We start from the raw sequence: 57,512 nt of genomic DNA on the forward strand, positions 1-57,512 counted from the left end.
CCGCGACAACGAGAAGTCCGTCGTGCTGCCCGCCGAGGACACGCTCAAGATCCAGCTCGTCGCCGCCGACGGCAGCACCACGGTGCTCAAGGAGTCGGTCCCGGTCCTCGCGGGCGAGGTCGTGGACGGCACCTTCATGAGCGTCTCGGCGCTGCGCAGCTTCCTGGCCGACCAGGTGGCCCGGGCCGAGAAGGAGGGCGTCCTCTTCTCCGCCCACCTCAAGGCGACGATGATGAAGGTCTCGGACCCCATCATCTTCGGCCACGTGGTCGAGGTCTTCTTCGCCGACGTCTTCGAGAAGTACGGCGAGCAGCTCGCCGCCGCGGGCCTCTCGGCCAACGACGGGCTCGGCGGCATCCTCTCCGGGCTCGACGCCGTCGAGGGCGGTGCCGAGATCAAGGCCGCCTTCGAGCAGGCCATCGCCGCGGGTCCCGACCTGGCGATGGTCGACTCCGACAAGGGGATCACCAACCTGCACGTGCCCTCCGACGTGATCATCGACGCCTCGATGCCGGCGATGATCCGCACCTCGGGTCACATGTGGAACGCCGCGGGGGAGGAGCAGGACACCCTCGCGGTGATCCCGGACTCCTCCTACGCCGGGGTCTACCAGACCGTCATCGACGACTGCCGGGCCCACGGCGCCTTCGACCCGGCCACCATGGGCTCGGTGCCCAACGTCGGCCTGATGGCCAAGGCGGCCGAGGAGTACGGCTCCCACGACAAGACCTTCGAGGTGCCCGCCGACGGCACGGTGCAGGTGGTCAGCTCGACCGGCGAGGTGCTGATGGAGCACCAGGTCGCGGCGGGCGACATCTGGCGCGCCTGCCAGACCAAGGACGACCCGATCCGCGACTGGGTCAAGCTGGCCGTGACCCGCGCCCGGGCGACCGGTTCCCCGGCGGTCTTCTGGCTGGACGCCGAGCGTGCGCACGACGCCAACCTGATCGCCAAGGTCGAGGAGTACCTGACCGACCACGACACCGAGGGCCTGACCATCGAGATCATGGCGCCCGCCGAGGCGACGGCGTACTCGCTGGAGCGGATCCGTCGCGGCGAGGACACCATCTCGGTGACCGGCAACGTGCTGCGCGACTACAACACCGACCTCTTCCCGATCCTGGAGCTGGGCACCAGCGCCAAGATGCTCTCCGTCGTCCCGCTGATGAACGGTGGCGGCCTCTTCGAGACCGGCGCCGGCGGCTCCGCGCCGAAGCACGTGCAGCAGCTGGTCAAGGAGAACTACCTGCGCTGGGACAGCCTGGGCGAGTTCTTCGCGCTGGCCGCCAGCTTCGAGCACCTCGCGCAGAGCACCGACAACGCGCGGGCCCAGATCCTGGCCGACACCCTGGACCGCGCGACCGGGACCTTCCTCAACGAGGACCGCTCCCCGGGGCGCAAGCTCGGCACGATCGACAACCGCGGGTCGCACTTCTACCTCGCCCTCTACTGGGCCGAGGAGCTGGCCGGGCAGACCGAGGACGCGGAGCTGGCGGCGGCGTTCGCCTCGCTGGCCTCCTCGCTGCGCGAGAGCGAGTCGGCCATCGTCGACGAGCTCAACGCGGTGCAGGGGGCGCCGGCCGACATCGGCGGCTACTTCCGCCCCGACGAGGAGAAGGTCACCGCGGTGATGCGTCCCTCGCGAACCCTCAACGAGGCGATCGCCTCCCTCGGCTGATGAGCCAGCGCCCGGACCGCCGCGGCGCCGCCGACCTCGTGTCGGCGGCGCCGCTGCTCTCCGCCTTCGCCCTGGTCGCGGTCAACCTGCTGCCGGTCGCGGCGGTGCTGGCCGGGTGGATGACGATGGGCGACGTCTTCGTCGTCTACTGGCTGGAGAACCTCGCCGTCTGGGCGGTGGGCGTGGTCAAGATCGCCAGCGCCCGCGGCGCCGAGCCAGCCGGCTCGAGCCTGAGGATCAACGACCGCCCCGCCCACCTGATGCCCCGCGGCATGCTCGCCGGGTTCTTCTCCTTCCACTTCGGGATCTTCACCCTGGTCCACGGCTTCTTCGCCTTCGGCCTGGCGTTCGCCGCCGCGGGGGAGCTCAACGGCAGGTACTGGCTGCTGACCGGCCTCGCCTTCCTGCTCAGCCACGTGGTCTCGCTGGCGGTCAACTGGTTCGGCGAGGACGAGCGCTCGCAGCTCTCGCCCAGCCAGGCGATGTGGCAGCCCTATCCGCGGATGCTGGTGCTCCACTTCTCGATCATCGTGGGCTTCCTGCTGATGGTCCGCGACCAGGTCGAGGGACCCGGGCCGCTGGGGACGACCAGCCTGCTGGCACCGGTGCTCCTCCTCTGCGGTCTCAAGACCGTCCTCGACCTCGGGTTCCACCTCCGGGAGAGGCGCCGGGCGCGCGCGGTGGAGGATCCGTCCCCCGAGATCGGAATAGCCGGCGGCGGCGTGGTGCTGCACCCTCGTGGCGCAGACGACGACTGAACGAGCTCCGGAAGGGCGCGCGGCCGCCAGGCACGCCGGCCTCGCGATCCCCGCCCTGGCGATGGGCGGTTTCGCCATCGGCACCACCGAGTTCGTCTCGATGGGCCTGCTGCCGCAGATGGCCCGCGGCGTCGGGGCGAGCATCCCCTCGACCGGCCACGCCATCTCCGCCTACGCCCTGGGCGTGGTGGTGGGCGCGCCCGTGGTGGCCTTCCTGGGGTCCGGCTGGCCGCGCCGTGCCCTGCTCGTGGGCCTGATGGTCCTCTTCGCCGTGGGCAACGTGGCGACCGCCCTCGTCTCCTCCTACGACGCCCTGCTCGTCGCGCGCTTCGTCTCCGGGCTGCCCCACGGCGCCTTCTTCGGGGTCGCCTCGCTGGTGGCCGCCGGGCTGGCCAGCCCGGGCCGCCGGGGCCGGGCGGTGGCGATGGTGATGCTGGGTCTCTCGGTCGCCAACCTGCTCGGCGTGCCTGCCGCAACCTGGCTGGGCCAGACGGCCGGCTACCGGGCGGCGTACTGGCTGGTCTCCGGGATGGGTCTGCTCACCCTGGCCCTGGTGCTCGCCTTCGTGCCCTCCCAGCCCGGCGACGCCGACGCGCACTGGCGCCGCGAGCTCAGCGCCCTGGCCAAGCCCCAGGTGCTCCTGACGGTGCTCGCCGGGGCGGTCGGCTTCGGGGGGATGTTCGCGGTCTACACCTACATCGTCCCGACGCTGACCGAGGTGGGCGGGCTCTCCGAGTCCGTGGCGCCGGTCTTCCTGCTGGCCTTCGGGCTGGGCATGGTCGTCGGCACCTGGCTGGCCGGCGAGCTCGCCGCCTGGTCGGTCTTCCGCTCGCTCTTCATCGGCGGCGGCGGTCAGGGCCTGCTGCTGCTCGCCTTCTCCGTGCTGGCGCCCACCGGCTGGTGGACCCTGCCGATCGTCTTCGGGATCACCGCCACCGGGTCGATCCTGGTGGTCAACCTGCAGCTGCGCCTGATGGAGGTCGCCGGCGACGCGGAGACGATCGGCGCGACGATGAACCACGTCGCCCTCAACGTCGCCAACGCGCTGGGCGCCTGGCTCGGCGGGCTGGTCATCGCGGCCGGCTGGGGCTACCGGGCGCCCGGGCTCGTGGGCTTCGGGCTCTCCGTGCTGGGGCTGGGCGTGCTGGGACTCTCCGCCCGGCTCCACCTCCAGCGGGTCGACAGGTAGGCGCGCCGGGCCGCCATCGTCACCTCGTTGACCGTCTTGAAGAGCACGAAGACGGCGGTGCCGAGGACCTCGGGCGCCACGCCGCTGTCCACGATGGCCCGGTTGACGCCGAGCGCGAGCCCGGAGAGCGGGAACTCCCCCAGGGGCGCGGGCTGCCATCCCGCCTGGTGCAGCACCGAGAGGTCCTCCATGTAGGGGACGGCGATCGCCGAGCCGACGAAGACGACGCACAGGTGCCAGCTGTAGGTCCCGACCCAGCCCTGCTCGGTGGGTCCGGCCTGCCGCTCGGCGGTGCGCAGGCCGACCACGAAGAGGAGCACCGTCGCGATCAGGACCGCCCCGGTGGACGCGCCCCAGGTGACGGCGGTCAGCGGCGCCCCGGCGAAGAGCACCAGGCCCAGGGCGAAGAGGGCGCGGCCGCGCAGCGTCGCGAACCTCCCCTCGCGGGCGCGGGTGGAGAGGGTGACCAGCACGGCCTCCACGACGTAGCAGACGACCAGCAGCGGCAGGTCGAGCGAGCCCTGGACGACCAGGACGAGGGGCAGCAGGTTGGTCACCGCCAGCACCGCCACCGCCAGCCACGGGTGGGCGCGGGCCGGGTCCGGCCAGTCGCCGGGCGCCGACGGCTGGGTCAGGGAGGACGAGGTCATGGCAGCACCCGCGCCTCGACGACCCGCAGGGGGTCGCCGATCTCGTCCCCGCCCGCCTCGAACACGCACCGGATGCGCTGCGCCTCCCGGTCGTCGCGGCGCACCTCGAACTCGATGGTGTTGGGGCCGACGAAGCGGGACTCCTCACCGACGTCGTAGCCCCCGGCGCGCTCGTCGGACTCCAGCGCCCGGTCCGTGCAGCTCCACCGGGTGGAGCGGTCGAGTCCCTGGGCGGCATGGTCGACCCCGCCGGTGGCCCCCAGCAGGAGCAGCACCACCACGACGTCGAGGACCACCAGCGCGACGACCGGCAGCGCCGACGGCGGCAGGCTGCCTGCTCTCTTCCCCACCCGCGAGAGGATAGTGCGCAGTACGCGGCGCGGACGAACGGATCGGTGGCCGAGCCGGTTTCTGCGGGTCGGGCGTCGCCTGTGACAATGGCTGCCATGTCCGCTCCGACCGCCCGACCCCGCGTGCTCTCCGGCATCCAGCCCACCGCCGACTCCTTCCACTTCGGCAACTACCTCGGTGCGCTGCGGCAGTGGGTCGACCTGCAGGCCGAGTACGAGCCGTTCTTCTTCATCGCCGACCAGCACGCGATCACCGTCGAGCAGGACCCCAAGGTGCTCCGCGAGCGCACGCTGCGCGCGGGCGCCCAGCTGATCGCCGCCGGGATCGACCCGGAGCGGGCGGCGATCTTCGTGCAGAGCCAGGTGCCGGCGCACGCCCAGCTCGGCTGGGTCCTGCAGTGCCTGACCGGCTTCGGTGAGGCCCGTCGGATGACCCAGTTCAAGGACAAGTCCGCCAAGCAGGGCGAGGGAGCGGCCAGCGTGGGCCTGTTCACCTATCCCATCCTGATGGCCGCCGACATCCTGCTCTACCGTCCGCAGTACGTCCCGGTCGGCGAGGACCAGCGCCAGCACCTCGAGCTGACCCGCGACCTGGCCCAGCGGTTCAACCACCGCTACAAGAAGACCTTCCGGCTGCCGGAGCCGTTCATCCTCAAGGAGACGGCGAGGATCGCCGACCTCCAGGACCCGACGGCCAAGATGTCGAAGTCGGCCTCGTCGCCCAACGGCATCATCGAGATGCTCGACCCCCCGTCGGTGAGTGCGAAGAAGATCCGTTCGGCGGTCACCGACTCGGGCAGCGAGATCCGCTTCGACACCGAGGAGAAGCCCGGGGTGAGCAACCTGCTCACCATCCACTCCGCACTCTCGGGCACCAGTGTCGAGGAGTTGGAGGAGCGCTTCGCCGGTCGCGGCTACGGTGACCTCAAGAAGGAGGTGGCCGAGGTGGTGGTGGAGTTCGTGACGCCCTTCCGGGAGCGCACCCTAGAGCTGCTCGAGGACAGGGCACACCTCGACGAGGTGCTGGCCCTGGGCGCGGAGAAGGCCTCGGCGGTGGCCGAGGCGACGCTGCGCGACGTCTACGAGCGCGTGGGCTTCGTCGCGCCGGCCGGCCGTTAGAGGCGCGCGCGTGCAGACCATCGGCGTGGCCATCGCCGTGCCGGAGCCCTGGGGCAAGCAGCTCCAGGACTACCGGTCCGCCCTGGGCGACGTGTCGGCCACGCTGATCCCCACCCACATCACCCTCATCCCGCCCACGGCGGTGGCGGGGGACCAGGCGATGGCCGAGGTGGAGCAGCACCTGCTCCGGGTGGCCTCGCGCCACCGCCCGTTCCCGATCCACCTGCGCGGCACCGGCACCTTCCGGCCGGTCTCCCCGGTGGTCTTCGTGACGGTCGCGCGCGGGATCTCCCAGTGCGAGGCGCTCGCCAAGGACGTGCGGACGACGCCGCTCGACGTCCGCCTGACCTTCCCCTACCACCCGCACGTCACCGTCGCCCACGAGGTGGACGACGAGCGCCTGGACCGCGCCTTCGCCGAGCTGGCCGACTTCGAGTGCCACTTCGAGGCCCGGGAGTTCCACCTCTATCACCACCACGAGGGGGAGGGGTGGATGCCCACCCGGTCATTCCCCCTCGGCGCCTGAGCCCCCGGACGCACGAACGGCCGGCCCCGAGGGGCCGGCCGTCCGCGTAGGTGCTCTGGTCTTCAGAGACCGTTCTTCATCGCCGTGCGCAGGTCCTTGTTGAGCTGCGAGATGACGTCGAGCGGGATCTCCTTGGGGCAGGCCGCGGTGCACTCACCGATGTTGGTGCACCCGCCGAAGCCCTCGTGGTCGTGCTGGCCGAGCATGTCGACCACGCGCGAGTTCCGCTCCGGCTGGCCCTGGGGGAGCTCGCCGAGGTGGGTGATCTTGGCGCCCAGGAAGAGCGAGGCCGAGCCGTTGGGGCAGGCGGCCACGCACGCGCCGCAGCTGATGCAGGTGGCCACGTTGAAGGCCCGCATCGCCTTGTCGCGGGGAGCCGGCACCGAGTTGGCCTCGGGGGCCGACCCGGTGTTGACCGAGATGAAGCCGCCGGACTGGATGATCCGGTCGAAGGCGCCACGGTCGACGACCAGGTCCTTGATGACCGGGAAGGCGTCCGAGCGCCACGGCTCGATAGTGATGGTGTCGCCGTCGGAGAAGGAGCGCATGTGGAGCTGGCAGGTGGTGGTGACCTCGGGGCCGTGCGCCTGGCCGTTGATCATCATGCCGCACATGCCGCAGATGCCCTCGCGACAGTCGGAGTCGAAGGCCACCGGCTCCTCGCCCCGCTCGTTGAGCTCCTCGTTGAGCTGGTCGAGCATCTCCAGGAAGCTCATGTCGGGGGAGATGTCGGAGACCTGGTAGGTGTGCATGGCGCCCTTGTCGGCACCGTCCGGCTGACGCCAGATCTTCAGGGTCAGGTTCATGCTCACTTGTAGCTCCGCTGCTTCATCTCGATGGCCGTGTAGATCAGGTCTTCCTTGTGCAGGACCGGCAGGCCCTCGTCGCCGCCCCACTCCCAGGCTGCCACGTAGGCGAACTCGTCGTCGTGGCGCAGCGCCTCGCCGTCCTCGGTCTGCGACTCGGCCCGGAAGTGACCGCCGCACGACTCGCGGCGGTTGAGGGCGTCGATGCACATGAGCTCGCCGAGCTCGATGAAGTCGGCCACCCGGCCGGCCTTCTCCAGGCTCTGGTTGAGGCTGTCGGCGGTGCCGAGCACCTTCAGGTTGCTCCAGAAGTCGGCCTTGAGCTCGCGGATCATGTCGATCGCCTTGCGCAGCCCCGCCTCGTTGCGCTCCATGCCGCAGTACTCCCACATGATGTTGCCCAGGGCCTTGTGGTAGCTGTCGGCGCTGCGGGTGCCGTTGATGGAGAGCAGCCGCTGAATCCGCTGCTCCACGTCCTGGCGCGCCGCGACCACGTCGGGGTGGTCCTCGGCGATCTTCTCGAAGGGGGCGTCCGCGAGGTAGTCGCGGATGGTGTTGGGCAGGACGAAGTAGCCGTCCGCCAGCCCCTGCATGAGCGCCGAGGCGCCCAGCCGGTTGGCCCCGTGGTCGGAGAAGTTGGCCTCACCGGTGACGAAGAGGCCCTCGATGTTGGACTGCAGGTGGTAGTCGACCCACAGGCCGCCCATCACGTAGTGCACCGCGGGGTAGATGCGCATCGGCACCTGGTAGGGGTTCTCCCCGGTGATCCGCTGGTACATGTCGAAGAGGTTGTCGTACTTCTCCCGGACGGCGTCCTCGCCCAGACGCTGGATCGCGTCGGCGAAGTCGAGGTAGACGCCCCGACGGACCATCCGCTCGTTGCCGTCCTTGTCCACCTCGCGCACGGCGGGCCCGACACCGCGGCCCTCGTCGCACATGTACTTGGCGGCGCGGGAGGCGATGTCGCGGGGGACCAGGTTGCCGAAGGCGGGGTAGATCCGCTCCAGGTAGTAGTCGCGGTCCTCCTCCGGGATGTCGCGCGGGTCCTTCTCGCAGTCCTCGACGTTCTTCGGGACCCAGATCCGGCCGTCGTTGCGCAGCGACTCCGACATCAGCGTGAGCTTGGACTGGTGGTCCCCGGAGACCGGGATGCAGGTCGGGTGGATCTGCGTGTAGCAGGGGTTGGCCATGTAGGCGCCCTTGCGGTGCGCCCGCCAGGTGGCGGTGACGTTGGAGCCCATCGCGTTGGTGGAGAGGTAGAAGACGTTGCCGTAGCCGCCGGAGGCGAGCACGACCGCGTCGGCCAGGTGGGTCTGGACCTCTCCGGTCACCAGGTCGCGGGCCACGATGCCGCGGGCCTTGCCGTCGACGATGACCAGCTCGAGCATCTCGTGACGGGTGAACTGCTCGACGGTGCCGGCGGCCACCTGCCGCTCCATCGCCTGGTAGGCGCCGATCAGCAGCTGCTGACCGGTCTGGCCGCGGGCGTAGAAGGTGCGCGAGACCTGGACGCCGCCGAAGGAGCGGTTGTCCAGCAGGCCGCCGTACTCCCGGGCGAACGGGACGCCCTGGGCCACGCACTGGTCGATGATGTTGGCGCTGACCTCGGCGAGCCGGTAGACGTTGTTCTCACGGGCGCGGTAGTCGCCGCCCTTGACGGTGTCGTAGAAGAGGCGGTGCGTGGAGTCGCCGTCCTCCTTGTAGTTCTTGGCCGCGTTGATGCCGCCCTGCGCGGCGATCGAGTGGGCCCGGCGCGGGGAGTCCTGGTAGCAGAAGGACTTCACGTGGTAGCCCGCCTCGCCCAGGGTGGCGGCGGCGGCGCCGCCGGCCAGCCCGGTGCCGACGATGATGACGCTCATCTTGCGGCGGTTGGCCGGGTTGACCAGGCGGTTCTCGAACTTGCGGTTGGTCCAGCGGTCCTTGATGGGTCCGGTGGGGGCGACCGGGTCGACGAGCTTGTCGCCGAGCGTGTAGTAGCCCCGGGCGTCGTCGGAGATCTGCACCGGTGGCTGGTTGAGCTGGGTGGTTCCGTCCAGGAGAGCCATGGGAGAGGGGGGTCCTTACTTGGAGACGATGCCGAGGAGCACCGAGATCGGGACGAGCGCGAAGCCGCCGGCGATGACGATCGCCACCACCCAGCCGGCCGCCTTGGCGCGGGCCCGGGAGCGGGCGGTGTTGGTGAAGCCCAGCGTCTGCATGGCGCTCCAGGTGCCGTGGTGCAGGTGCATGCCGAGGGCGACCATGGCCAGCAGGTAGATGCCGGTCATCCACCACAGCTCGAAGGACTCGACCAGCAGGTTGTAGGGGTCCGCGGTGCCGGTGCCGTCGGGGTTGGGGTTGATCTTCCCGATGGTGAAGTTGAGCAGGTGCCAGATGACGAAGAACAGGATCGTGATGCCGCCCCAGCGCATGGTGCGCGAGGAGAGCGAGGAGCCCAGGTTCTTCTTCATCACGTACTTGGTGGTCCGGGCCGCCTGGGCCCGGCGGGCCAGGACGGCGGCCGCGTAGACGTGCGCGATCAAGGCGACGATCAGCAGCACACGCATGATCCACAGCAGGCCGTTCTCCGGGAGCATCGGCTCCCCGAAGACCCGCAGGTGGTGCGCGTACTCGTTGAAGGCGTCGTGCCCCGAGAAGACCTTGAGGTTGCCGTACATGTGAAGGACCAGGTAGCCGATGAAGATGAGGCCGCTGACGGCCATGGTGATCTTCAGGGCGACGGTCGAGCGCGTGGAGCGTGACCCTTTGGCCAGGGTCCGCGTAGGAGTATGGGTTGCCACAAGAGGACAAACTACCGCGCCTCCCAGGCGCTGCGGACCACCGGCTCCGGGTCACGGTGTGAGATGCGTCCGGTTACTGACGGGTCACCCCCGCCCGGCTCCCGGGAGCGGGGCACCCGGGGTCCTGACATGCGACCAGGCGCACGGCGCGAGGAGGGGTCCGGCCTATCCTGCCCAGCATGACCTCACCCCACGAGCGACTCGCGCTCTCCTCCGAGGCCGACGCCGCCACCGCCGCGGACTGGGAGCGCGCCACCGCGGCCGTGCTCCGCAAGACCGGCCGGATGCGCGACGACGAGCCGGACGACCTGGTCTGGCAGAAGCTCGCGCGCACCACGCTGGACGGCATCGTCGTCGACCCCATCGGCAGCCCCGCCTCCCTCGAGGGCCTGACCACCTCGGGCCGGCCGGCCCGCGCCGGCGCCTGGGACGTCCGCACGCCGTTGGTCGGCGACGACGCCTCGGCGCTCAACGAGGCCGCCCTGGTCGACCTGGAGAACGGCGCCACCTCGCTGCTGCTGACCCTCGGCGACGCCGAGGTGGACCTCGAGGCCGCCCTGGCCGGCGTGCTGCTCGACCTCGCCCCGGTGGCCCTGGACCGGCCCACGCCGGCGCAGGCCGCCGCCCTGGCGGACCTGCTGGAGGCCTGGGACGGACCCGTCGCGGCCGGCGCCAACCTCTCCTTCGACCCGCAGACGCTCGACCTGTTCGGCGCCGGGGAGTCCGAGGAGGGCGTGGAGCCGATCGAGCACCTGGCCGCGCTGGCCCGCCGGGCCTGGCAGCTGGGGATCCTGGGTCTCGTCGTCGACGGCACCGCGCTCCACGACAAGGGAGCCGGCGACGTCCAGGAGCTCGGCTGGACGATGGCGGTCGGCGTCCACTACCTGCGCGTCCTGACCGAGGCCGGGATGCCGGTCGAGGAGGCGGCCCGGGTCATCGAGTTCCGCTACGCGGCCACCGACGAGCAGTTCCCGACGATCGCCAAGCTGCGCGCCGCCCGCCGGCTGTGGGCCAGGGTCCTGGAGGCCTCCGGCGCCGGTGACGTGCCGCAGGTCCAGCACGCGGTGACCAGCCGTCCGATGATGACGCGGTTCGACCCGTGGGTGAACATGCTCCGGACCACCGTCGCGGCCTTCGCCGCGGGCGTGGGTGGCGCGGACGTCGTCACCGTGCTGCCCTTCGACGAGCGGCTCGGGCGTCCCGACGCGTTCGGCCGGCGGATCGCGAGGAACACCTCCTCGCTGCTGATCGAGGAGTCGCACCTGGCCGTGGTCGCGGACCCGGCGGGCGGCTCCTACGCGGTGGAGAAGCTGACCGACGACCTGGCCGTCGCCGGCTGGGCCGAGCTCGGCCGGATCGAGTCGGCGGGCGGGGCCGCCTCCTTCGAGGCCCGCGAGGCCCTCGTCGAGCGCGTGGTCGCGACCTCGGCGCAACGGCAGGCGCAGGTCGCCGACCGCTCCTGGCCGATCACCGGCCTGTCGGAGTTCCCGAACCTGGCCGAGGTGCTGCCCACGCGGGAACCCGCGCCGGACCGGGGCGTGCGCCCCTACGGCAGCCTCTTCGAGGGGCTGCGCGACGAGCCGGCGCAACGTCCGGTCTTCCTGGCGACGATGGGCCCGATCGCGGCGCACACCGCACGGGCGACGTTCGCCACCAACCTGCTCGCCGCCGGCGGCGTCGCCGTGGAGGTGGCGGGACCGACCGACGGCGTCGAGTCGCTGCTCGCCGCCTACTCCGGCCAGCCGGTGGTCTGCCTGGCCGGCACCGACCGGGCGTACGCGGAGTGGGGTGCCGACGCGGTGGCCGCGTTGCGCGCCGCGGGCGCGTCCTACGTCGTGCTGGCCGGCAAGCCCGGCGAGAAGATCAACATCACCGAGGACACGGTGGACGACTCCGCCGCCATGGGCGTGGACGCGCTGTCGTTCCTGTCCCGGATCCGGGAGGCACTGGCATGACCATTCCGAGCAACTTCGCCGAGGTCGACCTGGCCGCCACCGGCGAGCGGGCCGAGACCCCGCGCACCGACGGGGACGGCTGGCTCAGCCCCGAGGGCGTCCAGGTGCTGCCCGTCTACGGCCCCGAGCACCTCGAGGGGCTCGACGCGCTGGACACCTGGCCCGGCCTGAGCCCGTTCCTGCGCGGTCCCTACCCGACCATGTACACCACCCAGCCGTGGACGGTGCGCCAGTACGCCGGCTTCTCCACCGCCGAGGAGTCCAACGCCTTCTACCGCCGCAACCTGGCGGCCGGCCAGAAGGGGCTCAGCGTCGCCTTCGACCTGGCGACCCACCGCGGCTACGACTCCGACCACCCGCGGGTGCGCGGGGACGTGGGCATGGCGGGCGTGGCGATCGACTCCATCTACGACACGCGCACGCTCTTCGACGGCATCCCGCTGGACAAGATGTCGGTGTCGATGACGATGAACGGCGCGGTGCTGCCGGTCCTGGCGCTCTACATCGTGGCGGCCGAGGAGCAGGGGGTGAAGCCGGAGCAGCTCACGGGGACCATCCAGAACGACATCCTCAAGGAGTTCATGGTCCGCAACACCTACATCTACCCGCCGCTGCCGAGCATGCGGATCATCAGCGACATCTTCGCCTTCACCTCCCAGCGGATGCCGCGGTTCAACTCGATCTCCATCTCCGGCTACCACATGCAGGAGGCCGGGGCGACCGCCGACCTGGAGCTGGCCTACACGCTGGCCGACGGGGTGGAGTACATCCGGGCCGGCCTCGACGCGGGGCTCGACATCGACCACTTCGCGCCGCGGCTCTCGTTCTTCTGGGCGATCGGGATGAACTTCTTCATGGAGGTCGCCAAGATGCGCGCCGCCCGCGCGCTGTGGGCCAGGCTGGTGCGCCAGTTCGACCCGAAGAACCCCAAGTCGCTCTCGCTGCGCACCCACAGCCAGACCAGCGGCTGGTCGCTGACCGCCCAGGACGTCTTCAACAACGTCCAGCGCACCGCGATCGAGGCGATGGCCGCGACCCAGGGGCACACCCAGTCGCTGCACACCAACGCCCTCGACGAGGCGATCGCGCTGCCCACGGACTTCTCCGCCCGGATCGCCCGCAACACCCAGCTGCTGCTCCAGCAGGAGTCGCGCACCACCGAGATCATCGACCCGTGGGGCGGCTCCTACTACGTGGAGAAGCTGACCCACGACCTCGCGGAGCGCGCGTGGGCGCACATCGTGGAGGCCGAGGCCGCCGGCGGCATGGCCAAGGCGATCGAGCAGGGGATCCCCAAGATGCGCATCGAGGAGGCGGCGGCGCGCACCCAGGCGCGGATCGACTCCGGGGCCCAGAAGGTCATCGGCGTCAACACCTTCCGCCTCGCCGACGAGGACCCGCTGGACGTGCTCCGGGTCGACAACGACGAGGTCTACCGCCAGCAGATCGCCAAGCTGGAGCGGCTGCGCGCGGAGCGGGACGACGACGAGGTCCGCCGGACCCTCGACGCGCTGACCGCCTCCGCCGAGCGCGGCACTGAGTCGACGGGAGGGGGCGGCGGCAGCCTGGAGGGCAACCTGCTCGCCCTCGCGGTCGACGCCGCCCGGGCCAAGGCCACCGTCGGGGAGATCTCGGACGCGCTGGAGAAGGTCTACGGCCGGCACCAGGCGGTGATCCGTACGATCAGCGGCGTGTACCGGGACGAGGCGAAGAGCGGACAGGACTCGCGGGTCGAGGAGGTGCTCGCCGCCACCGCGGAGTTCGAGGAGGAGGAGGGACGCCGTCCCCGCATCCTGGTGGCCAAGATGGGCCAGGACGGCCACGACCGGGGCCAGAAGGTGGTGGTCACCGCCTTCGCCGACCTCGGCTTCGACGTCGACGTGGGCCCCCTGTTCTCCACCCCGGAGGAGGTGGCCCAGCAGGCGGTCGACGCCGACGTGCACATCGTCGGGGTCTCCTCGCTCGCGGCCGGACACCTCACGCTGCTGCCCGCGCTGAAGAAGGCGCTCGCGGAGCTGGGGCGCCCCGACGTCATGGTCGTCATCGGCGGGGTCATCCCGCCCGACGACGTGGCGACGCTCAAGGAGATGGGTGCCGCCGAGGTCTTCCTCCCCGGCACCGTCCTCGCCGAGAGCGCGCTCGGCCTGCTGGCCAGGCTCCGCGAGCAGTGAGCCCGGCCCCGCCGGTCGACGTGGCCGAGCTGGTCGCCGGCGTCCGTGAGGGACGCCGCGCGGCCGTCTCGCGTGCCATCACGTTGGTGGAGTCGTCCCGGGCGGACCACCGCGCCGCTGCCCGCGAGCTGCTCGCCGAGCTGACCCCGGTCGCGGGCGTCGGCTCGCCTGCGGTGCGGGTGGGTATCTCCGGCGTCCCCGGGGTCGGCAAGTCCACCTTCATCGAGGCGCTGGGCACCCACCTCACCGGCGAGGGACGCCGAGTCGGGGTGCTGGCGGTGGACCCCTCCTCGGTGCGGACCGGCGGGTCGGTGCTGGGCGACAAGACCCGGATGGCCAGGCTGGCCGTGGACCCGCGGGCCTACATCCGGCCCTCGCCGTCCGCCGGGACCCTGGGGGGCGTGGCCCGGGCGACGAGCCAGGCGATGACGGTGCTCGAGGCCGCCGGCCACGACGTCGTGCTGGTGGAGACGGTCGGGGTCGGCCAGTCCGAGATCACCGTCTCGCGGATGGTCGACACCTTCCTCTTCCTCACCATCGCCCGCACCGGGGACCAGCTCCAGGGGATCAAGAAGGGCATCTTGGAGATCGCCGACGTGGTCGCGGTCAACAAGGCCGACGAGGACCGCGAGGGCGAGGCCCGGGTGGCGGCCCGCGAGCTGGCCGGGGCGCTGCGCCTGGTCCGGGGCCACCACGAGTGGGCGCCACCCGTGGTGACCTGCTCCGGACTCACCGGGACCGGCGTCGCCGACGTCTGGGCCCGGGTGCTCTCCCACCGCGAGCACCTCGCCGCCGAGGGCCTGGCCGCGAAGCGCGCCGGCCAGCAGCTGGAGTTCACCTGGGCCCTGGTGCTCGAGGAGCTCGAGCACCGGCTGCGGCGCTCGCCGGCGGTCGACGCGGTGCGCGAGGAGGTCCGGGCCGAGGTGCTGGCCGGTCGGATGGCCGCCCCGGAGGCGGCCGACCGTGTTCTCGCCGCCTACGACGAACGCTGAGCGACCCGGCTACTACTCTGGAGGCAATATGAGCGAACGCACCTCCCGCGCCTCCGCCCCGGTCGCCGCCGCCGTCGTGACCGAGGTGGTGACGAAGTACGCCGACCACCTGATCGAGCTCCGGCGCGACCTGCACGCCCACCCCGAGCTGTCCTGGGCCGAGAGCCGGACCAGCGACGTGGTCGTCGACCTGCTCGACCCGACGGCGTGGCAGGCCCGGCGGATCGCCGGGGGAGGGGTGATCGCCGAGCTCGGGAGCAGCGGCCCCCGGGTGGCGCTGCGCGCCGACCTGGACGCCCTCCCGGTCGAGGACCGGATCAAGGACCCCTGGGTCAGCACCGTGCCGGGGGTGGCCCACGCGTGCGGTCACGACGTGCACATCGCCGGCCTGGTCGGCGCCGCGCTGGCGTTGGAGGAGGTGCACGCCCGAGGACTCCTGGCGGGCCGGGTGCGGCTGATCTTCCAGCCCGCCGAGGAGGTCATGCCCGGCGGCGCACTGCACCTGATCGACGCCGGGGCGCTCGACGACGTCGACCAGATCTTCGGCCTGCACTGCGACCCCAGCCTCGACGTCGGCCGGGTCGGGCTCCGGGTGGGCCCCCTGACCGGGGCCGCGGACGCCTTGAACGTCCGGCTCTCCGGCAAGGGCGGGCACACCTCCCGGCCGCACCTGACCGAGGACCTCACCTTCGCCCTCGGCAAGCTGCTCACCGAGCTGCCCGCGATCCTGTCGCGCCGGCTGGACCCGCGGGCGGGGGCCAGCGTGGTCTGGGGGAGCGTCCACGCCGGCTCCGCCCACAACGTGATCCCGGGCACGGGCGAGCTGGCCGGCACGGTGCGGATGCTCGACGCGGTCGCGTGGGCGGAGGCCGAGCACCTGGTCCGGACCCTGGTGAGCCAGATCGTGGCCCCCTACGGCGTGACCGCCGAGGTCTCCTACCAGCGCGGCGTGCCGCCGGTGGTCAACGGTGCCGAGCCGACCGCGGTGCTCGCCTCGGCGGTCGAGTCCGTGCTCGGCGGCCACGGGCACGTGCCGACCAGCCAGAGCCTCGGCGGGGAGGACTTCGGGTGGTACCTGGACCGGGTCCCCGGCGCGATGGGGCGGCTGGGCACCCGGACCCCCGGCGGCCCGACGTACGACCTGCACCAGGGCAACCTGAGGGTCGACGAGGGTGCCGTGGCGATCGCGGCCCGGGTGCTGGCCGAGGCGGCGGTGGTCGCCCTGGACCGGCCCCGGGGCCGGGTCTGAGCCCGCTAGGTCACCCTCCGGTAACGAAGGGGGGTGCGGCGCCTCGCCCGCTCCTCGCCGGTATTACTGTGATGCCGAAATGCGCCCCGAGCGCCAGGAACAAAGATCAGGAGGCGCCGTGAAGAAGACGGCCCGTATCGCCGCAGTGGTCAGTATCGCTGCTCTCACCCTCGCCGCATGTGGCGAGCGTTCCAACGATGAGGCGGACGACACCAGCACCCCCGCCGCCACGGCGAGCTCGGCGCCCGCCGAGCAGGTCGACTTCAAGGCCTGCATGGTCTCCGACTCGGGTGGCTTCGACGACAAGTCCTTCAACCAGACCTCCCACGACGGCATGGAGGACGCCGCCACCAACCTGGGCGTCCAGACCGGCGAGGTCGAGTCCCAGTCCGACAGCGAGTACGGCGACAACATCGCCGCGCTCGTCTCCGAGGGCTGCGACTCCATCACCACCGTGGGCTTCCTCCTCGGCGACGCCACGCTGGCGGCCGCGAAGAAGAACAAGGACGTCGACTTCTCGATCGTCGACTTCGCCTACGAGAAGGCCCCCAAGAACGTCAAGGGCCTGACCTTCAACGCCAACGAGAACTCCTTCCTCGCCGGCTACCTCGCCGCGGCGACCTCCGAGACCGGCACCGTCGGCACCCTCGGCGGCATGAACATCCCGACCGTGACCATCTTCATGGAGGGCTTCCGCCAGGGCATCGAGAAGTACAACGAGGACGAGGACGCCGACGTCAAGCTCCTCGGCTGGGACGGCAAGTCCGGCTCCTTCACCGATGACTTCGAGGACAAGACCAAGGGCCAGGCGATCGCCGAGCAGATGATCGGCCAGGGCGCGGACATCGTCTTCCCGGTTGCCGGTCCGGCCGGTCTGGGCGCGCTCCAGGCCGCCAAGGACGCCGACGTCCACGCGATCTGGGTCGACACCGACGGCTGCGTCTCGGCCTCGGAGTACTGCGACGTGCTGCTGACCTCCGTGGTCAAGGGCATGGACGTCGCCGTCGAGGCGGCCATCGAGGCCTCGCTCAACGACGAGTTCAACAACGAGGTCTACGTCGGCACCCTGGAGAACGGCGGCGTCTCGCTGGCCGACCTCTCCGACGACGTCGACCCCGAGGTGGCCGACAAGATCGCCGAGCTGCAGGAGCAGATCGTCTCCGGCGAGCTCGAGGTCAAGTGACCCCGAGGGTCTGAAAGCAATTCCCGGCGCCGGGGTGGGGGGCACGCTCCCCACTCCGGCGTCGGTGTTCCAGGGTCGATCCGACGCCCGCCCGGGGCCGGGTCGCGGACGAGGCGTCCGACATCGACGTCGAGAGGATTCCAGTGAGGCTCGAGATCCAGGGGCTGACCAAGCGGTTCGGCGCCTTCACGGCCAACGACCACATCGACCTGACCATCGAGCCCGGCGAGATCCATTGCCTGCTGGGCGAGAACGGTGCAGGCAAGTCGACGCTCATGAACATGCTCTACGGGCTGTTGGACCCGACGGAGGGGCAGATCCTCGTCGACGGCGAGCCGGTCACCTTCGCCTCGCCGCGTGACGCCATCGACGCGGGCATCGGCATGGTCCACCAGCACTTCATGCTGGTGCCGGTCTTCACCGTCGCCGAGAACCTGATGCTGGGCCGGGAGCACACCCGCGGCCTCGGCGTCCTCAACCGGGCCAAGGCGGCGCAGACGGTGCGCGAGCTCTCGGAGCGCTACAACCTGGCGGTCGATCCCGACGCCCTGATCGAGGACCTCCCCGTCGGCGTGCAGCAGCGGGTCGAGATCATCAAGGCGCTCTCCCACGACGCCAAGGTGCTGATCCTCGACGAGCCCACCGCGGTGCTGACGCCGCAGGAGATCGACGAGCTGATGACCATCATGCGTGCGCTCAAGGAGCAGGGCACCTCGATCGTCTTCATCACCCACAAGCTGCGCGAGGTCAAGGCCGTCGGTGACCGGATCAGCGTGATCCGTCGCGGCAAGGTCGTCGGCACCGCCCCGCCCACCGCCTCGGAGACCGAGCTGGCCGAGATGATGGTCGGCCGTGCGGTCAAGCTCGTGGTCGACAAGGAGCCGCCCCACACCGGGGCCGAGGTCCTCGCGGTCGAGAACCTCACCGTCGTGGACCCGCGTGGCCACCAGGTGCTCAAGGACGTCTCCCTCGCCGCCCGGGGCGGTGAGGTGCTGGGCATCGCGGGCGTGCAGGGCAACGGGCAGACCGAGCTGGTCAAGTCGCTGCTCGGCCTGATCCGTCCCGACGCCGGCACCATCCGGCTCGACGGCGAGGACATCACCCGGCACGGTCCCCGCGAGAGCCTGGACGCCGGCATCGGCTACATCCCCGAGGACCGCTCCCACGACGGCTACGTGGGCGACTTCAGCGTCCGGGAGAACCTGGTCCTCGACCTCTACCGAAGCGAGGAGTTCTCCCGCGGCCCCGCCCTGCGGCTGGACGCCATGGCGAAGAACGCCGACGCGCGGATCGAGGAGTTCGACATCCGCACCGAGAACGCCGAGACCCCGGTCAGCTCGCTGTCAGGCGGCAACCAGCAGAAGGTGGTGGTGGCCCGGGAGTTCTCCCGGCCGCTGAAGGTGCTCGTCGCCGCCCAGCCCACCCGCGGCGTCGACGTCGGCTCGATCGAGTTCATCCACAAACGGATCATCGCCGAGCGCGACCTCGGCACCGCGGTGGTGATCGTCTCGACCGAGCTCGACGAGATCTACGCCCTCTCGGACCGGATCGCAGTGATGTACGACGGGCGGGTGGTCGGCGTCGTCGGTCCCGACACGCCCCGCGAGGAGATCGGCCTGCTGATGGCAGGGGCCGGCACGGAGAGCACCGAGGTGAAGGCATGAGCGCGCAGACCCCCGTCACGGGGACGGACCCCAAGCCGGAGGAGACGCAGCCCACCCGCGCCGACCTGCGCAAGCCGGTGAGCTGGCTGCCGACCCTGATGGAGACGGCGGTGGCCATCGTGGTGGCGCTCGTCATCGGCGCGCTGCTGGTGGTGCTCAGCGACCAGGACGCGATCGAGGCGCTGCCCTACCTCTTCACCTACCCAGCCGACTTCCTCAGCGCCTCCTGGGACGCCATCTGGTCTTCCTACTCCGCGCTGGTGAAGGGCTCGGTCGGCAGCCCCGGCCGGCTCGGGACCACGCTGGAGCGGTCGGCCCCGCTGATCTGTGCCGGCCTCGGCGTCTCGCTGGCCTTCCGCGCCGGGCTCTTCAACATCGGCGCGACCGGCCAGATGGTCTTCGGCTTCCTGGCCGCCGGCTACGTCGGCTTCACCTGGGACCTGCCGCCGGTGCTGCACATGCTGGTGGCCCTCCTCGCCGGCGTCGCCGCGGGTGGGCTCTACGGCGCGCTGGTCGGCTTCCTCAAGGCCCGCACCGGCGCCCACGAGGTCATCACCACCATCATGTTCAACTACCTGGCGGCCTCGATCCTGCTCTACGCCCTCAGCAAGGACGCCTTCCAGCGGCCGGGCAGCGACAACACCCAGTCGCCACCGGTGGCCGACTCGGCGGCCTTCGGGGCGCTGCGCGACGTGCACCTCGGCGTGCTCCTGGCCTTCCTGGCCGCGCTGGCCGTCTGGTGGGTGCTGGAGCGGAGCACGCTCGGCTTCGAGCTGCGCGCCGTCGGCGCCAACCCCGACGCCTCGCGCACCGCCGGCATGAACGTGGCGAAGGTCTTCACCGTCGCGATGCTGATGGCCGGGGCGCTCTCCGGCCTGGCGGCGACCATGCAGGTGCTCGGCGATCAGTCCTCGCTGAGCCCGACCCTGGCCGGCGCCATCGGCTTCGACGCGATCACCGTCGCGCTGCTGGGCCGGGCCACCCCGCTGGGCACCGTGCTCGCGGGCCTGCTCTTCGGCGCCCTGAGCGTGGGTGGCGTGGCGATGCAGGCCTCGGCCGGCACGCCCAAGGAGCTCGCGCAGGTGCTCCAGGCCCTGATCGTGTTGTTCGTCGCGGCACCTGCGCTGGTCCGCGGCATGACCCGAATGAGGACCACGGCGTCCGGGTCCACCGTGCAGGCGAAGGGATGGGGCGGATGAGCACCGCGACCGCAGTGAGCAGCACCGGCACCGTCGAGGTGCGTGACCGTGCCGACGTCCGACGCCAGATCAAGCTGGTGGTCGTCTACGCCCTGGTCCTGGCCGCCCTGGTGGCGTTCGCGCTGACCACCAAGGACGCCACCGTCTGGTTCACCCTCGAGGACCGGGTCAACCGCAAGGAGCACCCGCCGGTGGAGGCCAACGGGCTCTTCATCCTGTGGCCGGCCGTCGTCCTCGCCGCGGTCGCGGTGGTGCTCGCCGCCGTCAACCGGGTGCCCCGGAACTGGGTCGGGATCGTGGTGCACCTCGCCGTCGGTGCCGCCTTCTTCGGCGGCTTCCTGGTGTGGGTCTACTCCGACCAGACCAGCGCCGGCTCCATCGTGATGACCAACCCGCTGCCGGGCACCATCCGGCTGGCGACGCCGCTGGTCCTCGGTGCCCTGGCCGGGGTGCTGTGCGAGCGCGCGGGTGTCATCAACATCGCCATCGAGGGCCAGTTCCTGATGGGCGCCTTCTTCGCGGCGGTCGCCTCGTCGCTGGCCTACAGCGCGGAGATGGGCCTGGTCGGCGCCGTCCTCGCGGGCGTCGGGATGGCGGCCCTGCTCGGTGTCTTCGCGATGCGCTACCTGGTCAACCAGGTCGTCCTCGGGGTGGTGCTGATCGCTCTGGCCACCGGCCTGTCCAGCTTCCTGCTCAGCCAGATCCCCAGCGACCCGGAGATCAAGCAGTACCTCAACGAGCCGCTGATCCTGCCGCGGATCGAGGTTCCGGTGCTCAGTGAGATCCCCGTCCTGGGGCCGACGCTGTTCAACCAGTCGCTGCTGGTCTACCTGATGTACTTCTCGGTCGTCCTGGTCAGCTGGCTGCTCTTCCAGACCCGCTGGGGGCTGCGGGTGCGCAGCGTCGGGGAGCACCCCAAGGCGGCGGACACGGTCGGCATCAAGGTCAACCGGGTCCGCTGGCAGGCCGTGCTGCTGGGCGGCGCCCTCGCCGGTCTGGGCGGCGCCTACTTCACCGTGGGCTCCACCGGCTCCTTCGACAACGGCGCCTCGGCCGGCAACGGCTTCATCGCCCTCGCCGCGGTGATCATGGGCCGGTGGCACCCCGTCTTCGCCTCGCTCGCGGCGCTGTTCTTCGGCTTCATGTGGACCCTGCAGGCCCAGCTCGCCTTCCTGGACAAGATCCCGGGCGAGCTGCTGCGGGCCTCTCCCTACCTGGCCACGGTGATCGCGGTGGCCGGCTTCGTCGGGCGGGTCCGCCCGCCGGCCGCCGACGGCGAGCCCTACGTGAAGAGCTGACGTGGCGCTCGAGTCGCGGGAGTGGACCCAGGACGACTGGGAGGAGCTGGCGCGGGCGGCGTCGGAGGTCGCCGGCCGTGCCTACGCGCCCTACAGCAGGTACCGGGTCGGCGCGGCCGCCCGGGCCGAGGGGCCCGACGGGAGCGCCCGGGTGCTGGTCGGCTGCAACGTGGAGAACGCCGCCTACGGCGTGACGCTCTGCGCCGAGTGCGGGCTGGTCTCCCAGCTGCACGCCACCGGGGGCGGGGTGCTGACCCACTTCGTCTGCGTGGACGGGACCGGCGCGGTGATCATGCCCTGTGGGCGGTGCCGCCAGCTGCTCTTCGAGCACGGCGGTCGCGACCTGCTGCTGTGGACGGTCTCCGGCATCCGCCGGATGGACCAGGTACTGCCCGATGCGTTCGGGCCCGACGACCTGAAGGATGTGTGAGACGTGGCCAACTCGGAGGCCGGCACAGGAGCCCAGCACGACGCCGTCGAGGTGATCACCGCCAAGCGGGAGCACCACGAGCTCAGCGACAGCCAGATCGACTGGGTCATCGGGGCCTACACCCGCGGTGACGTGGCCGACGAGCAGATGGCCGCCCTGGCGATGGCGATCCTGCTCAACGGCATGGAGCGGCGCGAGATCGCCCGCTGGACGCACGCGATGATCGCCTCGGGCGAGCGGATGGACTTCTCCGGGCTCTCGCGCCCCACCGCCGACAAGCACTCCACCGGGGGAGTGGGGGACAAGATCACCCTGCCCCTGGCGCCCCTGGTGGCCGCCTGCGGCGTGGCGGTGCCGCAGCTGTCGGGTCGCGGGCTGGGCCACACCGGTGGGACCCTCGACAAGCTGGAGTCGATCCCCGGATGGCGCGCCGCGTTGTCCAACGAGGAGATCATGGCCCAACTGGAGTCCGTCGGCGCGGTCATCTGCGCCGCCGGCGACGGGCTGGCCCCGGCCGACAAGAAGCTCTACGCGCTGCGCGACGTGACCGGCACCGTCGAGGCGATCCCGCTGATCGCCTCCTCGATCATGAGCAAGAAGATCGCCGAGGGCACCGGCGCGCTGGTGCTCGACGTCAAGGTCGGGACGGGTGCCTTCATGAAGGACCTCGAGCGGGCCCGCGAGCTGGCGCACACCATGGTGGCGCTCGGCAAGGACGCCGGGGTGCACACGGTGGCCCTCCTCACCGACATGTCCACCCCGCTCGGTCTGACCGCCGGCAACGCGATCGAGGTGGCCGAGTCCGTCGAGGTGCTGGCCGGTGGGGGACCCGCCGACGTGGTGGAGCTGACCGTGGCGCTGGCCCGCGAGATGCTGGCCGGCGCCGGTGTGACCGACGTCGACCCCGCCGACAAGCTCGCCGACGGCTCGGCCATGGACGTGTGGCGGGCGATGGTGCGTGCCCAGGACGGCGATCCCGACGCCGCGCTGCCCACCGCGCGCGAGTCCCACGTGGTGACCGCCCCGTCCTCCGGCGTGCTGACGCGGCTCGACGCGATGGCCGTCGGCCTGGCCGCCTGGCGGCTCGGGGCGGGCCGGGCCCGCAAGGAGGACCCGGTGCAGGCGGGCGCGGGCGTGGTGTGGCACGCGCGACCCGGCGACCGGGTCAGCGCCGGCGACCCGCTCTTCACCCTGCTCACCGACGACGCCTCGCGCTTCGACCGGGCCCTGGCCTCCCTGGAGGGCGGCTACGACGTCGTCGACACCACGGCGTACGTCCCCGGCGACCTGATCATCGACCGGATCGGCTGAGCCGGCCGGGCCATCACCCCTAGGGCAGGAGCAGGACCACGGTCTCGGCGACGCAGGCCGGCTTCGGCTCGTCCTCGATCTCGATGGTGTGCTTCAGGGTCATCTGGACGCCGGCGGGCAGGTCCAGGCACTCACCCATCGTGACGTGGCAGCGGATCCGCTTGCCGACCCGCAGCGGCGCCGGGAACCGCACCTTGTTGACGCCGTAGTTGAGCTTGGCCCCCGGGGTGTCCAGGGTGAAGATGTCGGTGCCGAGCAGCGGGATGAGCGAGAGGGTCAGGTAGCCGTGGGCGATGGTGCCACCGAACGGGCCCTCGGCCGCCCGCTCGACGTCGACGTGGATCCACTGGTGGTCCCCGGTCGCCTCGGCGAACTGGTCCACCCGGGCCTGGTCGACCCTCAGCCAGTCGCTGGTGCCGAGCTGCTCCCCGGTGGCGGCCTTGATCTCCTCGAGCGTGGTAAAGGTGCGCATGGATGAAAGGATAAGGACGTGACGACACCCAGCAGAGACCAGGTCCGCCGTGCCCCCAAAGTTGTGCTCCACGACCACCTCGACGGTGGTCTGCGCCCAGCCACCATCATCGAGCTGGCCGAGGAGATCCGACACCCGCTCCCGGCGTCCGGGGCGGAGGCGCTCGGGCGCTGGTTCACCGAGTCGGCCGACTCCGGCAGCCTGGAGCGCTACCTGGAGACCTTCGACCACACGGTCGCGGTGATGCAGACCGCGGCGGCGCTGCGCCGGGTGGCCACCGAGTTCGTGGAGGACCTGGTCGACGACGGCGTGGTCTACGCCGAGGTGCGCTACGCGCCGGAGCAGCACGTGGAGGGCGGGCTCACGCTCGACGAGGTGGTCGCTGCGGTGCAGGAGGGGATCGACGAGGCCACCGCGGCGGCCGGCGGCCGGATCGTGGTGCGCCAGCTCCTCACCGCGATGCGCCACCAGGCCCGCTCCCGGGAGATCGCCGAGCTGGCGGTCGCCTGGCGCGACCGGGGCGTGGCCGGCTTCGACATCGCCGGCGCCGAGGCCGGCTACCCGCCCACCCGCCACCTGGACGCCTTCGAGTACCTCCAGCGGGAGAACAGCCACTTCACCATCCACGCCGGCGAGGCATTCGGCCTGCCGTCGATCTGGCAGGCGATCCAGTGGTGCGGCGCGGACCGCCTCGGCCACGGCGTCCGCATCGTCGACGACATCGAGGTCGACGAGGACGGCAGCGTCCGCCTGGGCCGGCTGGCCGCCTACGTGCGCGACAACCGGATCCCGCTGGAGATGTGCCCGACCTCAAACGTGCAGACCGGCGCGGCCACCTCGATCGCCGAGCACCCGATCGGGCTGCTCACCCGGCTGCGCTTCCGGGTCACCGTCAACACCGACAACCGGCTGATGAGCGGCACCTCGATGACCCAGGAGATGGCCAGCCTGGTGGAGGCCTTCGGCTACGGGTTCGACGACCTGCGCTGGTTCACCCTCAACGCCATGAAGTCGGCGTTCCTGCCCTTCGACGAGCGGCTGGAGATCATCGACCGGGTGGTGAAGCCGGGTTACGAGGCGCTGGCTGCGGAGGCGGCTGCGGCACGACCGTGAACCACGGCACCGGCCAGGTGAAGGGGATCGTGGCGGCCACGAAGTCCTGGCGGCGGATCCGCCGCAGCCGGCCGGGTGCGGGGTCGAAGACGCGGAGCTCCCGGGCCTGCTCGTCGGCCGCCACCGCCAGGACCACGTGCCGGGGCAACGTCCGGCTGCCGACGTAGAGCGCCATGGGGCCGCCCTGCGCGAGCGCCGCGCAGGCCTCCTCCCACCGGCGGGCCCGCTGGACCGGCCACACCGGCCGCACCCGGTACCGGGTGCCGCTGCGTCCGCCGAGCTGGCGGGCCACCGCCCACGGCGGGGTGCCCACCGCGCGCGGCCAGGGCGCCTGGAGACGGCCGCGGACGTCGACGGGGCCCGTCACCCGGCGGTGCATCGCCAGCGCCTCCTCGCGGACCCGAGCGTCCCCGCCGAGGATGAGGCGGCGGGCGTAGCGCTCGTCACGGAAGGCCTCGGCCACCACCAGGGCGGTCGCACCGCAGGAGCGCCCGTCGGGCTGGGGCAGCGGGCGCGCCAGCAGCTCGCGCGCCCAGGCACCCGGGGCCGTCACGAGGCCTCCGTCAGCGCCTCTGCCATGGACGCGCGGATCTCGTCGTACCCCTCGTCCCCGGTGACCGGGCGACACCCCAGGGAGACGGCGTGGTCGACGACCCGGCGCTGGTCGCGCAGCAGGGCCAGGCCCCGACGGACCAGCACCCCCGGCGGCTTGCGGTGCTCGCGCAGGTCGCGCACCAGCCGCCGCCAGAAGGTGACCAGGCGCTGCTGGCGCACGCAGTAGGCGCCGGCCAGCAGCCCGGCGGCGTCGCACTGCGGCACCACCTCGGCGGCGAAGATGCCCTCGGCGACGAAGAAGCGGTGCGACCCCAGCTCCAGGGGGCGGCTGCCGACCGCCCGGCTGTGGGGGATCGAGTAGTCCGGCACCTCGGTGCGGCCGCGACGGCACAGCTCCTCCAGGGCGGCCAGGGCCCGGTCGCGGTGCCAGGACGCCGGGTCGTCCCAGTCGACCAGCCCGGCGTTGGCGCCGGACGTGATGCGGGGGAGGTCCGGGTCGGTGCCGTCGCGGTAGAAGTCGTCGAGCCGGAGCACGGGGAGCCCCAGGCGCTCGGCGAGACGGGACTTGCCGGCCCCCGAAGGACCGGCCAGGACGATCACTCGGGCATGCACGCGACCATTGTGCCCGACGCCCCCGTAGTGGACGGATTGCCCGAACACCCTTACTCAGGGGTAGACGGACCGTATCCTCGACCCACACTGTGGAGCAGAGGCTGTTGCAGAGGCTGTTGGAGGGGAGCACACCGATGGGGTCAGGACGCCATGCCCACAGCGAGAAGGCCGAGGGTGGCATGCGCTCGGCCGTGCCGGTGGTGGCGCTGATCGCCGTCCTCGCCGTCGTCGCCTGGCTCTTCCTGCGGCCCGACGGCCCGGAGGGGGCCTCCGCCGAGGACTGCGAGTCGGACGACCCGATCGTGGTCAGCGTCGCGCCCGCGATGGAGGTCCCGGTGGAGCAGGCCATCATCGCGCTCAAGCAGCAGGAGTCGTGCTTCCCGGTGGAGCTGCGCGCCGAGAGCGCGGCGGCGGTCGAGGACTCCCTGTTCGGCGGCGGCCGACCCCACCTGTGGGTGGCCGACTCCCCGGCCCGGGTGGCGGCCCTGGCCGCGGTCGGCATCCAGGCCAGCACGATCAGCGACTCGCTGGCCAGCACCCCGGTGGGCCTGGCCGGCGGGCCGTCGGTCGAGCGACCGGCCACCTGGCTGGAGGCCCTGGAGTCGGGCCGGATGCTGCTCTCCGACCCCGAGGTCGACGGTGCCTCGGCGCTGGGGATCGTCGCTCCCGCGCTGGAGGGCTCCTCCGCCGACGCCGCCGCCGTCGCGGAGCGCATCGACGCGGCGGTGGTCAACGCGGCGCAGGCGTACGGCGTGCGCGCCACCTCCGGCCAGGCCGACGAGGTCGCCCTCGACCGGATCAACACCACCTTCAGCCAGCTGATCCCCGTCACCGAGCAGGACCTCCTGGCCACCGGTGCGGCCGTGCCGGACCTCCAGCTGGTCACCCCGGAGACGGGCGCCCCCCTGCTCACCTTCCCCCTGGTCAAGACCGACGGGGGCACCAAGGTCGACCGGGCCGGGGCCGCCCTCGCCGAGTGGTTCGACTCGCCCGCCGGCGAGGGCGCGCTCGCCGCGGCCGGCCTGCGGGTGCCCGGCGGCGCCCCGATCGCCGGCCGGGGGATGGGTGAGCTCACCCTCTTCACCGAGGTCCCCGGCGACGTCTTCAACGACGCGCTCGGCGCGTGGCGGGTGCTCAGCGTGCCCTCGAGCCTGCTGGCGGTCTTCGACGCCTCCGGCTCGATGGACTTCCCCGCCGGCGACGGCCAGACCCGGATGGACCTCGCGGTCGGCGCGGCGCTCACCGCGCTCGACGTCTTCCCCGGCCACGCCCGGATCGGGATGTGGGCGTTCTCCATCGACCAGGGTGGCCCCGGCCAGGACTGGCGCGAGCTCGCCCCGATGCGGCGCCTCAACGACACCACCCAGGGCAGGCCGCACATCGACTACCTGCGCGGCCGCGTCCCCACCCTCAAGGGCATCACCCAGGGCGGCACCGGCCTCTACGACACGGTGGTGGCGGCCTACGCCAAGGCGGTCCGTGCCTACGACGAGAACTTCTTCAACGCCGTCATCCTGCTCAGCGACGGGGCCAACGAGGACCCGGGCTCGCTGCGGCTGGAGCAGGTGCTCTCGCGCCTGCAGAGCCTGAGGGACCCCGACCGGCCGGTGCGGATCATCTCCGTCGGCATCAGCGGGGACGCCGACATGCCGGCCCTGCGGAAGATCTCGAAGGCCACCGGCGGTGAGGCCTACCAGGCCATGGACCCCCGCGACATCATCGACGTCTTCACCGAGGCCCTGATGTCGCGCTGACCGGCCTGCCGGCCTCAGCGGCCGATCGGGTGCCAGACCGTCTTGGTCTCCAGGAACGCGGTCATCCGCTCCAGCCCAGGGTCGCCCAGCCAGTCGGGCTCCGCGGCGGGCGCGCGCAGCACCCGCTTGAGGTTCTCCGCGGCCGCTGCCTCGTAGGCCGTGGCGACCTCGGCGTCGCCCGCGACCCCGGTGAGGTCGATCGCGTTGACGTCCATGTGCTCGGCGAGCCAGGGGGCGGTGGCCGACGTCGGCCCGGTCAGGATGTTGACCACCCCGCCGGGGACGTCGGAGGTGGCCAGCACCTCGGCGAGGGTGACCGCGGGGAGCGGGCGCTCCTGCGAGGCCAGCACCACGGCGGTGTTGCCGGTGACCACGACGGGGGCGAGCACCGAGACCAGCCCGAGCAGCGAGGAGCGCTGGGGGGCGATCACGGCGACCACCCCGGTGGGCTCGGGGGAGGAGAGGTTGAAGTACGGACCCGCGACCGGGTTGGCCGACCCGACGACCTGGGTGATCTTGTCGGCCCAGCCGGCGTACCAGACCATCCGGTCGACGGCCTCGTCGACGGTGCGGGCGGCGGCCGCCGCGTCCAGCCCCTCGGAGAGGCGGACCACCTCGACCAGCTGCGGCCGGCGGTCCTCCATGATCTCCGCGACCCGGTAGAGGATCTGGGCCCGGTTGTAGGCCGTCCTGGCGGACCAGCCGCCGAAGGCCTTGCGGGCCGCCTGGACGGCGTCCCGGGCGTCCTTGCGCGAGGCCTGGGCCACGTTGGCCACGAAGTCGCCGTGCGCGTCCTCGACCACGTAGGAGTAGCCCGACTCCGAGCGCGGGAACGCGCCGCCGATGTAGAGCTTCCAGGTCTTGCGCACCGCGGCGCGGGCGGGGGGCGTGCTGCTCACTTGAGGTATCCCTCCAGTCCGTGACGGCCGCCCTCGCGGCCGTAGCCCGACTCCTTGTAGCCGCCGAACGGCGAGGTGGGGTCGAACTTGTTGAACGTGTTGGCCCAGACCACGCCGGCGCGCAGCTGGTTGGCCATCCACAGGATCCGGGACCCCTTCTCGGTCCAGACCCCGGCGGAGAGGCCGAACGGGGTGTTGTTGGCCTTCTCGACCGCCTCGCTGGGGGTGCGGAAGGTCAGCACCGAGAGCACCGGCCCGAAGATCTCCTCGCGGGCGATCCGGTGGGCCTGCGAGACGCCGGTGAAGAGCGTCGGGGGGAACCAGAAGCCGCGGTCGGGCAGCTCGCACGGCGGGGACCAGCGACCGGCGCCGCCCGTGCTGCCGACCTCGTCCTCACCCACCGCGGCCAGCTCGCGGATGCGGCCCAGCTGCTCGGCGGAGTTGATGGCGCCGACGTCGGTGTTCTTGTCGAGCGGGTCGCCCACGCGCAGCGTCGCCATCCGCTGCTTGAGGCGCTCGAGCACCTCCTCGGCGACGCTCTCCTGGACGAGCAGCCGCGAGCCGGCGCAGCAGACGTGGCCCTGGTTGAAGAAGATCCCGGTCACGATCCCCTCGACGGCCTGGTCGAGGGGAGCGTCCTCGAAGACGATGTTGGCGGCCTTGCCCCCGAGCTCGAGGGTCACCTTCTTGTCGGTGCCGGCCACGGTGCGTGCGATCCGGCGCCCGACCTCGGTGGAGCCGGTGAAGGCGACCTTGTCGACGTCCGCGTGGGCGACCAGCGCCTGGCCGGTGGCGCCGGCGCCGGTGAGGATGTTGACCACGCCCGGGGGGAGGTCGGCCTGCTGGCAGACCTCGGCGAAGAGGAGTGCGGTGAGCGGCGTGGTCTCCGCGGGCTTGAGCACCACCGTGTTGCCGGCGGCCAGCGCCGGGGCGACCTTCCAGGCCAGCATCAGCAGCGGGAAGTTCCAGGGGATCACCTGTCCGGCGACGCCGACCGGACGCGGGTCGCGGTTGCCGGGGACGGCGTAGTCGAGCTTGTCGGCCCAGCCGGCGTAGTAGAAGAAGTGCGCCGCGGCGCTCGGGACGTCGAAGTCGCGGCTCTCCCGGATCGGCTTGCCGTTGTCCAGGGACTCCAGGACGGCGAACTCCCGGGCGCGCTCCTGGAGGATCCGGGCGATCCGGTAGAGGTACTTGGCCCGCTCGCGCCCGCTCATCTTCGACCAGACCGAGGTGAAGGCCCGGCGGGCGGCCCGCACCGCGAGGTCGACGTCGGCCTCGTCGGCCTCCGCGACCTCGGCGAGCACCTCCTCGGTGGCCGGGTTGAGGGTCTTGAACGACTGACCCCGGCCGTCGACGAAGTCGCCGTCGACGAAGAGGCCGTAGGAGGACCGGATGTCGACGACCGCCCGGGACTCCGGGGCGGGGGCGTAGTCGAAGAGGGGAGCCGCGGGGCTCGACTCGGGAACCTTGACCATGCTCTGCTTTCCTCAGTCCAGGGTGAAGTAGTCGGGACCGCTGTAGCGGCCGGTGGTCATCTTCGTGCGCTGCATCAGCAGGTCGTTGAGGAGCGTGGAGGCGCCGAAGCGGAACCAGTCCGGGTCGAGCCAGTCCTGGCCGACGACCTCGTTGACCATCACCAGGTACTTGATGGCGTCCTTGGCGGTGCGGATGCCACCGGCCGGCTTGACCCCGACCATCCGGCCCGTCTGGGCGCGGAAGTCGCGGACCGCCTCGAGCATGGTCAGGGTCACCGGCAGGGTCGCGGCCGGCTGCACCTTGCCGGTGGAGGTCTTGATGAAGTCGCCGCCCGCCATCATGGCCAGCCAGCTGACCCGGCGCACGTTGTCGTAGGTCTGCAGCTCGCCGGTCTCGAAGATCACCTTGAGGTGGGCGGCCCCGCCACCGGGACGCGCGCACGCCTCGCGCACGGCGACGATCTCCTCGAAGACCTGCAGGTAGCGGCCGGAGAGGAAGGCACCGCGGTCGATGACCATGTCGATCTCGTCCGCACCCGCCTCGACGGCGTCGCGGGTGTCGGCGAGCTTGACGTCCAGGGCGGCGCGACCGCTGGGGAAGGCGGTGGCCACCGCGGCCACGTGGACGCCGGAGTCGCCGAGCGTCTCCTTGGCGGTCGCGACCATGTCGGGATAGACGCAGACCGCCGCGGCGGACGGGCAGGTCGGGTCGGCCGGGTCGGGGCGCATCGCCTTGGCGGCCAGGGCGCGCACCTTGCCGGGGGTGTCCATGCCCTCCAGCGTGGTCAGGTCGACCATCCGGATCGCGAGGTCGAGGGCGTGGGCCTTGGCGGTGGTCTTGATGGACCGGGTGCCGAGGCCGGCGACGCGCGCCTCGCAGCCGACCTGGTCGACCCCGGGGAGTCCGTGGAGGAAGCGGCGCAGGGAGGCGTCCGAGGCGGTCACGTCGCCGAACGAGGCGGCGAGGTCTGCTCCGGCCGGGCCTGCACTCGTCGTCGAGGCAGAAGGGGCTGTCACTCCGACAGCATAGGCGTGGCACGCCGCGCGGCGACAAACCGCGCACCCTCCCGGCCCGTCCCGGGGGGACGCCGGGCGCTCAGAGCCCGGCGGCCGCCCGCACGTCGTTCTTGAGGGCGTCGAGCCGGCCAGCGGCACAGATGCGGGCGGCGTCGACGCCGTCCTCCGGCGAGACCGGGACGACCACCTCGAGGTAGCACTTGACCTTCGGCTCGGTGCCCGAGGGACGCACGATCACCCGGGCGCCCTCGGCCAGGGTGTAGCGCAGCCCGTCGGTCGGCGGCAGGGCGGCGGAGCCCTCCGCGAGATCCTCGACGCGCTCCACGGCCAGGCCGCCCAGCGAGGTCGGAGGGGTCGAGCGCAGCCGCTCCATCGCCGCCTCGATCCCGGCGGTGTCGGTGAAGCGCACCGAGAGCTGGTCGGTGGCGTGCAGCCCGTGACGGGTCGCGATGTCGTCGAGCAGGTCGCCGAGGGTGCGCCCCTCCGCCTTGGCCGCGGCCGCGATCTCGCAGAGCAGCAGCAGGGCCGAGACGCCGTCCTTGTCGCGCACGTGCTCGGGGTCGACGCAGTAGCCGAGCGCCTCCTCGTAGCCGAAGGCGAGGCCCTCCAGCCGGCCGATCCACTTGAAGCCGGTCAGGGTCTCGGTGTAGGGCTGGCCGGCCGCCGCCGCCATCTTGCCCAGCAGCGAGGAGGAGACGATGGAGGTGGCGTACACCCCGCTGCGGCCGCTGTCGAGGAGGTGCTGGGCCAGGATGGCGCCGACCTCGTCGCCGCGCAGCATCCGCCAGCCGTGCGGACCCTCGATCGCGGCGGCGCACCGGTCGGCGTCCGGGTCGTTGGCGACCACCAGGTCGGCGCGGCGCCCGGCGGCCAGCGCCAGCGCGAGATCCATCGCGCCGGGCTCCTCGGGGTTGGGGAACGCGACGGTGGGGAAGTCCGGGTCCGGCTGCTCCTGCTGCTCCACCACGTGGAGCTCGGAGAAGCCGGCGGTCTCCAGCACCTGCGCGACGCTGGCGCCGCCCACGCCGTGCAGGGGCGTGTAGACGATCTTCAGGTCGCGCGGGCCGTCGGCCACCAGCGACGCCGTGGTGTCGAGGTAGCGGTCGATGAGCTCCTCGCCGACCAGGGTGCCGGGGCCTCCGCGCGGGATGTCGGCGACCGCGCCGACCGCGGCGATGCGGGCCGCGATCCCGGTGTCGGCGGGAGGCACGATCTGGCTGCCGTCGCCGAGATAGACCTTGTAGCCGTTGTCGGCCGGGGGGTTGTGGCTGGCGGTGACCATCACCCCGGCGACGCAGCCGAGCTCGCGGATGGCGTAGGCCAGCAGCGGCGTCGGCAGGGGGCGGGGCATGACGAAGGCGCGGAAGCCGGCGCCCGTCATCACCTCGCACGTGTCGCGGGCGAAGACCTCGCTGTTGTGCCGGGCGTCGTAGCCGACCACCACGGACGCCTCGCCGACGACGCCCTGGTCGCGCAGGTAGGCCGCCAGGCCGGCGGCGGCGCGCAGCACGACGACGCGGTTCATCCGGTTGGGCCCGGCGCCGAGGGCGCCGCGCAGCCCGGCGGTGCCGAACTCCAGGGTGCCGCGGAAGCGGTCGGCGAGGTCGGCGTCGTCGCTGCCGGCCTCCACCTCGGCGATGACCGCCGCCAGCTCAGCGCGGGTGACGTCGTCGGGATCCTCGGCGACCCAGGCGCGGGCGCGGTCGAGCAGGCTTGCGGGGGAGTTCTCAGACGTCATGGCCGCACGGTAGCGCGGCCGCCCAGGGGCCGCATGGGCCGCCCGGGCGAGCCGGCTCGCGTCGCAGCAGGGTCAGGAGAGGGCGGCGAGCGCGGCGTCGTAGTCCGGCTCGGTGGTGATCTCGTCGACCAGCTGGGTGTAGGTCACCTTGCCGTCGGCGTCGAGCACCACGACCGCGCGGGCCAGCAGCCCGGCCATCGGGCCGTCGGCCAGCGTGACGCCGTAGTCCTCGCCGAAGCTGGAGCGGAACGCCGAGCCGACCTTGACCTGGTCGATGCCCTCGGCGCCGCAGAACCGGGCCTGGGCGAAGGGGAGGTCCTTCGACACGTTGACCACGGTGGTGTTCTCCAGCCCGGCGGCCAGCTCGTTGAACTTCCTGACGCTCGCCGCGCAGATCCCGGTGTCGACGCTCGGGAAGATGTTGAGCACGACCCGGGTGCCCTGGGAGTCGGCCTGGGTCAGCTGGGAGAGTCCCTCGCCGACCAGGTCCCAGCCCGGAGCGGAGCTGCCGACGGCCGGCAGCTCGCCGACGGTGTGGACGGTGTTGCCCTTGAGTGCAGTGGTAGCCATGGACCATTCCTACACTGCGGCGACAACCGCCGGCGCCGGGTCTCAGGCCCGGGCGAAGTGTGCCGTGTGCCGGCCGAGCTCGGCGAAGACCGCCTGGTTGTGGCTGAAGGCGTGCTGGACCTCCGCGACCGCCTCGGCCTGCTGCGCCTCGTCGAGGGGCAGCTCGTCCAGGCGGGCGCGGTAGCCGTCCTTGTAGGCCTTGACCTTCGCGATCGTGTCGAACCGGTAGAACGACAGGCCGCTGCCCCGGCGGTCGAAGTCGCGGTCGAGGATCCGGCCGATCGCCTGGCCGCCGGAGAGGTCGCCCAGGTAGCGGGTGTAGTGGTGGGCGACGAAGCGGACCGGGTGGTCGGCCGTGGCGCGGATGCGGGCGGCGTACTCGGCGGCAGCGGCCCCGGGGCAGACCCGCTCGGCGTCCTCGCCGGTGCTCCACGCCGCCAGGTCGGCGTCCAGGCTGGGGAGCCGCTCCAGGGCGGCGTCGTGGAGCGGGGCGACCAGGGGATGGCCGGCCAGGGCACGGCCGGTCTCTTCCAGGGCCGCATAGACTGTCCGCAGCTGACGCAGATAGTTGACGTATCCGGCTTCGTTGATCCGCCCGCCCATCAGGTCCTCGATGAACGTGGCGCTCTCGGCGGCGTCGTGCTGGGCCCGTGAGCCCTCGCGCAGCGCGGTCGACAGGGGTGTGGACGTGGCGTCCAGGACGGTCATGGGCGGTCTCCGGATCAGGTCGTGGTCGGGTGCGGCCAGGGCTGGCACCCGCATGCTTAGGGGAACCTTAGTTGGGTTAGGCTAACCTAAGCGATCGGGTTCCCGCTCGGGACCCCCGACCGGGTGCGGAACCCGATCGCCCGGCCCCGGTGCCACGCGCTGCATCGGCCACCGGGTCCGGTCACACGTCGAGGAGAGGTTGAGATTGCTCAGGTCGCATGTACTCCGCGCCGGCGCCCTGGCCGTGGTGACCGCACTGGTGGCCGGGTGCGGGATCCAGGGCCCGGACCGGGCTGAGGAGTCCGGCCCGGCCGGCACCGTGAAGGCCGCGCCGCCACTGGCGAGCACCACCCCCGCCGAGGACCCGCGCGCCTGGCGCGGCGCGGTGAGCGCCGGCGTCGAGGAGACGGACATCGTGCCCGTCGCCACCGACCCCGAGCCCGAGCTCCCCGTCACCCTGACCGACTCCCAGGGCACCGAGGTGGTGGTGAAGGACGTCTCCCGGGTGCTGGCCCTGGACCTGCACGGCACCCTGTCCCGCACGGTCTTCGAGCTCGGTCTGGGTGACCGCCTGGTGGGCCGTGACCTCTCCACCGGCTTCGAGCAGGCCGCGGACCTCCCGCTGGTGACCGGCGGCAGCGGTCACGAGCTCAACGCCGAGGCGATCCTCGACCTCGACCCCACCCTGATCCTCACCGACACCTCGCTGGGCCCCTGGGACGTGGTGCTCCAGATGCGCGAGGCCGGTATCCCGGTCGTGGTGGTGGAGTCCTCGCGCACCCTGGACAACGTCGGCGAGATCACCCGCCAGACCGCGGCCGCCCTCGGTGTCCCGGACGCCGGCGAGGCGCTGGCCGACCGGATCGGCGCCGAGATCGAGGCCGTCGAGGCCGACATCGCCGAGGTGGCCCCGCAGGACGAGCGGCGGCGGCTGCGCACCATCTTCCTCTACGTGCGCGGCAACGCCGGGGTCTACTACATGTTCGGCCGGGGGTCCGGGGCCGACGACCTGATCGACGCCGTCGGCGCCTACGACGTGGCCGAGGAGATCGGCTGGTCGGGGATGCGCCCGGTGACCGCCGAGGGCCTGGTCGCCGCGGCGCCCGAGCTGGTGGTGATGATGCGCGGCGGCCTGGAGTCGACCGGCGGCGTCGAGGGGCTGCTGGAGCGTCTCCCCGCCCTGGCCAACACCCCCGCCGGGCGCAACGAGCGGTTCGTCGACGTCGACGACTCGCTGATCCTCGGCTACGGCCCCCGCACCGCCGACGTCCTCAACGCCCTCGCGGTGGCGGTGCACGCCCCGCAGGAGCTCACGTGAGCCTGAGCCTCCCGCTGCCGGCCACCAGCACCAGCCGGCGCCTGGTGCTGGGTGCGCTCGGCGCCCTGCTGCTGGTGGCGGTCACGATGGCCGCGGGCGCGGGGCAGCTCCACATCCCCGCGGAGGAGGTGGTCGGCTCCCTGCTCCACCGCCTCGGGCTCGACCTCGGACCCCTGCCCAGCCACCCGCAGGGGGAGTCGACCCTGTGGCAGGTGCGCTTCCCCCGGCTGGCGATGGCGGTCCTGGTGGGCGCCTGCCTGGGCGTCGCGGGCGCCGTGATGCAGGGCGTCTTCGGCAACCCGCTCGCCGAGCCGGGGGTGGTCGGCGTCTCCTCGGGTGCCGCGCTGGCGGCGGCGGCGGTGCTCGTCTTCGACGTGGCCTTCCTGGGCCAGTGGACCCTCGCCGTGGCCGCCTTCGTCGGCGGCCTGCTCACCACGATCGCGGTCTACCTGCTCTCCCGGGACTCCGGGCGCACCGAGGTCGTGACCCTGGTCCTGACCGGGGTCGCGGTCAACGCCATGGCGGGCGCCGCGCTGGCGTTCCTGATGTTCCTCGGCGACACCCAGGCGCGCGAGGAGATCGTCTTCTGGCAGCTCGGCAGCCTCAACGGCTCGCGCGCCGAGCAGGTCCTGGTGACCGCGCCGACCGCGCTGGTGGGCGTCGTCGCCGCGCTGCTGCTCTCCAGGCGGCTCGACCTGCTCTCGCTGGGAGACCGGGGCGCCAGGCACGTCGGCGTCGACGTGGAGCGGCTCCGGATGGCCAGCATCGTGGTGGTCGCCGTGCTCACCGCGGCGGCCGTCTCCTTCGCCGGCATCATCGCCTTCGTCGGGTTGATCATCCCGCACCTGATGCGGATGGTGGTGGGCCCGGGGCACCGGGCGCTGGTCCCGGCCAGCGCCCTGGGGGGCGCGGTCCTGCTGGTCCTGGCGGACCTGTGGGCCCGCACCGCGATCGCCTACGCCGACCTGCCGATCGGGATGCTCACCTCGCTGGTCGGCGGCCCCGTCTTCTTCTGGCTGCTGCGGCGCGCCCGGCGTACGGCGGGGGGCTGGGCATGACGGCCGCCCGCGGCACCGCCGCCGAGCCGGTGCTCAGCGCCCGGGGCGTGTGCGTCGAGATCGCCGGGCACCGCATCCTTCACGACGTCTCCTTCGAGGCCCGCCCCGGCGAGCTGGTCGCGCTGGTGGGACCCAACGGCGCGGGGAAGTCGACCCTGCTGGCCGTGCTCGCGGGCGACCTCCGCCCCGACAGCGGGCGGATCGAGCTGGCTGGCCGCCCGCTCGAGGACCAGTCGGCGGCCCAGATGGCCCGCCGCCGGGCGGTGCTCCAGCAGAAGCAGATCCTCGCCTTCGGCTTCCGGGTGCGCGAGGTGGTCGAGATGGGACGGGCGGTGTGGCGTCGTACGCCTCGCGCCGAGGACGACGACGCCCGGGTCCAGGAGGCGATGGAGGTCACCGAGGTCGACCACCTCGCCTCGCGGGTGGTGCCCACCCTGTCGGGAGGGGAGCAGGGCCGGGTGGCGTTCGCCCGGATGCTGGCCCAGGAGGTCGAGGTGCACCTGCTCGACGAGCCGACCGCCGCGCTGGACATCCGCCACCAGGAGGCCCTGCTCACGCACGCGCGCGCCAGCGCCCGCGCGGGCGCCGCGGTCGTGGTGGTGCTGCACGACCTGAGCCTCGCGGCCGCTTTCGCCGACCGCGTCTGCGTCCTCTCCCGGGGCGCCGTGCGGGCGGTCGGGCGCCCGTCGGAGGTGCTGACCTCGGTCCTGCTCACCGAGGTCTACGAGCATCCCGTCGAGGTGCTGGAGCACGCCGGGAACCTCCTGGTGGTCCCGGTGCGAGCGACCGCCGACCCCGGCCCCGCTGCTGTCCCCCCAGCTGTCCCCCCTGCCGTCCCCCCTGTCGTCCCCCCTGCCGTCAAGGTCGTCGAGAAGGAGACCTCGTGCCCCTCCTGAGTCCCCACCGAGGATCGCGCCGAGCCGCGGCCCTGGCTCTCCTCCCCGTCCTGGCCCTGCTCGGTGGGGTCGTGCTCCTCGGCTCCGCCCCGGCGCAGGCGGCCGGGCGGGTGACGGTCGACAACGACGGACGCGGCCAGGTCATCGACTCCCGCTACTCCACCGAGCTGACGGTCTCCGGCCGGGGCTTCCAGTCGGTCAAGGGCGGCCACGGCGGCCTCTACGTCTGGTTCGGCACGGTGAGCGGTCGCTGGCAGCCCAGCAAGGGCGGCAGGTCGGGCAGCGACTACGTCTACGTCCCCGACAGCGAGTCGCGCAGCAACGCCGGGTTCCAGCGCTACGTCGCCTTCCCCGGCTCGGACACCGCCTCCTCGGCCAACGGGGGCACCATGTCCGCCGACGGCTCCTGGTCGGTGCGGCTCGTCGTCCCGGGGCCCACCTTCCAGGGGGTCGGGCGCAACGGCACGGTCCGCACCGTCGACTGCCGCAAGGTGACCTGCGGGGTCATCACCGTGGGCGCGCACGGGGTGCACAACGCCAACAACGAGACCTTCACCCCGGTGCGGGTCGCCGACCTCGAGCCGGCGGCCGAGGGCGGCGAGCAGCCCGCCACGGATCCGGGTGAGACCGCGGCCCCCGGGACGGGCACCCCGGCCACCGGGACCCCCCGGGACGGCACCGGGAAGGTCGCGGCACCCGGCGCGCCGGCGAAGCAGGGTCGGCAGGGCAAGCCCGTGCTCCGGGTCGACCGGGCCTCCGCGGTGCCCGGGCGGGCACTGTCGTTCGTCGCCCGCGGACTGCGCCCGGGCGAGCAGTTCACCGTCGTCCTCGACGACGGGCTCTCGGCCAGCGGACCGCACACGGTGGGCGCGGACGGCCGGGCGGTCGGGGTCGTGGGGCTGCCGGCAGGACTGCCGGAAGGCACCCACGAGCTGCGCCTCTTCGGCGGCGGCCGCGACGCCTCGGTGATGTTCGGCGTCAGCGCGGACGTCTCGGCCGACGTGCAGCCGGTGGCCGGTGAGGACCCGGACGCCTCGCCGGACTCGTCGTCGGGCTCCTCGTGGTGGTCCCAGGGCGCCCCGGCCGCCGTCTTCGTCGCGATCAGCGCCCTCGTCTTCGTCGCCGCCGCCGGCGCGGCGACCCACCGGACCCTGCGGAGCCGTCGTGCGCAGGCCTGAGCGCGTCGGCGCGCTGCTGGCCTCGGCCGCGGTCGCCCTGCTGGCGACCCTGGGCCCGGGCCAGCCCCCCGCCGTCGCGTCGCCGCAGGAACCGGCCCCGGGCAGCACCGTCGAGGTCTCCGACGTGGTCTTCGCCTGGAGCCTCAACGAGCAGACCAACGCGCGCTCCCACAACCCGGCGGCCATCAACTTCCTCGCCGCCGGGGTGGCCGACCCCGGCCGCGGCGGCGCGACGCTGCCCTCCTCGAAGTGGTCGGCCGCGGCGGGGAACACCACCATCGAGAAGCTCGACGCCGCGGGCACGTGGCAGACCGCCACCTGGCAGGGGCTGGGCACCGACGCCCAGGGCGCGCCCATCGATCTCTACGGGCCCTTCAGCGGTCACCGGGTGAAGGTGTCCGGTGGCGCGGGCACCGTGGACCCGGTCGCCGAGGACGCCTCCCTGGCGTGGACCGGCACCTTCACGGTCGTCTACTACGGGGGCAACACCGTCTTCACCGTCTCCGACCCGCAGCTGAGCCTGAGCGGCGGCACGGGCGAGGTCACCGCAGTGCTCGGGGGCTGGCTGGCGGACCGCACCGACACCCGGACCTGGACCCCCGTGGAGGGGCGCCGGGTCGCCGTCGCGACCCTCTCCGGCGTCGACGTGACGGAGACCGGCCTGGTCGCCACCCCGGCCTACCACGGCGTCGAGGTGACCGGCTCGGTCCCGCAGCTGCGCACGGGGGAGCACTGGGGGAGCTTCCCGGCGCCGATGATCGACTTCCTCGCACCGCTGGGGGTGGACCAGTTCTGGTACTCCACCGGGCTCCAGTCCGACTGGACCAAGCTCCCCGCGCCTGTGGTGGTCGGCTACGGCGCCGACACCGGCGCCGAGCTGCCCGCCCCGCCCCCGCCCGCGACGACGGGCGCGGGTGCAGCGCCGAAGCCGCCGAAGGTCACCAACAAGGTGCGCACGCCACCGTCCGCCGCACCGTCCGCTGCCCCCTCCGGTGGGCCCCGCCAGCAAGGCCCCGGCGCCGGTCCCGCCGGTCCCGCCGGTCCCGCCGGCCCCGCCCCGGCCGCCCCGTCGCCGTCCGACCCGCCCGCCCCGGACCCGGCGACCGGACCCTCCGCCACGTCCGGCCCGGGGTCGCCGGTCGCGGTGGGACCGCCGCTCGCTGTGCAGGTCGCCGCCGGGGACCAGCTGCAACCCCTCGCCGCGGACCGCGCCGAGGTCCACCCGGCCTGGTGGGGCGGGGGAGCGCTGCTCCTCGGGGCCGGTCTCCTCCTGCTCGTGCCGGCTCGCCGCCCGGCCTGACCGTCACCTCCTCGCCCAGCACCCATCGCTCAGCACCCATCGCTCAGCACCCACCGAAAGGAACACCCGCATGTCCACCTCACGTTTCCTGCGCCGACGGCTCTCCGTCGGGACCGCGGGGGTCGCCAGCGTCGCGCTCACCGCCGCGGCGTTCGCCGGTCTTCCCGCGGCCCAGGCCGCCCCCGTCGCCCCCGACTCGGTCGCCGGCTCCTTCAGCTGGTCGATCTCGGCCCAGGTCGGCGCCCGCATGCCGTCCTGGGAGCTGACGGGTGGCGCGTACGCGAAGACCCCCAAGGTCGCCACCTTCCCGCAGAGCGCGGTGAGCTCCTCCGGCGACGCCGTCACGGTGGGCTACGAGGGATCCGTGAAGACGCAGTTCGTCAACGCGGGCGTCCCGCTCTACTCGGTGACGATCGCCGACCCGGCCGTCACCCTCGACGCCGACGGCAGCGGCCAGCTCACCGCCGAGGTCTCCAGCGAGGTCGGCGCCACCAGCGAGGCACCGGAGCGCGTGGTCGTTGGCGAGTTCACCAGCAGCACGGGCACCCTCGACTCCACGCTGTCCGCCACCATCACCGGCTTCTCGACGGCGTTCCTCGACCAGATGGTCACCGGTGTGGAGCCGCACTTCAACGGCTCCACCGAGCTCAAGAACCCGGCGCCGTTCACCATCGCCGCGCCCAGCACCACGGCGCAGGTGGTCGAGGACGCGAGCGGGCTCTCGGTCACCGCGACCGGGTCCGACTTCTTCGGCGGCAACGCCGACTACAACGGGGTCTACGTCGGCGTCGCCCCTTCCGGCGGCCTGCCTGACGTCTCCACCATCGGTGGCCAGTCCGGGTTCGCCGGCTTCGACTGGGTCCCGGCCAGCGCCGTGGTGAACGGCGGCTTCACCCGCAACTTCGCTGTCGACCTCGCCAAGGTCACCCCCGGCACCTCCTACTCGCTCTACACCTGGCAGGCGCACCGGCACTCGACGACCGCCCTCGACACCGAGACCCCGATCGGGGTGCTGAGGCAGCCGACTCCGCCGCCCACGGCGACCGAGGCCCCGGCCCCGGCCCCGGCCCCGGCCCCGGCCCCGGCCCCGGCGCCCACCCCGGCGGCGCAGGTGAAGCCGCGGGCCAAGGCGACGCTGAAGAAGGCGCCCACCACCCGCAGGCCCGGCAAGGTCGTGGTCGACGTCGCCGGCAAGGCCGGCGCGGGCACGGGCAAGGTCCAGGCGAAGCTCAAGGTCCCGGGCAAGAAGAAGAAGGTCTCGCTCGGCGCCACCCTGAACAAGGTGGGCAAGGCCGTCATCAAGCTGCCCAAGGGCAAGCGCGGCGCCTACCGGCTCGTCGTCCGCTACCTGGGCGACGACAGCTACAAGCGCGTGCAGAAGGTCGTGAAGTTCCGCGTCACCCGCTGACCTCGGCCCTTGGCGCCCCCGCACCGGGGGCGCCAGGGGATCAGGGGCGGGGGAGTGCCGGGCGCCAGAACTCCTCGCCGGCGAAGGGGCCCCCGACGTGCGCGGCCTCGGCGGGGTCCTCGGGGCGCGGCGCGATCGCCTCGGCGTACGAGGAGGCGTCGTCCTGCGGCTCGTAGCCCAGGGCCCGCCCGGGCTCGAGGTCCCACCAGGCGTCGGCGTTCGCCGAGATGCCGTAGAGCACCGCGAAGCCTGGCGCCCGGGTGGTCAGCGCGGCCTCGACCATCCGCACGCAGTCGCCGTGGGAGAGCCAGGTCGCCAGGTGGCGGGCGGTGGTGGGCCGCGGCAGGAACGAGCCGATGCGGCAGGCCACCGCGTCCAGGCCGTAGCGGTCGGCGTACAGGCTCATCACCGCCTCGGCGGCCACCTTGCCGACGCCGTAGAAGGTGTCGGGTCGGGGCCGGGCGTCGACGCCCACGCAGTCGGTGCGGGGGGTCCGCCCGACGGCGTGGTTGCTCGAGGCGTAGACGAAGCGGTCCACCCGGTGGGCGACGCAGGCGTCGAGGAGCGCCGCGGTGGTGACCACGTGGGACGAGAGCGACCCGGGCAGGTCGAGCTCGTCGGGGTGGCCGGCGAGGTGGACCACGGCGTCGAGGGACTCGGCGGCGAAGACGGCGTCCACGGCGTCGGGGTCGGTGCAGTCCCCGGTGTGCCAGGCGACGTCGACGCCCTCGGGCGTGGGGACCAGGTCGAACCCGACGACCTCGTGCCCGGCCTCGGCGAGCCCGGGCAGCACGACCCGGCCGATGGAGCCGGCGGCGCCGGTGACCAGGACCCGCATCAGATCCGCGGGACCAGGTCGCCGAGCAGGGCGCCCATCCGGGTCGCGGCCGACCGGCCGGCCTCGAGGACCTCCTCGTGGTTGAGGGGGTCGCCGGAGATGCCGGCCGCGGCGTTGGTGACCAGGCTGATGCCGAGCACCTCCATGCCGGCCTGGCGGGCAGCGATGGCCTCCAGGGTGGTGCTCATCCCGACCAGGTCGCCGCCGATGGCGCGCACCATGCGGATCTCGGCGGGCGTCTCGTAGTGGGGGCCGGGGAACTGCACGTAGACGCCCTCGTCGAGGCTGGGGTCGACCTCGCGGCACAGGGCCCGCAGCCGGCTGGAGTAGAGGTCGGTGAGGTCGACGAAGTGGGCGCCCTCGATGGGCGAGGTGGCGGTGAGGTTGATGTGGTCGCTGATCAGCACCGGCGTCCCGGGGGCCCAGGTGTCGCGCAGCCCGCCGCACCCGTTGGTCAGCACGATGGCCCGGCAGCCCGCGGCGGCCGCGGTGCGCACCGGGTGTACGACGGCCCGCACACCCTTGCCCTCGTAGAAGTGGGTGCGGGAGAGGAAGACCAGCACGTCGGAGTCGCCGACCCGGATGCTGCGGATCTTGCCGGAGTGGCCCGCCACCCCGGCGGCGTGGAAGCCGGGGAGGTCGGTGGTGGAGATCTCCGCGGTCGCCGGCCCGAGGGCGTCGACGGCCGGCAGCCAGCCGGAGCCGAGCACCAGGGCCACGTCGTGGGAGTCGACGCCGGTGAGCTCACGCAGCGTCGCGGCGGCCGCGGAGGCCAGGGCAGTGGGGTCGGTCTCGGTCACCCGTCGATCCTAGGCAGCCACCTACTGGTCCAGCCACTCGCGTCGGTGGGAGTGTGTGGTCATGGCCGACGCTGCCCCGCGCAGGACCGGGCGCCCATGACCCTGGGCGAGCGCCTGCACGCGGTGGCCTCGCGCTGGCGCCAGCTGGTGCGGCTGGGCGGCGCCACGGCTGCGGCGTTCGCCATCTCCACCCAGGTGCTGGGTCACCAGCAGGCGTTCTTCGCCCCCGTCGCGGCGGTGATCGTGCTGGTCGCGGGGGGCGGCCTGCGCCAGCGCACCCTGGTCGAGCTGGTGCTGGGGGTGGCCGTGGGGGTGCTGGTCGGGGAGATGCTCATCCTGGCCATCGGGCGGGGGGTGTGGCAGATCGCGCTGGTCGTCGTCTCCAGCTCGGCGCTGGCGATCTTCGCCGGGCTCACGGGCGTGGCCCGCACCCAGGCGGCCAACTCCGCGGCCCTGCTCGCGGCGGTGTTGCCGGCGGCGGGCGCGCAGAACCCCGCCGTGACCCGCTTCCTGGACGCCCTGGTGGGCGGGCTCTGCGGCCTGGCGATGGTGCTGATCGTGCCGCGCAACGCGGTGCGCGACCTCACCGAGGAGGTGCACCCCCTGCTGGCCGAGCTGGAGCAGGTGCTGGAGGTGCTGGCCCGGGCGATGCGCGCCGGCGACGCGGCGCTGGCGGAGGAGGCGCTGGCGCTGGCTCGTGGGATGCAGGGTCGCGTCGAGACGGCCCAGACCACGGCCACCCACGTCTCGGAGGTCGCGACCATCTCGCCGATGCGGTGGCGGCAGCGCTCCGAGGTCGCCCGCTTCGCGGCGGTGCTGGCCGACATCGACAACGCGGTCCGTGACGCCCGGGTGCTGGCCCGGCGGGTGGCCTCGATGCTGCGGCTGGGGGAGGAGAGCTCCGGCCTGATGGCGGCCTCGGTGGAGGCGCTGACCCGGGGGGTGCGGATCTTCGAGTCGGGCCTGGAGGAGGCGCCGGACGCCGCGGAGGTGCGCGAGGCGAGGGACCACCTGGTGGAGTCGGTGCGGCTGGCGGTGGCCTCGCTGACCGACCACATGACCCTCAACCGCGCCGCGGTGGCCTCGCAGGTGCGCTCCCTGGCCGCCGACGTGCTCTTCGCCACCGGGATGAGCCGCGACGAGCTCGACGTCCGCCTCGACTTCTGAGGGGCGACGGCTCAGAGGCCGGTGGAGCGGCAGGCCCGCGCCCGCAGGGCTGCGACGTAGTCGTCGGGGGCGGCGGCGGCCTCCGCGGCGGCGGCCAGGACCCCGAGGTAGGAGGCGCTCGGCAGACCGCCCTCGTAGGCGTCGAGCACGTAGGCCCAGGCGGTGACCTCGCCGTTGAGGGTGGCCACCCGCACCCGGGTCTTGCGGTAGAGACCGGTGTCGGCCGACTCCCAGCCGTCGAGGGCGACCTCGTCCTCGCCGCCGATGTCGTAGACGGCGACGAAGACCTGCTCGGCCGGATCCTGGACGATCGTGGGCAGGGCGCCGTCCCAGCCGTGCTCCTCCCCGCCGAAGGTGAGGCGCCAGCCGGTGAGCCAGCCCGTGCCCCGCAACGGGGAGTGCGGGCAGCGCTCACCCATCCGGCCGGGATCCAGGTTGGTGCCGTAGGCGGCGTACAGCGTCACGGGTGCAGGCTATCGCGCAACGGAGGTGGGTTATGCCGGCCACCGGCCGCGGCCTAGGCTGTGGCCGTGACTGACTCCGCACACTTCGACGTCGTTGTCCTCGGTGCCGGCCCCGGTGGGTACGTCGCCGCCATCCGCGCCGCCCAGCTCGGCAAGTCCGTGGCGGTGGTGGAGAAGCAGTACTGGGGCGGGGTGTGCCTCAACGTCGGCTGCATCCCCTCCAAGGCGCTGCTCAAGAACGCCGAGCTGGCCCACACGCTGACCCACGAGAAGGCCAAGTACGGCATCGAGGGCGACGCGACGATGTCGTTCGGCCCGACCCACAAGCGCTCCCGCCAGGTGAGCGCCGGGATCGTCAAGGGCGTCCACTTCCTGATGAAGAAGAACAAGATCACCGAGATCGACGGGTGGGGCACCCTGACCTCGCCGTCCTCGATGGACGTCGCGACGAACGACGACTCCACCCGCCAGCTGACCTTCGACGACCTGATCATCGCCACCGGCGCCACCGTGCGGATGCTGCCCGGGATGGAGGTCAGCAAGAACGTCGTGACCTACGAGGAGCAGATCCTCGACGAGGAGCTGCCGAGCTCGATCATCATCGGTGGGTCGGGCGCGATCGGCGTCGAGTTCGCCTACGTGATGAAGAACTTCGGCGTCGACGTCACCATCGTGGAGTTCCTGGACCGGATGGTGCCCACCGAGGACGCCGACGTCTCCAAGGAGCTCCTCAAGCACTACAAGAAGCTCGGCGTCAAGGTCATGCTCTCCACCAAGGTCGAGAACGTCGAGGACACCGGCGACGGCGTGCGCGTCACCGTCAGCCCCGCGGCCGGTGGCGACTCCCAGGTCATCGAGGCCGACAAGATGCTCGCCGCCTTCGGCTTCGCCCCCCGGCTCGAGGGCTACGGCCTCGACGCCATCGGGGTGAAGACCACCGACCGCGGCGCGATCGCGGTCGACGAGCGCGGCCGGACCAACGTCGAGCACGTCTACGCGATCGGCGACGTGACCGGCAAGATGATGCTCGCCCACGTGGCCGAGGCGATGGGGATCGTGGCGGCCGAGACGATCGCCGGCGCCGAGACCATGGAGATCGACTTCGACATGATCCCGCGGGCCACCTACTGCCAGCCGCAGATCGGCTCCTTCGGCCTCTCCGAGGAGCAGGCCAAGGAGAAGGGCTACGACGTCAAGACGGCCACCTTCCCCTTCAGTGCCAACGGCAAGGCCGCCGGGCTCGGCGAGACCGCCGGCTTCGTCAAGGTGGTCGCCGACGCGAAGTACAACGAGATCCTCGGCGCCCACATGATCGGGCCGGACGTCACCGAGCTGCTGCCGGTGCTCACCCTGGCCCAGCAGTGGGACCTCACCGCCGACGAGGTCTCCCGCAACGTCTTCGCCCACCCGACGCTGTCCGAGGCGGTCAAGGAAGCCGTCCACGGCATCGCCGGCCACATGATCAACTTCTGACGTCATGGCCACCCGAAACCCGTCCACCGACCGGGTCGTCATCATCGGGGGAGGCCCCGGCGGCTACGAGGCCGCCCACGTCGCCGCCCAGCTGGGTGCCGCGGTCACCGTGGTGGACAGCGACGGGATCGGCGGCTCCGCGGTGCTCACCGACTGCGTGCCGTCCAAGACGCTGATCGCCACCGCCGAGGTGATGACCGAGCTGACCACCGCATCGGAGCTCGGGGTGAGCCTCACCGACCTCGAGGGCGACTCCGCGGCGCGGGTGGTCGTCGACCTGGGCCGGGTCAACGCCCGGGTCAAGGCGCTGGCCGCCGAGCAGTCGGCGGACATCCAGCGACGCCTCGAGCGCGACGGCGTCCGGGTGGTGCGCGGCCACGGCCGGCTGGCCGGCCCGCAGCAGGTGGTCGTCGACCTCGCCGACGGCGGGACCGAGACGATCGACACCGACGCGATCCTGGTCGCCACCGGCGCGGCGCCGCGCACGCTCCCGAGCGCCCAGCCCGACGGTGAGCGGATCCTGACCTGGGAGCAGGTCTACGACCTCACCGAGGTCCCCGAGAGCCTGGTCGTGGTCGGGTCCGGGGTGACCGGGGCCGAGTTCGCCTCCGCCTACCTCGCCCTCGGCATCCCCGTCACCCTGGTCTCCTCCCGCGACCGGGTGCTGCCCGGCGAGGACGCGGACGCCTCCGCGGTGCTGGAGGAGGTGGCGGTGCGCCGCGGCATGAACGTGCTCTCCAAGTCCCGGATGGAGTCGGTCACCCGGGAGGGCGACAAGGTCACCGTCACCCTCACCGACGGGCGCACCGTCGAGGCCTCCCACTGCGTGCTGGCGCTCGGCTCGGTCCCCAAGACCGCCGGGCTCGGCCTGGAGGAGGCGGGGGTGCGGCTCGACGAGGGCGGCTTCATCCGGGTCGACCGGGTCTCGCGGACCGCCGCCCGCGGCGTCTACGCCGCCGGGGACTGCACCGGCGTGCTGATGCTCGCCTCGGTCGCGGCCATGCAGGGCCGGATCGCCATGTGGCACTTCCTCGGCGACGCGGTGGCCCCGCTGGATCTGAAGAAGGTCTCCTCCAACGTCTTCACCGCGCCCGAGATCGCGACCGTCGGCTGGTCGCAGCAGGCCGTGGACAACGGCGAGATCGACGCCGAGGTGGTGACCCTGCCGCTGGCGGGCAACGCGCGCGCCAAGATGCAGGGCGTCAAGGACGGCTTCGTCAAGCTCTTCTGCCGTCCCGGCACGGGCATCGTGGTGGGCGGGGTGGTGGTCGGCCCCCGCGCCAGCGAGCTGATCCACGCCGTCTCCCTCGCGGTGAGCGAGTCGCTGACCGCCGACCAGCTCGCCCAGGCCTTCACCGTCTATCCCTCCATGAGCGGGTCGCTCGCGGAGGCTGCCCGGCGGCTGCACCGGGTCTGACCCGGACGGACGCGGGTCCGACCCGGGCGGACGCGGGTCCGACCCGGGCGGACCCGCTGCGGGGGTTCACCAGGTGCGGACCCACACGGTGTGCTCGGAGTTGCGCAGCTCCTCCAGCGACGCCGGCGAGAGGGCGTCGGCGGCGTCGGTGACCACGTAGCCCAGCGCCCCGTGGGTGGCGAGCTGCTGGCCGGTGATGTTGTCGCCCTCGGCGGCCAGCAGCGTGTTGAAGCCGGCCAGCACCCCGGGCACGTTGTGGTGCAGGATGCCGATCCGGTGGCCGTCGTGCTGCGGCGGCTGCACCTGGGGCAGGTTGACCGAGAGGGAGGTGCTGCCCTCGAAGGCGAAGCCGAGCAGCTTGCCGGCCACGAACCAGCCGATCTCCTCCTGCGCCTCCTGGGTGGAGCCGCCGACGTGCGGGGTGAGGATGACGTTGTCGAGGCCGCGCAGCACCGACTCGAACTTGTCGCCCTGCGCCTTGGGCTCGACCGGGAAGACGTCGAGGGCGGCGCCGGCGATGTGGCCGGAGAGCAGGTGGTCGCGCAGCGCGAGGTCATCGACGACCATGCCGCGCGAGGCGTTGATGAAGAGCGAGCGCGGCTTCATCGCGGCGAACTGGCGGGCGCCGAAGAACCCCTCGTTGCCGGGCCGGCCGTCGATGTGGAGGCTGACGACATCGGCGACGGCGAGCAGCTCCTCCAGGGTGTGCATCCGCTGGGCGTTGCCGTGGGCGGGGCGGTCGGCGGTGTCGAAGAAGACCACGCGCAGCCCCAGCGCCTCGGCGAGGTTGGAGAGCTGGGTGCCGATGTTGCCGTAGCCGACGATGCCGAGGGTGCGCCCGCGCACCTCGTGGCTGCCGCGGGCCGACTTGTCCCAGACGCCGTCGTGCATCCGCTGGATCTTCTCCGGCAGGCGGCGGGCGAGCGCGATGATCTCGCCGATCACCAGCTCGACGACGCTGCGGGTGTTGGAGTAGGGGGCGTTGAAGACCGCCACGCCTCGCTGGGCCGCCGCGGCCAGGTCGACCTGGTTGGTGCCGATGCAGAAGCAGCCGATCGCGATCAGGTCGGGAGCCGCGTCGAGGACGGCGGCGCCGACCTTGGTGTTGGAGCGGATGCCGAGCAGCGAGACGCCGTCGAGGGCCCGGACGAGCTCGGACTCGGTGAGGGAGCCGGGCAGCAGCTCGACCTCGAGGCCGCGGCGCTCGAGCGCCTCGACGGCGCGGGGGTGGATGTTCTCCAGGAGCAAGGCCTTCATGTGGCCACACTATGCAATGCGGGGGACCGTCCCTGCCGGGTGCTCCGGTCTGGGACGCATACTGGGCCCATGGGTCGCCCGGGACGGGTCGTCATCGACGACAGCGAGCTGACGTGGCGGTTCTCCCGGTCGTCGGGCCCGGGCGGTCAGCACGTCAACACCAGCGACACCCGGGCGGAGCTGATGTGGTCGCTGACCGCGACCAGCGCCCTCACGCCGGTGCAGAAGGAGCTCGCCGCGCAGCGGCTGCGCGGCCGGCTGGTCGACGGGACGCTGACCGTGGCCTCCTCGCAGTACCGCTCACAGCACCGCAACCGGGAGGCGGCGAGGGCGCGGCTGGTCGAGCTGGTGACCGAGGCGGTCGAGCCGCCCCGGCCCCGGCGACGCACCCGGCCCACCCGCGGGTCGGTGGAGCGCCGGCTGACGGCCAAGAAGCGCCGCGGCGACGTCAAGCAGGGCCGGCGGGGCTCCTGGGAGTGAGGCGGCCGCCCGGGCCCCGCGGTCTCACTCCAGCACGAGCAGCAGGTCGCCGCCCTCGACCTGGCGGGTCCCGCCGACGGCCACCCGCGCCACCCGGCCCGCGGAGGGCGCGGTGATCGCCGCCTCCATCTTCATCGCCTCGATGGTGGCCACCGTGTCGCCCGCGGCGACCTGGTCGCCCTCGGAGACCAGCACGGTGACCGCGCCCTGGAACGGCGCCGCCACCTGGCCGGGCTGGGCGGGGTCGGCCTTCTCGGTGGCCGCGACGTCGGAGGAGACGCTGCGGTCGCGGACGCTGACCGGGCGCAGCTGGCCGTGCAGGGTGGCCATCACGGTCCGGTAGCCGCGCTCGTCGGGGTCGCCGATGGCCTGGAGGCCGAAGAGGACCTGCTTGCCCTGGCCGAGGTCGACCTGGAGCTCCTCGCCCTGCTCGAGCCCGTAGAGCCAGCCGCGGGTGGGCAGCACCGTCAGGTCGCCGGAGACGGTCCGGGCCTTGCGGAAGTCGGCGGTGGGGCCCGGGAACAGCAGCTCGTTGAGGGTCTCGCGGGGGTGCTCGGCCAGGCTGGCGCGCTGCTCGTCGCTGAGCGTCTCGTCGGGCCGGCGCCAGCTGCGCCCCGCCAGCGCCTTGGTGCGGAACGGCTCGGGCCAGCCGCCGGGAGGATCGCCGAGCTCGCCGTGCAGGAAGCCGATCACCGAGTCGGGGATGTCGAACCGGCCCGGGTCCTCGGCGAACTCGGCCGCGTCGGCCCCCACGGCCACCAGGTGCAGGGCCAGGTCGCCGACCACCTTGGAGGAGGGGGTCACCTTGACCACGTTGCCCAGGATGTCGTTGGCGGCGGCGTACATGTCCTCGATCTGCTCGAACTTCTCGCCGAGACCGAGCGCGATGGCCTGCTGGCGCAGGTTGGAGAGCTGGCCGCCGGGGATCTCGTGGGTGTAGACCCGGCCGGTCGGCGAGGGCAGCCCCGACTCGAAGGGCGCGTAGAGCCGGCGGGTGGCCTCCCAGTAGGGCTCGAGGCTGCACACCGCCTCCAGGGAGAGACCGGTCTCCCGCTCGGAGTGGTCGGTCGCCGAGACGAGGGCCGAGAGGGGCGGCTGGGAGGTGGTGCCGGCCATCGGGGCCGCAGCGGCGTCCACGGCGTCCACCCCGGCGTCGATGGCGGCCAGCAGGGTCCCCAGCTGCCCTCCGGGGGTGTCGTGGGTGTGCAGGTGCACCGGGAGGTCGAAGCGCTCGCGGAGCGCGGTCACCAGCGTCCGGGCCGCCGGCGCGCGCAGCAGCCCGGCCATGTCCTTGATCGCCAGCACGTGGGCGCCGGCCTCCACGATCCGCTCCGCCAGCCGCAGGTAGTAGTCGAGGGTGTAGAGCCGCTCGCCGGGGGAGGAGAGGTCCCCGGTGTAGCAGAGCGCCACCTCGGCCACGGTGGTGCCGGTGGCCCGGACGGCGTCGATGGCGGGCCGCATCTGCTCGACGTCGTTGAGCGCGTCGAAGATGCGGAAGACGTCGAGACCCGTGCGGGCCGCCTCGGCGACGAAGGCGTCGGTGACCTCGGTCGGGTACGGCGTGTAGCCCACCGTGTTGCGGCCGCGCAGCAGCATCTGGAGGCACACGTTGGGCAGCGCCTGGCGCATCGCGGCCAGCCGCTCCCAGGGGTCCTCGCCCAGGAAGCGCAGGGCCACGTCGTAGGTGGCCCCGCCCCACGCCTCGACCGACCACAGCGAGGGGGTGAGCCGGGCGACGTGGCCGGCGACCTGGACCAGGTCGCGGGTCCGGACCCGCGTGGCGAGCAGGGACTGGTGGGCGTCGCGGAAGGTGGTGTCGGTGACCGCCACCGAGGTGGCGGCCCGCAGCTCGGCGGCGAACGCCTCGGGGCCCACGGCGAGCAGCCGCTGGCGGGTGCCGTCGGGAGCCGGGACGCTCAGGTCGACCGGGGGCAGCTTGGCCGCGGGGTCGATCTCGATCGGGGAGGGGCCGTAGGGCTGGTTGACGGTCACGTCGGCCAGGTGGGCGAGGAGTGCGGTGCCCAGGTCGGGGTCGGCCTTGGTGGCCAGCAGGTGGGGGTGGTCCTCGATGAAGGAGGTGGTCACCCGCCCGGCGGCGAAGTCGGGGTCGGCCAGCACCGCCTCGAGGAAGGCGAGGTTGGTGGTCACGCCGCGGATCCGGAACTCCGCGAGCGCCCGCCGCGCCTTCTGCACCGCCAGCTCGTGGGTCCGGCCGCGGCAGGTGAGCTTGGCCAGCAGGGAGTCGAAGTGGGCGCTGACCTCGGCGCCGGTGTAGGTGGTGCCGCCGTCCAGGCGCACCCCCGCCCCGCCGGGGGAGCGGTAGGTGGTGATCTTGCCGGTGTCGGGGCGGAAGTCGTTGGCCGGGTCCTCGGTGGTGATCCGGCACTGCAGCGCGGCGCCGCGCAGGACCAGGGTCTCCTGGCTGAGGCCGAGGTCGACCAGGGTCGCGCCGGCCGCGATCCGCAGCTGGGACTGGACCAGGTCGACGTCGGTGACCTCCTCGGTCACCGTGTGCTCGACCTGGATGCGGGGGTTCATCTCGATGAAGACGTAGTCGCCGTCGGGGTTGAGCAGGAACTCCACGGTGCCGGCGTTGCGGTAGCCGATGTCGCGGGCGAAGCGGACGGCGTCGGCGCACATCCGCTCGCGCACCGCGGGGTCGAGGTGGGGCGCGGGCGCGATCTCGACGACCTTCTGGTGCCGGCGCTGCACCGAGCAGTCGCGCTCGAAGAGGTGCATCACGCCGCCCTCGCCGTCGGCGAGGACCTGGACCTCGATGTGGCGGGGGTCGACCACGGCCTGCTCCACGAAGACGGTGCCGTCCCCGAAGGCGCCCTCGGCCTCGCGCATGCAGGCCTCGATCGCCGCGCGCAGCTGTGCGGGGTCGTCGACCCGGCGCATGCCCCGGCCCCCGCCGCCGGCCACCGCCTTGACGAACAGCGGGTAGGGGATCGACTCGGCGGCGGCCAGGAGCTCCTCGACGTCGGCCGACGGGGTGGTGCCGGACAGGGTGGGCACGCCGGCGGCCCGAGCGGCCGCGATCGCGCGGGACTTGTTGCCGGTGAGGGTGAGCACCTCGGCGGTCGGGCCGACGAAGGTGAGCCCGGCGTCGGCGCAGGCCTCGGCCAGCTGCGGGTTCTCGGACAGGAAGCCGTAGCCCGGGTAGACCGCGTCGGCGCCGGACCTCAGCGCCGCCTCGACGATGGCGTGCGGGTCGAGGTAGGCCCGGACCGGGTGGCCGCGCTCGCCGATCTCGTAGGCCTCGTCGGCGCGCAGCCGGTGCTCGGACCATCGGTCCTCGTAGGGGAAGACCGCCACCGTCCGGGCGCCGACCTCGTGGGCCGCCCGGAAGGCGCGGATCGCGATCTCGCCGCGATTGGCCACCAGCACCTTGTTGAACATGTCAGGACGGTACCCGGACCCGGGGCCCCGCGTATGGCCCCGGGTCCGGGTGTCGAGCGTGGTCCCCGCCGGGAAGCAGGAGGAGCCAGGGCGCCGCCGGGGAACTACAGCGCGGTAGTTCCCCAGTTCCGTTTGTGCCCCGACCAGCGGTGTGTTTCCCTGCGAGTTCACTGCTGTCACAGGGGCCCCCGGGTCCCGGATCCCGAGAAGGTGTACCCGCCTCATGCGTCCTGGCCCGCGTCCTGCTCCGCGCCGCAAGCGCGCCGCCCGAGCCGTCGCGCTCGCGGCCGCCCTGGTCCTGGTGCCGCTCGCCTCCGGCGCCGGCGCAGACGACCCCGCACCGGCCCCTCCGGTGGCCGCCACCGAGTCCTGGTCGGTCCTGGGCTCCTCGTCGGTGCGGATCATCGGGCGCGGCTACGGGCACGGGCACGGCATGTCGCAGTACGGCGCCGAGGGTGCCGCTCGCGCCGGCCTGACCTACCAGCAGATCGTCGAGTTCTACTACCCCGGCACCCAGTGGGGCGCCGCCGACGGCAAGGTCCGGGTGCACCTCACCGCCGACACCACCGACGACGTCGTGGTCGACGCCCGTCCCGGCATCACCGTCAAGGACCTCGCGTCCAAGCAGCGGTGGCGCCTGCCGGAGGGTCGGGCCCGCCAGTGGCGGCTGACCACGAACGCCCGCAACAGGGCCGTGGTCGAGTGGCGCGACCGCGGCGCCTGGCGCCGGTGGAAGGTGCTGGCCGGCGACGGCGAGCTCGCCGCTCCGGGCGGCCTGACCCTGGTCACCCCCGGCGGCTCGACGACCTACCGCGGCAAGCTCCGCGCCGCCACCCCCACACCCGGCAGCCGGGAGCGCGACACCGTCAACGTGGTCTCGCTGGAGAACTACCTGCGGGGCGTGGTCCCGCTGGAGATCCCGGCCTCGTGGAGCGCCGAGGCGGTCCGCGCCCAGTCGGTGGCCGCCCGGACCTACGCGGCCTTCGAGCGGGCCGAGCCCCTCGCCCGGCACTACCAGATCTGCGACACCACCGCCTGCCAGGTGTACGGCGGGAAGTCGGCCGAGCACCCCTTGGCCACCGCCGCGGTCCAGGCCACGGCCGGCCAGGTGCTGACCGTCGACGGAGCCCCGGCGTTCACCCAGTTCGCCTCCAGCAACGGAGGGTGGAGCTCGGCGGGGTCGCGTCCCTACCTGGCCGCCCAGGCGGACCCCTACGACGGCTGGGCGGGCAACCCCAACCACGTGTGGGAGGTGACGCTGGGCGACGAAGGGATCGAGACGGCGTGGCCGAGCATCGGCGACCTGCAGCAGATCGCCGTCACCGGCCGCGACGGCAACGGTGAGTGGGGTGGCCGGGTGGTCTCCATGACGCTGGTCGGCAGCGCCGGACAGGTCGAGGTCACCGGGGACCAGGTGCGCAGCGCGCTGGGCCTGCGCTCGAGCTGGTTCACCTTCGAGGTCACCACACGCAGCGCCCGCGGCGCCTGGTAGGCACCGCGGGCGGCTGGGCTGGTCGGACCGCGGGGTCCGCCCGGGTCAGTCCTTCAGCTCGCAGATGACCGCGCCGCTGGTCACGGTCGCCCCAACCTCGGCGGCCAGGCCGGTGACGGTGCCCGCCTTGTGGGCCTTGAGCGGCTGCTCCATCTTCATCGCCTCGATGACCACCACGACGTCGCCCTCGGCGACCTCCTGGCCCTCCTCGACCGCGATCTTGACGATGGTGCCCTGCATCGGGCTGGCGACGGAGTCACCCGAGGCGGCCGCGGCGGCCTTCTTGCCACCGCTGCGCTTGGGCTTCTTGGCGGCCCCGGCCGCGGCGCCACCGCCGAGCCCGGCCAGCCCGGCGGGCAGCACGACCTCGAGGCGGCGGCCGCCGACCTCGACGGTCACCTTCTGGCGCTCACCGGCCTCCTCGGCCTCGGCGCTGTCGCCGGCGTAGGGCTCGATGTCGTTGACGAACTCGGTCTCGATCCACGTGGTGTAGACGCCGAACGAGCCCTCGCCGGAGGGGTTGGACGCCCCGACGTAGGCCGGCTCGTCGAGAACACGGGTGAAGAACGGGATGATCGTCGGCATGCCGTCGACGCGGAACTCGCTCAGCGCGCGCTTGGAGCGGCCGATGGCCTCGGTCCGGTCGCGGCCGGAGACGATGAGCTTGGCGACCAGCGAGTCGAAGGCGCCCGGGATGGTCTCGCCCTTCTCGTAGCCGGAGTCCAGGCGGACGCCGGGGCCGCTCGGCGGCGCCCACTCGGTGAGGGTCCCCGGGGCGGGCATGAAGTTGCGGCCGGCGTCCTCGGCGTTGATCCGGAACTCGATCGCGTGGCCCTTGATCTCGGGGTCGTCGTAGCCGAGCTCCTCGCCGGCGGCGATCCGGAACATCTCACGGACCAGGTCGATGCCGGTGACCTCCTCGGAGACGCAGTGCTCGACCTGGAGGCGGGTGTTGACCTCGAGGAAGGAGATGGTGCCGTCGGCCGCGACCAGGAACTCGCACGTCCCGGCGCCGACGTAGCCGGCCTCCTTGAGGATCGCCTTCGACGACTCGTAGAGGCGCTTGACCTGGTCGTCGGTGAGGAAGGGGGCCGGGGCCTCCTCCACGACCTTCTGGTGGCGACGCTGCAGCGAGCAGTCGCGGGTCGAGACGACGACCACGTTGCCGTGCTGGTCGGCCAGGCACTGGGTCTCGACGTGGCGGGGGCGGTCGAGGAACTTCTCGACCAGGCACTCGCCGCGGCCGAAGGCGCCGACGGCCTCGCGGACCGCCGACTCGAAGAGTTCGGGGATCTCCTCGAGCGTGCGGGCGACCTTGAGACCCCGGCCGCCACCGCCGTAGACCGCCTTGATGGCGACGGGCAGGCCGTACTCCTTGGCCAGGGCGACGACCTCGTCGGCGTCCTTGACCGGGTCCTTGGTGCCGGGGGCGAGCGGCGCGTTGGCCTTCTGCGCGATGTGCTTGGCCTTGGCCTTGTCACCCAGCGCGTCGATCGCCTCGGGGGAGGGGCCGATCCAGATCAGGCCGGCGTCGAGGACGGCCTGGGCGAACTGGGCGTTCTCGGCCAGGAAGCCGTAGCCGGGGTGGACCGAGTCGGCGCCGGACTTCTTGGCCACCGCGACGATCTTCTCGATGTCCAGGTAGGAGTCGGCCGGGGTGGCGCCGTCCAGGGAGTGCGCCTCGTCGGCGAGGCGCACGAAGAGGGCGTCGCGGTCGGGCTCCGCGTAGACCGCCACGCTGCCGATGCCGGCGTCCTTGCAGGCGCGGATCACACGGACGGCGATCTCGCCGCGGTTGGCGATGAGGACCTTCTTCAAGCTCACTCCGGGCTCCTGACACACATGACGAGGGCGGTGGGACCCCCGCAGATTACCTGTCGTCGCCCCCGGCGGCCGTGGGGGTCTGTGCCACGGACACGCCGGAGGTCGGGGAGGGCGGGGAGCGGATCTCCCGGAGGTGGTTAACAAACGTTAACTTCGCCGGTAGCATCGCGGCCATGTCGTTCGAACTGTCCCGTGAGCACGAAGAGTTCCGTCGCAGCGTCCGCGACTTCGCCGAGGCCGAGATCGCGCCGTACGCCGCGCAGTGGGACCGCGACCACCACTTCCCGACCGACGTGGTCCAGAAGATGGGGCAGCTGGGCCTGATGGGCCTCACCGCGCCGGAGGAGTTCGGCGGCGCCGGCATGGCGGGGGAGGACGGCGGCTTCACCAGCCTCTGCCTGGCGATCGAGGAGATCGGCCGGGTCGACCAGTCGATGGGCATCACCCTCGAGGCCGCCGTCGGCCTGGGCATCAACCCGATCCTCACCTACGGCAGTGCCGAGCAGCGCGAGCAGTGGCTCCCCGACCTGGTGGCCGGGCGGCGCCTGGCCGGGTTCGGCCTCACCGAGCCCGGCGCGGGCTCCGACGCCGGGGCCACCCGGACGCGGGCCGAGCTGGTCGACGGCCAGTGGGTGGTCAACGGCGCCAAGCAGTTCATCACCAACTCGGGCTCGGAGATCACCAGCGTGGTCACCGTCACCGCCCGGACCGGACAGCGCCCCGACGGGCGCCCCGAGATCTCCACGATCATGGTGCCGGCCGGGACGCCGGGCTTCACCGCGGAGAAGGGCTACGACAAGCTCGGCTGGCACGCCTCCGACACCCACCCCCTCTCCTTCGAGGACGCCCGGGTCCCCGAGGCCAACCTGCTGGGCGAGCGGGGCCGCGGCTACGCCCAGTTCCTGGCCACCCTCGACGACGGCCGGGTGGCGATCGCCGCCCTCGCCGTCGGCTGCATCCAGGCCTGCCTCGACCTGAGCCTGGCCTACGCCGGGGAGCGCCAGACCTTCGGCGGTCCGATCGGCCGCAAGCAGGGGTTGGCCTTCCAGGTCGCGGACCTGCAGGTGATGCTCGACGCCAGCCGGCTGCTCACCTACCGCGCGGCGGCGATGAAGGACGCGATGGACGCGGGCGCCGCGGTGACCACGGCGCAGTTCAAGCAGGCGGCGGCGGTGGCCAAGCTCTACTCCACCGAGTCGGCGGTCAGCGCCACCCGGATCGCCACTCAGGTCTTCGGCGGCTACGGCTTCATGGAGGAGTACCCGGTGGCGCGTCTCTACCGCGACGCCAAGGTCCTGGAGATCGGCGAGGGCACCTCGGAGGTGCAGCGGATGCTGATCGCCCGCGGACTCGGCCTCCCGGTGGAGTGAGCCCGGGCGCCCGCGGGTTAGCCTTTCTCCCATGCCACGCGGGAAGAGGCGGGTCGCCGCCGACGCCACGAGGTTCCTCGTGGTGGGGGCGGTCGCCACCACCGTGGCCCTGGTGATCTTCAACGGCCTGGTGCACGGGTTCACCACCG

At 72.6% G+C, this 57,512-nt stretch carries 50 protein-coding genes (2 of these 50 cut by a window edge); 30 read left to right on the forward strand and 20 right to left on the reverse strand.

Annotated elements, in window-relative coordinates; translation table 11 throughout:
* The 3 genes in view from AC4BGE_RS09305 to AC4BGE_RS09315 are tightly spaced (each overlapping or abutting the next) and all read left to right on the forward strand, a layout consistent with a single transcriptional unit that may run on beyond the window.
* Positions 1-1,678, forward strand: partial view of an NADP-dependent isocitrate dehydrogenase gene (locus AC4BGE_RS09305; protein WP_490575105.1) — the 3' portion only. Its footprint begins 536 nt before the window's first position; only the last 1,678 of its 2,214 coding nucleotides appear in the window; its start codon lies off the left edge, out of view; the stop codon is at positions 1,676-1,678.
* Positions 1,678-2,436 (forward strand): DUF6498-containing protein, encoded by a 759-nt coding sequence (locus tag AC4BGE_RS09310; protein WP_490569329.1) that lies wholly within the window; start codon positions 1,678-1,680, stop codon positions 2,434-2,436. The genes AC4BGE_RS09305 and AC4BGE_RS09310 overlap by 1 nt, the downstream gene beginning before the upstream one ends.
* The gene (locus tag AC4BGE_RS09315; protein ID WP_490575106.1) at positions 2,417-3,625 is read left to right on the forward strand and encodes an MFS transporter; all 1,209 of its coding nucleotides are present in this window, start codon (positions 2,417-2,419) and stop codon (positions 3,623-3,625) included. The genes AC4BGE_RS09310 and AC4BGE_RS09315 overlap by 20 nt, the downstream gene beginning before the upstream one ends.
* On the opposite strand, the gene AC4BGE_RS09320 is transcribed toward AC4BGE_RS09315, so the two are convergent.
* The gene (locus tag AC4BGE_RS09320; RefSeq protein WP_490575107.1) at positions 3,526-4,275 is read right to left on the reverse strand and encodes a hypothetical protein; all 750 of its coding nucleotides are present in this window, start codon (positions 4,273-4,275) and stop codon (positions 3,526-3,528) included. The genes AC4BGE_RS09315 and AC4BGE_RS09320 overlap by 100 nt on opposite strands.
* Entirely contained in the window at positions 4,272-4,625 is a 354-nt protein-coding gene (locus AC4BGE_RS09325) for a hypothetical protein (protein ID WP_490569326.1), read from the reverse strand. Before AC4BGE_RS09325 ends, AC4BGE_RS09320 begins: the two co-directional genes overlap by 4 nt.
* 87 nt (positions 4,626-4,712) lie before the next feature.
* On the opposite strand from AC4BGE_RS09325, the gene trpS reads away from it, so the two are divergent.
* Together trpS and AC4BGE_RS09335 are read left to right on the forward strand one after the other, a co-directional pair.
* Complete coding sequence (gene trpS / locus AC4BGE_RS09330) at positions 4,713-5,744, forward strand: tryptophan--tRNA ligase (RefSeq protein WP_490569325.1); 1,032 nt, start codon at positions 4,713-4,715, stop codon at positions 5,742-5,744.
* Between the two features lie 10 nt (positions 5,745-5,754).
* Positions 5,755-6,270, forward strand: coding sequence for a 2'-5' RNA ligase family protein (locus tag AC4BGE_RS09335; protein WP_490569324.1), 516 nt, complete (start codon positions 5,755-5,757; stop codon positions 6,268-6,270).
* A gap of 62 nt (positions 6,271-6,332) precedes the next feature.
* Here AC4BGE_RS09335 and AC4BGE_RS09340 read toward each other — a convergent pair whose 3' ends face one another.
* Genes AC4BGE_RS09340 through AC4BGE_RS09350 form a run of 3 tightly spaced genes read right to left on the reverse strand, consistent with a single transcriptional unit; the run spans position 6,333 to position 9,856 of the window.
* On the reverse strand, positions 6,333-7,076 hold the full coding sequence (locus AC4BGE_RS09340; RefSeq protein WP_490569323.1) for a succinate dehydrogenase/fumarate reductase iron-sulfur subunit: 744 nt from the start codon (positions 7,074-7,076) through the stop codon (positions 6,333-6,335).
* 2 nt (positions 7,077-7,078) lie between these two features.
* On the reverse strand, positions 7,079-9,121 hold the full coding sequence (locus AC4BGE_RS09345) for a fumarate reductase/succinate dehydrogenase flavoprotein subunit (RefSeq protein ID WP_490569322.1): 2,043 nt from the start codon (positions 9,119-9,121) through the stop codon (positions 7,079-7,081).
* Between the two features lie 15 nt (positions 9,122-9,136).
* Entirely contained in the window at positions 9,137-9,856 is a 720-nt protein-coding gene (locus tag AC4BGE_RS09350; protein ID WP_490569321.1) for a succinate dehydrogenase cytochrome b subunit, read from the reverse strand.
* A gap of 179 nt (positions 9,857-10,035) precedes the next feature.
* Here AC4BGE_RS09350 and AC4BGE_RS09355 point away from each other — a divergent pair, with 179 nt between their 5' ends.
* The 10 genes from AC4BGE_RS09355 to AC4BGE_RS09400 all read left to right on the forward strand — a co-directional run bounded on the left by AC4BGE_RS09355 (position 10,036) and on the right by AC4BGE_RS09400 (position 23,308).
* Complete coding sequence (locus tag AC4BGE_RS09355) at positions 10,036-11,811, forward strand: methylmalonyl-CoA mutase family protein (RefSeq protein ID WP_490575108.1); 1,776 nt, start codon at positions 10,036-10,038, stop codon at positions 11,809-11,811.
* On the forward strand, positions 11,808-13,982 hold the full coding sequence (gene scpA / locus AC4BGE_RS09360; RefSeq protein WP_490575109.1) for a methylmalonyl-CoA mutase: 2,175 nt from the start codon (positions 11,808-11,810) through the stop codon (positions 13,980-13,982). The genes AC4BGE_RS09355 and scpA overlap by 4 nt, the downstream gene beginning before the upstream one ends.
* Positions 13,979-14,974, forward strand: coding sequence for a methylmalonyl Co-A mutase-associated GTPase MeaB (gene meaB / locus AC4BGE_RS09365; protein ID WP_490569318.1), 996 nt, complete (start codon positions 13,979-13,981; stop codon positions 14,972-14,974). The genes scpA and meaB overlap by 4 nt, the downstream gene beginning before the upstream one ends.
* 28 nt (positions 14,975-15,002) lie before the next feature.
* A complete protein-coding gene (locus AC4BGE_RS09370; RefSeq protein WP_490569317.1) occupies positions 15,003-16,223 on the forward strand; it encodes an amidohydrolase in 1,221 nt (406 codons plus the stop codon).
* A gap of 118 nt (positions 16,224-16,341) precedes the next feature.
* The gene (locus AC4BGE_RS09375) at positions 16,342-17,406 is read left to right on the forward strand and encodes a BMP family lipoprotein (RefSeq protein WP_490569316.1); all 1,065 of its coding nucleotides are present in this window, start codon (positions 16,342-16,344) and stop codon (positions 17,404-17,406) included.
* Between the two features lie 122 nt (positions 17,407-17,528).
* A complete protein-coding gene (locus tag AC4BGE_RS09380; RefSeq protein ID WP_490569620.1) occupies positions 17,529-19,070 on the forward strand; it encodes an ABC transporter ATP-binding protein in 1,542 nt (513 codons plus the stop codon).
* Positions 19,067-20,269, forward strand: a complete 1,203-nt coding sequence (locus AC4BGE_RS09385; protein WP_490569315.1) for an ABC transporter permease — start codon at positions 19,067-19,069, stop codon at positions 20,267-20,269. Before AC4BGE_RS09380 ends, AC4BGE_RS09385 begins: the two co-directional genes overlap by 4 nt.
* Complete coding sequence (locus AC4BGE_RS09390) at positions 20,266-21,567, forward strand: ABC transporter permease (RefSeq protein ID WP_490569314.1); 1,302 nt, start codon at positions 20,266-20,268, stop codon at positions 21,565-21,567. Before AC4BGE_RS09385 ends, AC4BGE_RS09390 begins: the two co-directional genes overlap by 4 nt.
* A 1-nt stretch (position 21,568) precedes the next feature.
* Positions 21,569-21,997: a cytidine deaminase gene (locus AC4BGE_RS09395; RefSeq protein ID WP_490575110.1), complete on the forward strand. Its 429-nt coding sequence runs from the start codon at positions 21,569-21,571 to the stop codon at positions 21,995-21,997.
* A 3-nt stretch (positions 21,998-22,000) separates the two neighbouring features.
* Entirely contained in the window at positions 22,001-23,308 is a 1,308-nt protein-coding gene (locus AC4BGE_RS09400; RefSeq protein ID WP_490575111.1) for a thymidine phosphorylase, read from the forward strand.
* 19 nt (positions 23,309-23,327) lie between these two features.
* Here AC4BGE_RS09400 and AC4BGE_RS09405 read toward each other — a convergent pair whose 3' ends face one another.
* Entirely contained in the window at positions 23,328-23,780 is a 453-nt protein-coding gene (locus AC4BGE_RS09405) for a MaoC family dehydratase (protein ID WP_490575112.1), read from the reverse strand.
* Between the two features lie 18 nt (positions 23,781-23,798).
* Here AC4BGE_RS09405 and AC4BGE_RS09410 point away from each other — a divergent pair, with 18 nt between their 5' ends.
* A complete protein-coding gene (locus AC4BGE_RS09410) occupies positions 23,799-24,893 on the forward strand; it encodes an adenosine deaminase (RefSeq protein WP_490569310.1) in 1,095 nt (364 codons plus the stop codon).
* Here AC4BGE_RS09410 and AC4BGE_RS09415 read toward each other — a convergent pair.
* A complete protein-coding gene (locus tag AC4BGE_RS09415; RefSeq protein ID WP_490575113.1) occupies positions 24,826-25,446 on the reverse strand; it encodes a hypothetical protein in 621 nt (206 codons plus the stop codon). The two genes, AC4BGE_RS09410 and AC4BGE_RS09415, sit on opposite strands and share 68 nt — an antisense overlap.
* A complete protein-coding gene (locus tag AC4BGE_RS09420) occupies positions 25,443-26,060 on the reverse strand; it encodes an ATP-binding protein (protein ID WP_490569308.1) in 618 nt (205 codons plus the stop codon). Before AC4BGE_RS09420 ends, AC4BGE_RS09415 begins: the two co-directional genes overlap by 4 nt.
* Before the next feature lie 134 nt (positions 26,061-26,194).
* On the opposite strand from AC4BGE_RS09420, the gene AC4BGE_RS09425 reads away from it, so the two are divergent.
* Complete coding sequence (locus tag AC4BGE_RS09425; RefSeq protein WP_490569307.1) at positions 26,195-27,814, forward strand: substrate-binding domain-containing protein; 1,620 nt, start codon at positions 26,195-26,197, stop codon at positions 27,812-27,814.
* A 14-nt stretch (positions 27,815-27,828) separates the two neighbouring features.
* Here the strand turns inward: AC4BGE_RS09425 and AC4BGE_RS09430 are convergent, their stop codons facing one another.
* The 6 genes from AC4BGE_RS09430 to AC4BGE_RS09455 form a co-directional block, all read right to left on the reverse strand.
* Positions 27,829-28,713: an aldehyde dehydrogenase family protein gene (locus tag AC4BGE_RS09430; protein WP_490569306.1), complete on the reverse strand. Its 885-nt coding sequence runs from the start codon at positions 28,711-28,713 to the stop codon at positions 27,829-27,831.
* The gene (locus tag AC4BGE_RS09435; protein ID WP_490569305.1) at positions 28,710-30,188 is read right to left on the reverse strand and encodes an aldehyde dehydrogenase family protein; all 1,479 of its coding nucleotides are present in this window, start codon (positions 30,186-30,188) and stop codon (positions 28,710-28,712) included. The genes AC4BGE_RS09430 and AC4BGE_RS09435 overlap by 4 nt, the downstream gene beginning before the upstream one ends.
* Positions 30,189-30,200: 12 nt before the next feature.
* Positions 30,201-31,205, reverse strand: a complete 1,005-nt coding sequence (deoC, locus tag AC4BGE_RS09440; RefSeq protein ID WP_490569304.1) for a deoxyribose-phosphate aldolase — start codon at positions 31,203-31,205, stop codon at positions 30,201-30,203.
* Between the two features lie 79 nt (positions 31,206-31,284).
* Positions 31,285-32,943 carry a phospho-sugar mutase gene (locus AC4BGE_RS09445; RefSeq protein ID WP_490575114.1) on the reverse strand — a complete coding sequence of 553 codons (1,659 nt, stop codon included), beginning with the start codon at positions 32,941-32,943 and terminating at the stop codon, positions 31,285-31,287.
* 72 nt (positions 32,944-33,015) lie between these two features.
* The gene (gene tpx, locus AC4BGE_RS09450; RefSeq protein ID WP_490569302.1) at positions 33,016-33,513 is read right to left on the reverse strand and encodes a thiol peroxidase; all 498 of its coding nucleotides are present in this window, start codon (positions 33,511-33,513) and stop codon (positions 33,016-33,018) included.
* 42 nt (positions 33,514-33,555) lie between these two features.
* A complete protein-coding gene (locus AC4BGE_RS09455) occupies positions 33,556-34,221 on the reverse strand; it encodes a biliverdin-producing heme oxygenase (RefSeq protein ID WP_490575115.1) in 666 nt (221 codons plus the stop codon).
* Positions 34,222-34,468: 247 nt separating this feature from the next.
* Here AC4BGE_RS09455 and AC4BGE_RS09460 point away from each other — a divergent pair, with 247 nt between their 5' ends.
* The 6 genes from AC4BGE_RS09460 (at position 34,469) to AC4BGE_RS09485 (ending at position 41,379) form a co-directional block, all read left to right on the forward strand.
* On the forward strand, positions 34,469-35,539 hold the full coding sequence (locus AC4BGE_RS09460; RefSeq protein ID WP_490569300.1) for a heme/hemin ABC transporter substrate-binding protein: 1,071 nt from the start codon (positions 34,469-34,471) through the stop codon (positions 35,537-35,539).
* Complete coding sequence (locus tag AC4BGE_RS09465; RefSeq protein WP_490569299.1) at positions 35,536-36,597, forward strand: FecCD family ABC transporter permease; 1,062 nt, start codon at positions 35,536-35,538, stop codon at positions 36,595-36,597. Before AC4BGE_RS09460 ends, AC4BGE_RS09465 begins: the two co-directional genes overlap by 4 nt.
* The gene (locus tag AC4BGE_RS09470; protein ID WP_490575116.1) at positions 36,594-37,493 is read left to right on the forward strand and encodes a heme ABC transporter ATP-binding protein; all 900 of its coding nucleotides are present in this window, start codon (positions 36,594-36,596) and stop codon (positions 37,491-37,493) included. Before AC4BGE_RS09465 ends, AC4BGE_RS09470 begins: the two co-directional genes overlap by 4 nt.
* A complete protein-coding gene (locus AC4BGE_RS09475; RefSeq protein WP_490575117.1) occupies positions 37,481-38,671 on the forward strand; it encodes a hypothetical protein in 1,191 nt (396 codons plus the stop codon). The genes AC4BGE_RS09470 and AC4BGE_RS09475 overlap by 13 nt, the downstream gene beginning before the upstream one ends.
* A complete protein-coding gene (locus AC4BGE_RS09480; RefSeq protein WP_490575118.1) occupies positions 38,658-39,971 on the forward strand; it encodes a hypothetical protein in 1,314 nt (437 codons plus the stop codon). The genes AC4BGE_RS09475 and AC4BGE_RS09480 overlap by 14 nt, the downstream gene beginning before the upstream one ends.
* A 70-nt stretch (positions 39,972-40,041) precedes the next feature.
* A complete protein-coding gene (locus tag AC4BGE_RS09485) occupies positions 40,042-41,379 on the forward strand; it encodes a hypothetical protein (protein WP_490575119.1) in 1,338 nt (445 codons plus the stop codon).
* Between the two features lie 40 nt (positions 41,380-41,419).
* On the opposite strand, the gene AC4BGE_RS09490 is transcribed toward AC4BGE_RS09485, so the two are convergent.
* Positions 41,420-42,217, reverse strand: coding sequence for an NAD-dependent epimerase/dehydratase family protein (locus AC4BGE_RS09490; RefSeq protein WP_490575120.1), 798 nt, complete (start codon positions 42,215-42,217; stop codon positions 41,420-41,422).
* On the reverse strand, positions 42,217-43,017 hold the full coding sequence (locus tag AC4BGE_RS09495) for a purine-nucleoside phosphorylase (protein WP_490569293.1): 801 nt from the start codon (positions 43,015-43,017) through the stop codon (positions 42,217-42,219). The genes AC4BGE_RS09490 and AC4BGE_RS09495 overlap by 1 nt, the downstream gene beginning before the upstream one ends.
* Before the next feature lie 96 nt (positions 43,018-43,113).
* On the opposite strand from AC4BGE_RS09495, the gene AC4BGE_RS09500 reads away from it, so the two are divergent.
* On the forward strand, positions 43,114-44,184 hold the full coding sequence (locus tag AC4BGE_RS09500; RefSeq protein WP_490569292.1) for an FUSC family protein: 1,071 nt from the start codon (positions 43,114-43,116) through the stop codon (positions 44,182-44,184).
* Between the two features lie 11 nt (positions 44,185-44,195).
* Here AC4BGE_RS09500 and AC4BGE_RS09505 read toward each other — a convergent pair whose 3' ends face one another.
* Entirely contained in the window at positions 44,196-44,648 is a 453-nt protein-coding gene (locus AC4BGE_RS09505; protein WP_490569291.1) for a gamma-glutamylcyclotransferase family protein, read from the reverse strand.
* A gap of 66 nt (positions 44,649-44,714) precedes the next feature.
* Between AC4BGE_RS09505 and lpdA the strand changes: the two genes are divergently transcribed.
* Positions 44,715-46,121 (forward strand): dihydrolipoyl dehydrogenase, encoded by a 1,407-nt coding sequence (gene lpdA / locus AC4BGE_RS09510; protein ID WP_490569290.1) that lies wholly within the window; start codon positions 44,715-44,717, stop codon positions 46,119-46,121.
* Positions 46,122-46,125: 4 nt separating this feature from the next.
* On the forward strand, positions 46,126-47,538 hold the full coding sequence (locus AC4BGE_RS09515; protein WP_490575121.1) for an NAD(P)H-quinone dehydrogenase: 1,413 nt from the start codon (positions 46,126-46,128) through the stop codon (positions 47,536-47,538).
* Positions 47,539-47,604: 66 nt separating this feature from the next.
* On the opposite strand, the gene serA is transcribed toward AC4BGE_RS09515, so the two are convergent.
* Complete coding sequence (serA, locus tag AC4BGE_RS09520) at positions 47,605-48,795, reverse strand: phosphoglycerate dehydrogenase (RefSeq protein WP_490575122.1); 1,191 nt, start codon at positions 48,793-48,795, stop codon at positions 47,605-47,607.
* A gap of 69 nt (positions 48,796-48,864) precedes the next feature.
* Here serA and arfB point away from each other — a divergent pair, with 69 nt between their 5' ends.
* Positions 48,865-49,275 (forward strand): alternative ribosome rescue aminoacyl-tRNA hydrolase ArfB, encoded by a 411-nt coding sequence (gene arfB, locus AC4BGE_RS09525; RefSeq protein ID WP_490569287.1) that lies wholly within the window; start codon positions 48,865-48,867, stop codon positions 49,273-49,275.
* Positions 49,276-49,299: 24 nt separating this feature from the next.
* Here arfB and AC4BGE_RS09530 read toward each other — a convergent pair whose 3' ends face one another.
* Positions 49,300-52,677, reverse strand: a complete 3,378-nt coding sequence (locus AC4BGE_RS09530; protein ID WP_490575123.1) for a pyruvate carboxylase — start codon at positions 52,675-52,677, stop codon at positions 49,300-49,302.
* 223 nt (positions 52,678-52,900) lie between these two features.
* Here AC4BGE_RS09530 and AC4BGE_RS09535 point away from each other — a divergent pair, with 223 nt between their 5' ends.
* Entirely contained in the window at positions 52,901-54,169 is a 1,269-nt protein-coding gene (locus tag AC4BGE_RS09535) for a SpoIID/LytB domain-containing protein (RefSeq protein ID WP_490575124.1), read from the forward strand.
* 45 nt (positions 54,170-54,214) lie between these two features.
* Here the strand turns inward: AC4BGE_RS09535 and AC4BGE_RS09540 are convergent, their stop codons facing one another.
* Positions 54,215-55,993, reverse strand: coding sequence for an acetyl/propionyl/methylcrotonyl-CoA carboxylase subunit alpha (locus tag AC4BGE_RS09540; RefSeq protein WP_490575125.1), 1,779 nt, complete (start codon positions 55,991-55,993; stop codon positions 54,215-54,217).
* A gap of 173 nt (positions 55,994-56,166) precedes the next feature.
* On the opposite strand from AC4BGE_RS09540, the gene AC4BGE_RS09545 reads away from it, so the two are divergent.
* Together AC4BGE_RS09545 and AC4BGE_RS09550 are read left to right on the forward strand one after the other, a co-directional pair.
* Positions 56,167-57,363, forward strand: a complete 1,197-nt coding sequence (locus tag AC4BGE_RS09545; RefSeq protein WP_490575126.1) for an acyl-CoA dehydrogenase family protein — start codon at positions 56,167-56,169, stop codon at positions 57,361-57,363.
* A gap of 31 nt (positions 57,364-57,394) precedes the next feature.
* On the forward strand, positions 57,395-57,512 hold the start of the coding sequence (locus AC4BGE_RS09550) for a GtrA family protein (protein WP_490569282.1). 377 nt of this gene lie beyond the right edge of the window; only the first 118 of its 495 coding nucleotides appear in the window; the start codon lies at positions 57,395-57,397; the stop codon falls past the right edge of the window.

The organism is Nocardioides sp. Z50_6 (assembly GCF_058215755.1).

Coding starts and splice junctions, on each gene's coding strand:
- arfB (WP_490569287.1), top strand. CDS start 48,865: ATGGGTCGCCCGGGACGGGTCGTCATCGACGACAGCGAGCTGACGTGG.
- AC4BGE_RS09405 (WP_490575112.1), bottom strand. CDS start 23,780: ATGCGCACCTTTACCACGCTCGAGGAGATCAAGGCCGCCACCGGGGAG.
- AC4BGE_RS09320 (WP_490575107.1), bottom strand. CDS start 4,275: ATGACCTCGTCCTCCCTGACCCAGCCGTCGGCGCCCGGCGACTGGCCG.
- scpA (WP_490575109.1), top strand. CDS start 11,808: ATGACCATTCCGAGCAACTTCGCCGAGGTCGACCTGGCCGCCACCGGC.
- AC4BGE_RS09355 (WP_490575108.1), top strand. CDS start 10,036: ATGACCTCACCCCACGAGCGACTCGCGCTCTCCTCCGAGGCCGACGCC.
- AC4BGE_RS09535 (WP_490575124.1), top strand. CDS start 52,901: ATGCGTCCTGGCCCGCGTCCTGCTCCGCGCCGCAAGCGCGCCGCCCGA.
- AC4BGE_RS09455 (WP_490575115.1), bottom strand. CDS start 34,221: ATGACCGTCCTGGACGCCACGTCCACACCCCTGTCGACCGCGCTGCGC.
- AC4BGE_RS09345 (WP_490569322.1), bottom strand. CDS start 9,121: ATGGCTCTCCTGGACGGAACCACCCAGCTCAACCAGCCACCGGTGCAG.
- AC4BGE_RS09485 (WP_490575119.1), top strand. CDS start 40,042: ATGTCCACCTCACGTTTCCTGCGCCGACGGCTCTCCGTCGGGACCGCG.
- AC4BGE_RS09500 (WP_490569292.1), top strand. CDS start 43,114: ATGACCCTGGGCGAGCGCCTGCACGCGGTGGCCTCGCGCTGGCGCCAG.
- AC4BGE_RS09490 (WP_490575120.1), bottom strand. CDS start 42,217: ATGCGGGTCCTGGTCACCGGCGCCGCCGGCTCCATCGGCCGGGTCGTG.
- tpx (WP_490569302.1), bottom strand. CDS start 33,513: ATGGCTACCACTGCACTCAAGGGCAACACCGTCCACACCGTCGGCGAG.
- AC4BGE_RS09515 (WP_490575121.1), top strand. CDS start 46,126: ATGGCCACCCGAAACCCGTCCACCGACCGGGTCGTCATCATCGGGGGA.
- trpS (WP_490569325.1), top strand. CDS start 4,713: ATGGCTGCCATGTCCGCTCCGACCGCCCGACCCCGCGTGCTCTCCGGC.
- AC4BGE_RS09445 (WP_490575114.1), bottom strand. CDS start 32,943: ATGACGTCTGAGAACTCCCCCGCAAGCCTGCTCGACCGCGCCCGCGCC.
- AC4BGE_RS09435 (WP_490569305.1), bottom strand. CDS start 30,188: ATGGTCAAGGTTCCCGAGTCGAGCCCCGCGGCTCCCCTCTTCGACTAC.
- AC4BGE_RS09425 (WP_490569307.1), top strand. CDS start 26,195: ATGGGGTCAGGACGCCATGCCCACAGCGAGAAGGCCGAGGGTGGCATG.
- AC4BGE_RS09390 (WP_490569314.1), top strand. CDS start 20,266: ATGAGCACCGCGACCGCAGTGAGCAGCACCGGCACCGTCGAGGTGCGT.
- AC4BGE_RS09385 (WP_490569315.1), top strand. CDS start 19,067: ATGAGCGCGCAGACCCCCGTCACGGGGACGGACCCCAAGCCGGAGGAG.
- AC4BGE_RS09310 (WP_490569329.1), top strand. CDS start 1,678: ATGAGCCAGCGCCCGGACCGCCGCGGCGCCGCCGACCTCGTGTCGGCG.
- AC4BGE_RS09340 (WP_490569323.1), bottom strand. CDS start 7,076: ATGAACCTGACCCTGAAGATCTGGCGTCAGCCGGACGGTGCCGACAAG.
- serA (WP_490575122.1), bottom strand. CDS start 48,795: ATGAAGGCCTTGCTCCTGGAGAACATCCACCCCCGCGCCGTCGAGGCG.
- AC4BGE_RS09470 (WP_490575116.1), top strand. CDS start 36,594: ATGACGGCCGCCCGCGGCACCGCCGCCGAGCCGGTGCTCAGCGCCCGG.
- AC4BGE_RS09370 (WP_490569317.1), top strand. CDS start 15,003: ATGAGCGAACGCACCTCCCGCGCCTCCGCCCCGGTCGCCGCCGCCGTC.
- AC4BGE_RS09545 (WP_490575126.1), top strand. CDS start 56,167: ATGTCGTTCGAACTGTCCCGTGAGCACGAAGAGTTCCGTCGCAGCGTC.
- AC4BGE_RS09530 (WP_490575123.1), bottom strand. CDS start 52,677: ATGTTCAACAAGGTGCTGGTGGCCAATCGCGGCGAGATCGCGATCCGC.